A 57,671-nucleotide genomic window follows, 5' to 3' on the forward strand; every position below is an offset into this window, starting at 1 on the left:
GGCCGGCGATGCGATGCGCCGCGGCCGTGAGTCGCATGTCATGCGGGGCATCGAGCATCTGCTCCAATGCGCCACGCAAGCCATCCAGGAGCCGCGCGACCGGCGCCTTGCCGAACGTTCCGGCAAGCCGGTCGATCGTGGCGAGCCGTGCCGCATGGCTCCAGTCGGTGACGTTCCCTGGCAGGTCCGCCGCGAGCCGATTGCGATCGACGGCGGCGACATAGCCGTGCGCGCTCCAGTCGGTCGTCGCGATCCAGTCCGCCGATGCCAGCGCGATGGTCGGCGCAGCGCTTGCGAGCAGCAGGCGGGCGGTGTCCGACGCGTTAACACCATCCGCCGCGTGGAGCAGGATGTCGTCTCCGGTCGCGACGACATCGGCGGCAGCGCAGGACCGATGCGGCCAGCCGTGTCGCACGGCGATGGCGGGTAGATCGGCGATACCATCCGCAATGGTGTCAATCAGTACAAGCATCTTGGCCTATGTTGCTATGATAGTTGTACTTTGGTGGCAATCGCCACTGGACAGCCGGCGAACGGGTCGCAATCTTCGATAGCGATAACAACTGCAACCACAACGGCATGGCAGAAGACGAACGCAGGCTCGGAGGGCGCGCCTTGATCGCCGACGACCATCCGCTGACTCGCGAGGGGCTGGCGATGGCGGCCCGGGCAGCGCTGCCCGGCGTGTCGATCATGGCAGCGGGATCGATTGCGGAGGCGCGGACGCTGGCGCAACGGACGCCGTTGCGGATGATCTTGCTCGACTTCCACTTGCCGGACGCGCGTGGCTTCTCCGGCTTGCTGACCTTGCAGATGTACGCCCCCACGACGCCGATCGTCGTGGTCACCGCCAGCGAGGAGCCGCGGCTGGTGGAGGCTGCGCGCGCGGTCGGGGCGGCGGGCTATCTGTTTAAAAGTCTGCCGCTCGACGATCTCGCCGACCGGTTGCGACGCGTCGACGGCGGGCAGCGGATCTTCCCGCCGGGTGCGACGGGCGGCGCGGTGGAGCTGGACGATCTGCTCGCGCGGTTGACGTCCTTGTCCAATGCGCAGCGCGGGGTGTTGCTGGCGCTGGCGGACGGACGCGCGAACAAGCAGATCGCGCGCGACCTCGGCGTGACCGAGGCGACGATCAAGGCGCATCTGACCGCGATTTTCCGCAAGCTGGGCGTCAGCAATCGCGCACAGGCGCTGCTCGCCGCCCGGTCGTTGATCGGCCGTACGGAGCCGTGAGCGCCGCGCCACTCGGTCCGCCGTCGCGGTGGCGCTTCATTCTGATCGCGACGTTGACGCCGGCAATCCTGGCGGCGCTGATCGGCTGGACCGGTGTCGAACATGCGCGATCGTTGGAGGCGCAGGCGGAGGCGGCACGTTCGTTCCAGCGTGAACGGGCGCTGTTGCTGCTGCTGTCGGCGGTAAAGGATGCCGAAACCGCGCAGCGCGGGCTGTTGCTGACGGAAGATCGTGCGTTCCTCGCACCTTATGCCCCAGCACGCGCGGAGGCGGCGCGGCTTTTGGTCGAGGCGGGACCGGTCGGCCGCTCGCTGCGCCCGGCGATCGCGGCGAAATTTGCGGAACTGGACGATACGATTGCGCTGTTCGACCACGGCCGGCGCGGGGCGGTGCGGCGCGAGGTCGCATCGGGGCACGGCAAACGCATCATGGACGGGCTGCGGGATGCAGTGGCGCGCGCCGCCGCGACCGAACGGGAACGCAGCGCCGAGCGTTCGGCCTCGTTCCGTCAGCATCGCGACGACAGTCACCGATTGCTCCAGGTGGTCGGCGCGCTCGTCAGCCTGATACTCCTGGGAATCGTCATGGCGTTGTGGCGCTCGCAGTCGCAACGTCATGCCGCGGCCCGATCGGCGCAGGAAGCGGCCGCCCGTCATGCGGCGATCCTCGCGAGCACCACCGACACGCTGCTGATCGTCACGACCAGCGGGACGATCGAGACGATCAACGCCGCCGGTTACGACCTGCTCGGCTATACCGCGGCGGAACTGGACGGTCGTGATCTGGCCACGATCCTCCCCCCGCGCGCGGGCGGCGCAGACCTGCGCGCTCGGTTCGGCGCGGGATCGGCGCGCGGCGTGTTCCCCGATCAGGTCGCGCGGCGCCGCGACGGACGCGAGGTGCCGGTCGACGTGGCGATCGGGGTGATGCACGGGCCGGATGGCGACCGGCTCGTCCTTTCGTTGCGCGACGCATCCGACCGGTTGCGGATCGCGCGCGCCAAGGACGAATTGATCTCGACCGTCAGCCACGAATTGCGGACGCCGCTCACCTCGGTCGTCGGGTCGCTGGCGCTGCTGCGGGCGGGCGGAGCGGGCGGAGAATGGCCGGCGAAGGCGGAACGCCTGATCGCGATTGCCGACAACAATGCGCGGCGGCTGATCCGGCTTATCAACGACATGCTCGACATCGACCGGATCGAGAGCGGTCAGTTGACGATCGCGCGCGTACCGCTCGACCTGCGCACGATCACCGCGCAAGCCGCGCTCGACGGCGAAGGGGTGGCGCGTCGGCACGACGTAACGTTGGTCGATATGGTCGCACCCGCGCCGGTGATGGTGGCGGGCGATGCCGGGCGATTGCTGCAGGTGGTGACGAATTTGTTGTCGAACGCCATTCATGCGTCGGCGCGGGGCGATACCGTCACGGTACGGACCGAGTTGGCGATGGGGCGGGCGCGGGTCAGCGTCGACGATCAGGGCCCGGGCGTGCCGGCCAACCTGCGCTCGCGCCTGTTCGATCGCTTCCAATCGCAGCGCGCCTCGGGCGGGACCGGGTTGGGACTGGCGATCGCGCGCGAGATCGTCCGGCGGATGGATGGCACGATCTGGTTCGAGGATCGCGTGGGTGGCGGGACCTGCTTTGCGTTCGACCTGCCCCTGTTGCCGACGGGTGCCGGTGTGGCGGAGCGGACGGAGGGACTGCCGCTGATCCTGCACGTCGATGACGACCACCAGCTTTGCGAGGAGATGGCCGTGGCGCTGGAGGATGTCGCCGCCACGGTCTGCGCCCGTGGAGCAGACGAGGCCCGCATCGGCTTGCGCGAGCGGCAGCCGGCACTGGTGTTGCTCGATCCATCCCTGCCCGACGGCCAGGCCGCGGCATTGCTGCCCGAATTGGTCGATCGCGGCGGACGGCCTATCCCTCTGATCCTGCTCGCCGATGCTGAGGTGCCGGCGGCGATCGCACGACGGGCGAGCGCGATCATGGTCAAGGGGCGGCACGATCTGGCGGCGATCGTCGAGACCGTCCGGTTGGTGCTGCGCGATCTGGGCGAGCGGCGATGACCGGTTCGCTCCGCCTGCTGTTCGTCGATGACGACCCCGACATCCGCACGATCGTGACACTGTCGCTGACGCTGGACCCGGCGATCGCGATGGTCGCGGTCGGCTCGCCGGAGGAGGCGCTCGCAGCGGCGGAGGCGGGATCGGCGTTCGACGCGGCGCTGCTGGACGTGGCGATGCCGCGGATGGACGGCCCGGCGCTGCTGGCCGCGCTGCGCCGGATCGCGCCGGGATTGCCGGTGATCTTCATGACCGCGCATAGCCGTGAGCACGAGCTGGCGGCGTTGCGCGCGGCCGGGGCGGTGGGCGTGATCGTCAAGCCTTTCGAACCGCTTACGCTGGCGGCGCAGGTGCGCGCCTTGCTGTCGTAGGCAAGGTCACCGCGGCGCGGCGTTGCGGTCCAGCTTCAGCCGCAGCGTCACGAACGGGCCGCGGCGGGTGTAGCGGTCCTGCGCGAAATCGCGGTCGCGATAGCCGCTGACGTTGTAGCCCGCGCTGATCCACAGGTCGCGGACAGGCGACACGCCGATGTTCGGGCCGGCGCTGAACGCCAGCGTGCGGCTGGTGATGCCGTGCTGGATCGAGCCTTGAAGCCCGAGGTCGACGTGTGCGCCGAGGTCGCGGCGGACCTCCGCGCCGACGATCTGCGTCAGGCCGGTGTAATCGTCGCGGCCGAAGCTGCCGCGCACCCATTTGATGCCGTGATAAAGCGTCATTTCAAGGCCATGGCCGCTGCCTTCCGCGCCGCTGCGATAGTTGATCGCGATGTTGTGGATCGCGCGGCGGGTCGCCTGGAACAGATCGCCGCCCGCCGCGATGCCCAGCACGTTGGCGGCGATGGTGCCCGCGCCGGCGCGATCGTCACGCCATTGCAAACGCTCGAGAATCGACCAGCGGCTGTCGATCGGTCGCCAAGCCAGCGCGGCATCGGCGGTGAGTGACGAGGCGTTGCCGACGCCGTACCAGCGTACGCCGAGCGCGAGTGAGCGGCCTTCACCCAGCGGACGCAATAAATTGGTGGTCAGCCCGAAGCGGTTGCCCTGCGTGCTGGCGCGATATTCGCCGCGTCCGTTCCACGACCAGCGCGGCGCGCGATAGCTGGCACCCATTGTAATTGCGGTATAATCTCCGCCGCCATTGTCCTGCACGGTGATGCCGGGGGCGAGCGCGCCGAAGGGGGTGAGCGTGGTCGCAGGATCGGCGTGGCCGCGCAATGTGGTGCTGGCGTCGAGCGAGGCGTCGACGATCCAGCGCGCGCCGATCGGCAGCGACTGGCTGAGCCCATATTGCGCGAACAGCCGCGGGGCATTCTCGTCGCCGGACGCCTGTTGATTGAGCGTCGTCAATAGCTTGCCGCCAGCCCACGGCGCGACGTCGAGCCCGACGCGCCCGGTTCGCGCGACACCCGGCGCGACCTCATAGCCGCCGATCAATCGCACGTTCGGGGTCAGCCGGTAGCCGGCGAGGAGCTGGTGACGGGCGGGGAAGTCGCGGCTGTCGTTGTCGCCACCCGGGGCGAATTGCGTTTGGCCGGTGAGCGTTAGTTTGCCGTCGAGGACCGCTTGCGTCCCGCCCAGTGTCAGCAAATGCGAGCTGCGGTCACGCCCGGTAACGCCGCGATCGCTGGCGAGCTGGGTTCCGGCGAAGACGGTGCCACGATCGCGCCGGAATTCGAGCCGTGTGTCGAGCGCGGTGCGCGTTTCGGGACCGTCGAGCTGTTGCTGGTGCCAGCCGGTCGCGATCAGCGACAGGCGCGGTGCGAGTTGCACGCGGCTGTCGACGCCGACGCGGCGCGCGCCAGCCTCGACGACATTCTGCTGCGACACGCCGAAGTCGCGATCCTGCTGCCGGGCATAGACCAGCACGTCGGCGCGTGGGCCGTGATGCTCGGCCTCGGCCAGCCACGCGCGGCCGGCGTCGAGCCCGCCGCGCCCGCCGCTCGCCGCCTCGGCGCGCAGCTCGGTGGTGCCGGTCAGCCGCGCGCGCAGGTCGACCGCGAGCAGGTCGGCGGTGGCGGTGGTCTCGTCGTGGAGCGCGGTCGCGCCGACCTCGACCCTGCCGCCGGCCAGCCGCACCGCGCCGCGGCCGCCCGCGACCTTCTTGCGGCCGCGTCCGTAGGTTTCGTAGTCGACGACGATCACCACCGGGTTGAGGCTCGGGTCGCGGGTCAGCACCGGCTCGCGGAAGCGGATCGTGCCCGCACCGGTGTCAATGTCGTAATCGATGTGGCTCGTCATTGGCGTCGTGGTGACGACCCGCTCGGGGCGGAAGCGGTCGCGGACCTCGATGCGCAACTTGTCGCTGTTGGGGACGATGTCGCGCGCGGCGAGGCGGTACGGGCCGGACAGGCCGTTGCCGGGGATCTCGTCGCGCGCATAACGCTCGTCGGTGTGCGCGGCGAAGGCGCTGAACATCAGGCGGCGGCCGTCATATTCGGCCTTCACGCCGTTCAGCGTGCGGCTGTAACGCCCGAGCCGCGTCGCGGTGAGCCCGGTCTCGTAATCGCCGAACAACGCATAGACGTCGCGGCGCTCCAGCCGCAGGTACAATTTGCGGTCGGTGGGCGCGTCATAGCCCTGGCGCGTGCCGTCGCCATAGACGGTGTAATAGCGGTCGGGGTCGATCGTGCCGAGCAGCCCGCGCGTGCGGTCGCGCTGGCGGTCGCTGTCATAGGCGAGCGTCGCCAGCCACGATCCCTTGATCCGGCCCTTGGCATAGAAGGCGAGCTGCCCGTCGTGCACCCAGCGGCCTCGCGCCAGCGGTTCGCCGTGGCGGCGCAGCGTGTCGAAGCCGAGCGTGCCGGCACCGAAGCCGACGACGGTCAGCCCGCGCGCCGGGGCGGCGAGCCAGCCGGTGACGTCGATCGTGCGGCGCGTGTCGCGATCGATCAGGTCGATCTGCGCGCGGACCTGCCCGCTCTGCATCGTCGGTTCGAGCGCGATGAAGGCATAACCGTCGTCGCCGACCACCTGCGCGCTGTGCGTCGCGCCGTCCGCGATCTGGCGGCGTTCCTGCGCAAGTGCGATCTCCTCCGCGACCGCGTAAGGTGCGGCGACGCGGACGGTGAGCAACGTCCCCGCGCGCACCGGCTTCCCTTGCGCATCGGTGGCGCGCAGTGCGAGCAGCGGGCGGGTGAGGCCGTCGGCGACGAGCCGGCTCTTGTCGGCGACCGCGACGACATGCACCGGTGCGCCGGCGTAATGGACGATCTGCGACAGCGTGGTGGCGACCTTGCCATCAGGATCGAGCACGCGCGCGACCAGCCGGTTGTCGCCGGCCACGACCGGCACCCCAGACCAGCGCGCGATCGCGATCGTGTCCGTCGTGTCGGTGTCGGTGCCGTCGAAGGCGAGCGGGTCGGTGGCGACGCCGTTGATGGTCAGCGCGACGCGCTGGCCGGGGCGATGCTTGACGACGACGCGGATCGCGGGGGCGCGCGGGTTGTGGTCGGCGGTGGGGAAAAGGAAGGCGGTCCCCGGCGTCTCGCCGACGAACCAGTCGCGGCCCGCACCCGCCGCCGCACCGTCGCTGCGGACCGGGACCGGCAGCGCGGCATCGGCGGCGGCGGTGCGGCCGGTCGGGCGGAGCTGGAAGTCGACGCGCTTGAGCAGCCCGCCCTCGCTCTCGACGAAGCGCGAGGTGGCGCTGCCGGCCTGACGCGTATCGGCATCGCAGGCGACGGGTTCGTGGCTGGCAGGTACCGAGGCGCGGTCGAGCGCGACGACGTGCCGCCCGGCGCGCACGCCCTCGAAATGGTAGAGCCCGTCCTTGTCGGTGACGACGAAGGTGCCGTCCTCGAGCAGCAGGCGGATGCCGCGCACGCCGCGCCGGCCCTGCGCCGGATCACCACACGCGCCCTCGGTGACGCGGCCGATCACGGTAAAGCCGTCGCTGAACAGCAAAGGGCGAACGCGGATCGCCGCCGCGGCCTGGTTGCCGGTGACCCCCGCGCTGCCGCTGGCCAATACGCGGTTGACGGTTTCGCCGGGCGTCGCGCCCATCGCGATCGTGACCGTGTAGCGCAGCTCGGCGGTGGCGCGTGGCGCGATCTCGGGGATGACGAAGTCGAGCTTGTGCGCGTCGCTGCCGCGGACCGGTTCCGCCGCACCGCGCGTCGAGCCGGGTTGATAGCGTAGCGCGGCGGGCAGCAGATCGATGACCGCGACATTGCGCGCGGGCATGTCGCCGCGGTTGGTGAGCGTGACGCGATACTGGACGATGTCACCGGGCGACGCCTCGCGCGTCGAAGCGGTCTTGGTGAGCAGCAGCACCGTTTCGCCGCTGCGGTCGAGCGGGATGTCGGAATAGAAGGGTTCGGGCGAGTCGATCGTGAACGGTGCGCCGAACGACGCGTCGTTGATGAGGAACGGCTTGCCACCGGGATCGCGCAACGTCGCGAGGTCGGCGCGGTCGCGGGTCGAGGGCGCGGTGTACTTGCCCGGCGGCACGACGCGCAGGTGGTAGGTGCCGGGCGCGACGAGCGGGAAGCGGTAATTGCCGGTGGTGAACGGATAAAGGCGACCGCTGGCGTCGCGCGCCGAGCTGCCGCTGATGACGGTAGCGGGATAGGCGCTCATCCCGTCGTCGCCATAGACGGTGGCGAGGTTGCCGTCGGCGTCGAGCAACGACACCTCCGCCCCGTCGATCAGCGCGCCCGTTGCGGAATCGAAGAGGTAGCCGGCCGGGTCGACCAGCAGCATCGCCTCGCTGGCATCGCTGAATTCATTGCCCGCAAACGACATGTGCAGTTTCGGGGTGCGCGAGCGCGTCGGGTCGCAGGCCGCCAGCTCGGGGTTGTCGCCACTTCGCGGCACCCCGCCAGCGAACACGCCGGTGTTCGCGCCGGTTTCGAAGAGCGGCAGCTTGTAGGTGCCGCGGTCGGTGTCGACGTCAATGTAATCGGTCTCGCGCACCGCCGGGTCGTGGTTGTCGGCGGGCGCGTCGAGCACGATGATCATCGGCTGGCGCGTGTCGATGGTCCGCAGCGGCGCGGCGCGCGCGAGATCGGCCGCGTCGATCGGCGCGGGCGAGAAGCGCAGTTCCGGCACGGTGTCGCAGCGCATCCCGCTGAACTGATAGCCGACCGGCGGCAGGCGGAAGCTGAGCGCGGACGGCCGGCGGGTGCGGTCGACATCGAGCGTCACGGTGTTCGACGCGATCGTGGCGCGCGCGTCGGGTGCGCCGAACGAGAGTTGCGCGGTGTTGGCGATGCGCGTCGTCTGCGCCGTGGCGGGCGCGGCGGCGAGCAGGCACAGCGCCGCGATCACCAGCGCATGGGCATAGGCCAGCAGTGATCGGACGCGGGCGACGGGCATGCAGGGTCCCTGCCCGGCGCGCGGGGGTGCGCCGGGTTGGATGGTGGGCGGGGTGGGGTGGGGTGGCTGTGATCGTCGCCCCGGACTTGATCCGGGCCCCGCTTCTACCGCACGATTCGGAAAGAAGCGGGGGCCCGGGCCAGGCCCGGGACGACGAGGCGGTCGGCCTAGTCGATCGTGACCTTGAACGATGCCGCGACCGAGCCGCCGCCGCCGACATTGGCGAGGTTGACCGTCACCTTCTTGGCCAGGCCGTCGAAGGCGGCGGTGTAGCCGTCGCTCTCGGTGCCGTCGTTGTCGTCATCATCCTCGACCGAGCCGTTGACGTTGCACGTCACGCCGAGCGGGCCGGGGGTGCCGATCGAGATCGAGCCGGGCACATAGGTGGTGTGGCCGGGGATCGCGTCGGTCAGCGTGACGCCGGCCGCACCGGTGGTCAGCGTCGCGTTGCGGACCAGCAGGCAATATTCGACAGTCGCGCCGGGGATCGCCTTGGGGTTGGCGGAGCCGAGCCCGTCTTCGAGCACGCGCGCCGATTTGGTGACGCTGAGCGCGACATTGTTCACCGCGACGTGCCAGCCTGAGTAGGCACGGCCCTGCCCGTTGCGCGCAATGTCGCCGAGCAGCGCGCCGTCGCTGTCGTCGTCGGCGAAGACGATGTCGACGACATTGTCGGCGCCGGCGAGGTTGAGGTCGGTGCCGATCAGCACCGCGCCCTGCGAATTCGCCTGACCGCCAGCCGCGGCGATGACGTGGAGCGAGTTATAGGCGTATTTCGCCCCGGTTTGATTGGGGACGTTGCCGACGATGAACACGGTCGCCGAGGCATCGGGGGCGAGTTCGTCGATATAGGTCTGCGTATCGACGCCCGCGTCGTAGCGGCCGTTGCCGTTCGAATCGACATAGGCGCGCAGCGAGGTGACGTCGAAATTGTCGCTGCCCGGGAACAGCCCCAGCGAGATGTTCTGCTGATCGGGGTCGAGCAGGAAATCCTGCACGTCGTTGGTCAGGTTCGTCACCCGGAAGGTCGTGACGACGTTCTGGTCGCCGAGGTTGACCACGGTCGGCCCGGTCTGCGCGGTGACGACGGTGAAGTTCACCTTCTTGTCGACGACGAACGACGCGGTGGTCGACTGGATCGACTGGCTGGTGCCGTTGACCGAATAGGTCACCGACGCGGTGTTGTCGATGCGGGTGCCGGCGGTGGTGAGCTGCGCGGCGGGGGTCTGTGCCTGCGCCGCGCCACCGCCGAGCGCGGCGGCCGCCACCCCGGCGAGCAGGAGGGCGATGGTCCTCTTCACGAACATGGGTATGTCTTTCCTTCAGCGATAAGGGGCAAGGGGGATCACTTCAGCACGGCCTGGAAGGCGAACGTGCCCGACGCGCCCGGGGCGAGCGGGCGCGCGAGCCGCCAGCGGACGTGCGTGACGGCGTCGGGGTCGACCGCGCCGAGCTGCGCCAGCGTGCCGTAGCGGCGGCCATCGACCGACAGTTCGGGCGCGGGGCTGTTCGGCGCGGGCGCGCGATAGGCGACGCCGCTCGGGACCGGATTGTCGAAGACGAGATCGGCGAGCGGCTGCGTGCCGGTGTTGCGATAGGCGAGGGTGAAGACGACGCGGTCGCCCGGCACGACGCGGTGCGCCGGGACCAGCGCGATACGGGTCGTGCCGTCGGCGGCGCGCTGTTTGGCCTCGACCATCACCTCCGACGTGACCTGCAACGGGCCGGCGGCGAGCGCCGGCGTGGCGGCCGCGGCGACCGACAGCAGAAGGATGGAGCGGATCGGCATAAGCATGTTCCTCACAGGATGATGGCGTTGAAGCGGATCTGGCGGACCGCGCCGGCGGGCATGTCGCCGAGCGCGATGCGGACGGTGGTGCCGTCCAGCCGGCCGGCATCTGCGAGCGGCTGGTCGTCGAGCGTGATGCTGCCGGGGACGAAGCGCATCCCTTCGGGCACGGCGTCGCTGACCTCGGCGGCGGCGCAGTCGCGCGCGAAGCGGGCGGTGAGCGTGTAGGTGACGACCGCGCCCGCGACCGCGCGCGTGCCGCCGCCGGGCGCGGCGACCGATTGCGCCTTGTCGAGCCGCGCGGCGGGGGCGGCGGTGTCGACCAGCCGGACGGTGGCGCTGGCCCGTCCGCCGGTCGCGCCGACGGTGGCGGCCGCGGGGGGGACGGCGACGGCGGTGGCGGTGATCGCCGCGCCGGGCGCGAGCGCGCCGCCGGCGAGCACGAAGATGCGCTGCTGCGCGCCCGCGGCCAGCGTGACGGTCGTGACGATGCGGTCGATCGCCGGGTCGTAGCGACCGTCATCGTCGGTGTCGGCGGCGATGGTCGCCACCGTCAAGCCGTCGCGGTCGGTGGCGGCGCTGAGGCGATAGGCGGTGGGTGCGTTGCCGGGGTTGGCGACGGTGAAGGCGAGCGGCTGGGGTTGCGCGTCGGCGATGCTCGCCGTCGGACGCTCCGGGGCGATCGCCGCCTCGACCAGGGCGTCGACCGCGATCTCGACGGTGTTGCTGTCGATGGCGACCGGATAGGCCGTGCCGGACCGCACGGTCAGATGGGCGGTGTTGACGATCCGCTGTCCGGCGGGCGTGGCGGCGGGCGCGGCGTGCGCGGCCGTCACCGCCGTCACGATCGCCATCCACCGCCATGTTCCACGTCGCGTCATCGAATACCCTCGCGAGCCCGTTGCAGGCCCGAGGGTCGTTCAGCGGCCAAAGTGGTTAAGCCGGTGCTAGCCAGACTCGTGCACCAACCCGCCGTTCGACCAAAGTCTTAGACGGACACGTCAAAGTGAACGCGTCATGCACCATCGCGGCGGACGCCCCTGGCGCGAGGTAGGCGCGAGGCGTTTGTGACTTTTCGTTGCCTGCCGCGTTGAGCCACGCGAACGGCAAGGGAATGGCGCGATGGGACGATTGTTGACCACGATATTGGCGTGGGTCGTCGCCATTCTCGGCGGCTTTTTCGCGGTCGCGGGCGGGGTGCTCGTCTCGCTGGGCGGATCGCCTTATTATCTGGTCACCGGCCTTGCGATGATCGTGAGCGGCGCGCTTCTGGGGCGCGGCAGCGCGTTCGGGCGCTGGCTGTTCGTCGCGATCTGGGTGGGAACGCTGCTCTGGGCGCTGTGGGAAGTCGGGCTGGACGGGCTCCAGCTCGTGCCGCGGCTGGTCGCGCCCACCGTGCTGCTCGTGCTGGTGCTGCTGACCGGCTGGAGCGGGCGATCGCCGCGGCTACACCGTCGGGCGATTCCGGCGGTTGCCGTCGCGCTCGTCGTGCTGGGTGTCGGCGGGCTGGTGCTGCGCGGCCAGGGGGCGGTGGCGCAGCAGACGCCGGGCGTGGCCGCCGCCGCCGCTGCCCCGACCGGGGAAGCGGACGGCGACTGGCGCGATTATGGCGGGACGCTTTCGGGCCGCCGCTACTCCGCGCTGGCCGACATCACCCCGCAGAATGTCGGGCAGCTCCAGCTCGCCTGGACGCAGCGCACCGGCGATCTGCCGATGCCGGCGGAGAGCAAGGAGCACAAACGCGAATATCATTCGGAAGCGACCCCGATCCATATCGACGACACGCTCTACACCTGCACGCCGCATTCCTTCGTCCAGGCGATCGACGCCACGACCGGGCGGACGAAGTGGAGCTGGCACGAGGATGCCACGATCGCCGGCAACAATTATCTCGTGTGTCGCGGCGTCACCTATTTCGAAGCGCCCGCCGGGACGCCGTGCCCGCGCCGCATCTTCGCGCCGACCTTCAATGCCCGGCTGGTGGCGCTCGATGCCGACACCGGGCGGCCATGCCCGAGCTTCGCCAACGGCGGCGCGATCGACCTGCGCGCCAATATGGGCACGTCCAAGCCATCCGATCAGATCGGCACCACGCCGCCGGTGGTGGTCAACAATCGCCTGATCATCGGCGAGCGGATCATCGACAACGTCAACCGCGACATCCCCTCCGGCGTGGTGCGCGCCTATGACCCGGTGTCGGGCGCGCCGGTCTGGGCATGGGACGTCGGCCGGTCGCCGGATGCGATCGCGCCATTGCCGGCCGGGCAGACCTATACCCGCGGCACGCCCAACGTCTGGGGCGCGATCACGGCGGATGCCGCCAACGGGATCGTCTATCTGGGCACCGGCAACGCCTCGCCCGATTACTGGATCGGCTATCGTCGTCCGTTCGACGACCGCTTCGGCTCGTCGATCGTCGCGCTCGACATCGCCACCGGCAAGCTGCGCTGGACGCGGCAGCTGGTGCACCGGGACATGTGGGACATGGACCTGCCGATCGGGCCGTCGCTGTTCGACTATCGCGCGCCGAACGGCCAGGTCATCCCGGCGCTGCTCCAGACGACCAAGATGGGGCAGGTGTTCTTCCTCAACCGCCTGACCGGCGCGCCGATCGCCGCGATCACCGAACGGCCGGTCCGCACCGACGGCGCCACGCCGGGTGTCCGTGTGTCGCCGACGCAGCCATTCTCGACCGGGATGCCGAGCTTCACCCCGGCGGCCCCCAGCGAGGTCGCGACCTGGGGCGCGACGCCGATCGACCAGTTGTTCTGCCGGATCGACATCCGTCGTGCGCAGGGCACCGGCATCTACCAGCCGATGGGGCTGAAGCCGATCATCGGCCATCCCGCCTTCGACGGCGTCACCGACTGGGGCGGCGCGGCGGTCGATCCGGTGCGCGGGATCATGACGGTCAACACGATGGAGATGCCGTTCAAGCTGTGGCTGATGCGCCGCGACGATCCGCGCGTCGGGCCGATGATGAAGCAGAAGCAGGGCGGCGAGAACGCCATGCAGGCGCAGCTCCAGACCCAGTACAACACCCCCTATGTCGCGGTGGTGAAGGCGTGGGTGGGAATCTTCGGCGCGCCGTGCGTCGCGCCGCCGTGGGGGCATTTGACCGCGGTCGATCTCGGCACGCGGCGCATCCTGTGGAAGAAGGTGCTTGGCACCGCGCGCGACACCGGGCTTTTCGGCACGCATCTGGGCGTTCCGATCAAGACCGGCGTGCCCAATCTCGGCGGATCGATCATCACGGCGGGCGGGCTGGCGTTCATCGGCGCGACCACCGACCAGTATCTGCGCGCCTATGATCTCAACACCGGCGAGGTCGTGTGGAAGGCGCGGCTGCCTGCAGGGGCGCAGGCGACGCCGATGACCTATCGCGGGCGCGACGGGCGGGAATATATCGTCATCACCGCGGGCGGCCATGGCGCGTTGAGGACGCGTTACGGCGATTACACCTTGGCCTATGCGCTGCCGCGGCGGAGCTGATGAAGTTCACCCGCGATGACGGGCCGGCCGTCGCGCCGTGAGCGGCGAGGCGGCAGGTAGATCGGGGACGACGCAATCCGCTGCGGTCGATCCTTGTTGCGATCGAGGACAGACCCTAGGGTCTGTCCTCGATCGCAACGAGGATCGTGATCGCCTGAGGAAAGCCGCCCACGAGGAGCGCAGCGCAGCCGGGTAGCTGCGCTACCCGCAAGCAAGCGACGATGCTGGGCGGCCTTCCTCAGGCGACCGCTTTGCGGCGGGCGGATTTTGGCGCCATGCGGCGTCAGGGCTTCCCGCAAAGTAGTACTTTGCGGGGGCCCGGCCGCGCGTCGGTCACGATGCAAGAGCATCGCTCCCTCCTTGCTCCTTGCCTGGCGCCAAAATCCGCTCCGTCACGACCTTGTTGCGATGGAGTACAGACCCTAGAGCCGCCCGATGTCGAAATCACAAAGCAGCGGCGGCACCGTCATCGTCGATGGTGCCACCTATGACTGGCACCTCCAGCGCGAACCGCATCAGTCGGACGACGAAGGCTGGAAGGGGATGACGATCGCCCTTCTCCAGCGCGACGCCAAACGCGAAGCATGGATGCAGTTCCCGCCGCCCAAGCGGCTGCTGAAAGGTTTGCCGCGCGGTCGCCTGCAACTGGACGATGCGACGATCTCCCGCTGCGTGCGCGCGGCGGTCGCGGCGGGTTGGGAGCCGATGTCGCGGGGCAAGCCGGTGGTGTTTACCGTCGACGCCGAAGGGAATTGATGCGGCCGGGCCGGACAGGAGGCCCGGCACTTGCGCGTAGAATGGCGCATGGGTCAGGATCGGGAACGAAGTGAATTATCGCCATTCCTTTCACGCCGGCAACAGTGCCGACGTCGTCAAGCACAGCCTGCTGATCGAACTCGTCAGGGCCCTGCAGCAAAAGCCGGGAGCGTTGACGCTGATCGACACGCACGCCGGCTGCGGGCTGTATGACCTTGAGGGCGAGAGTGCGCAGCGCACCGGAGAGTCCGCGCAGGGAGTGTTGCGGGTCTTCGCCGACGCGAACCCGCTCCTGAACGACTATCGCGCCGCGGTGCAGGCGGTGAACGTCGCAGCCGAGCCGCGGCTCTACCCCGGCTCGCCGCGGATCCTCGCGCAGCTTCTCCGCCCGCAGGACTTCCTGATCCTCAACGAAAAGCATCCCGAAGACGCCGACACGCTCCGCAGCGTGATGCGTGACACGTCGGGGGCGGTGCATGAGCGCGACGCCTATGAATTCTGGCGGGCGATGGTGCCGCCCCGTACCGCGCGCGGCGTGGTGGTGATCGATCCGCCCTATGAGCAGACCGACGAACGCGCGCGGATCACCGCCACGCTCGCCGCCGCGCACCCGAAATGGGCGCATGGCGTGACGGTGATCTGGTATCCGCTGAAAGACCGCGCCACGCACGGGCGCTGGAAAGAGCAGCTACGCCGGCTCGGCATCCCGAAGTTCCTGACGGTTGAGCATTGGTTGTACGACGCCGACCAGCCCGGCATCTATAACGGCGCGGGGCTTTTCTTCATCAACCCGCCCTATGCCTTCACCCAGGCGCTGCCGCCGATGCTGGAGGCGCTGCGCGCCGTGCTGGCGCCGGAGGGTCATCGCGGCGAGATCGCGGCCGAATGGATGAACCCCTGACGCAAGCCCGTATCGCTCGCTTCGAGATGGGAGCGATTGCTCGTACCGGGCGTGCGGCGTCAGGCAGGCGGCACGCTTGTCGACGATGCGCGGCCCGCTCGGCGGTGCGCCTGCAGACCTGACGCTTGCGGTGCGGTGGGCACGAAGCCCTCGTTTTCGAACCGCCACGTACCGGCCGCACCGTCGATCAGAAGATCCAGCGCCAGATCGACGGATCGTGCGCAAGGCAGGTGGGAGGCCGTGCCGGTCGGGATGCTGTCGCTTGTGATGGTGAGATGAGGCACGTCCGCGATGCGCCCGCCTGCTTCCCGCAGCGTCAGTACGGCCCATGGGTGGACCGCGGCGTTGCCGGGGGGCGCAGCATCGCCTGTCACATGCGGAAGGGCGCGGCGCGCACAGGCTTCCGCCACGACGATGCACGCCGGATGATCGCCGATAATTAGAAGCGGGCGCGCCGCCGCGGGCATCGTTCCCGCTTCTACCGCCGATCCGCTGTAGAGCAGTCGCTCCGGGCGCCGCCACCAGCCGGGTAGCGACGCGACGGGGTGCCGCGGATCGCCGCGCGGCAAGGCGGCCCATAAGGCGGCCAGCGCGGTCGGGCGCGGCGCGCCGGAAGAGAGATCGAACACACCGGATTCGTACGCCCCGTCACCGGTCAACAGCGTGTTCCAGCCGAAGCTGCCCAGCAGCGACCAGGCGGTGACGGCACGCACCTCGACGCCCTCGACCCGTGCGGACTCCGCCACGTCCCAGGCTTCGGCGGCCCAGCGAAGCTGTTCCTCGCGCGTCGACCCGTTATGCACTTCGGTGATCGCGATCGGGATCGCGTAACGATCCCACGTCTCGCGCAACGCCAGGGCAAGGCCGCTCGGCGCCGGGTCCAGCACGCGCACCGCCTCCGTATCCGCGAACGAGAGGTGGCCGTTCCCGCCGTGGAGATGCGCCGGGTAGCGGGCGGTCCGATGATCCAGGAACCGGTCGCTGGTCAGATAGTGGTTCAGCCCGAGCAGGTCGGGTGGGCATGGATCGTCGGCGATGCGGCGGACCCGCTCGCCGAGATCCAGGCGCGCGAGCAAGTCCCACAGCGGGTGATGCCGATCGACGCGGCCGCAGAGCAGGTCCCAGCTCGCCCAGCGCCGCAGGTTGTCGTGCGCCGCCTGCGCCGCGACTGGCGCCGTGGCATAGGTGCGGCCAAGATCCTCGGTCTGGATCAACCGCGCCGCCGGATTGATGCGCCGGATCGCCCGCATCGCGGCGCGTGTCGCATCGATCTGGTTGAGCAACGCGCGCCAGAAGGCGCGCTCACTGCGTTCGTGCGGGTACCAATGGCCGTATAGCGCCGAAAAGCGCGCCGTGGTCAGCGGCTCGTTGACGGGCGTCCAGTCTTCCACCCCGTCATAGCGCGCGGCGACCAGCCCCGCGAAATGGCCGAGCCCTGCGGCGAAATCCTCGTCCAGCAGGTCGGTGTGCCGCGGCCCGCTGCCGTGATGGACGAGGCCGACGATAGGCCGGATGTCGAGCGCGCGGAGGCGGGCGAGGCGGCCGTCCGCCCATGACCAGTCGGGCGCTCCGGCGGGCGAGCGCAGCGTCCGCTCCCACAATACCGGATAGCGTAGCGCGCGCAGGCCGAGGTCGGCGAACAGGTCGAGATCGCCGATGCGATCCTGATGGCCGCTCAGGATCGTCTGGTCGCGATAGCCGTCGCGCGTCCGGTTCACCGTACATTCCACGCCGCCCCATAGTTCGAGCGGCGGCATCGTTGCGGGGCGTGCACGCATCACGATGGCGTGCCCCGGTCGGCCCGGCTCGCCAGCATGTCGCACAGCGCATCGACCACCTGAAACGCGGCATAAGGGGTCGCGAGGCTGCGCAGCGGGCTGACGACCGGCGATGGCAATGTGGCGGTCGAATGGAGGACGAGCACCGCGAGCGCACCCCGCGCGGCGGCGTCGATCAGCGGGCGCGCATCGGTCGCCTGCATGACCTGGCTTAGCACCGCCGCGTCGAGTGGCGGATCGTTCGGCCACCAGGCGCCGGCGGTGGCCGGGCGATCGATCACGATCGCCCCGGCCGCGGTCATCACCGTCGCCAGATACGCCCGCTGGAAGCTGTCTTCGTGCGCGATGAGGATGCGCATGCCGGCAAGCTCATGGGCGATCAGCATCGCGGCGGGTTCCGCTATTCGGCCGCGGTCGCCAGCGCCGCCTCATCCTGACGGGCATGCCACCGGCGCCACGTCGCCAGCGCTTGCCCGACGACCTGGTCCATATTGTAATAGCGATAGGTCGCCAGCCGCCCGACGAACAGGACGTCGGGCTCGGCGAGCGTCAGGGCCTCGTAGCGTTTGAACAATGCCTGATTTTCGGGGCGCGGGATGGGATAATAGGGATCGCCGGTCGCCGCAGGATATTCGTAGGTCACGCTGGTGACCGGCGATTGCTGCCCGGTCAGATGTTTGTACTCGGTCACTCGGGTGTAGGGCACCGTCTCGTCGGGATAGTTGACGACGGCGACCTGCTGATGCTGCGCGACGGGCAGGGTGCGATGCTCGAAGCGCAGCGAGCGGTACGGCAGCGCCCCGTAGCGCTGATCGAAATATTCGTCGATCGGGCCGGTGAAGACGAGCAGGTCGTAGCTGACTTCATCCCGAACGGCGGCGAAATCGGTGCCGAGCCGCACAGTGATATTCGGATGGTCGAGCATCGCGGCGAACATCGCGGTATACCCCTTGTCGGGCATCGCCTGGTAGGTGTCGGTGAAATAGCGGTCGTCGGTGCTGGTTCGCGTCGGCACGCGCGCGGTCACCGCCTTGTCCAGCTCCGACGGGTCCAGTCCCCATTGCTTGCGCGTGTAGCCGCGGAAGAACAAGCGGTAGAGTTCCTGTCCGACCGACGACACGACGACATCTTCCGAGGTGCGGATCGTCTCCACCGGTTCGGCGCGCGCCGCGAGGAAATCGGCGGCGTCGGCCTCGGTTTCGAGTCCCGCATCGAACAAGGTGTTGAGGGTCGTGCGATTGATCGGGACCGGGACCCGATGCCCCCGCACGTCGGCGAGAACGCGGTGTTCGTACGACCGCCATCCGGTGAAGTGCGACAGATACTCGAACACGTCGGCCGAGTTGGTGTGGAAGATGTGCGGGCCGTATTGGTGGATCAGGATACCGGCTTCGTCCTCGACGTCATAGGCGTTGCCCGCGATGTGCGGGCGCCGATCGACGACGAGGACGCGTCGCCCGCTTTGCGAGGCCAGCCGCTCCGCCATCACCGCTCCCGCAAAGCCCGCGCCGACCACCAGGCAGTCGTAATGTTCAGGCGCCGACGCGGAGAGGTAGGGCTCGATCTCCGCCAGCATCGCGGCGGCGGTGTCGTCCCACGACGTGGCGGCGAGCAGCGCGTCCGCGGCGTCGCGCCACGCGCGGTCCGCGCCGCGCGCGAGTTGCAGCGCCGCGTCGCACGCTGCGATGAAGTCCGGCCCGCTGGACGCGATCCGAACCGCCTCGATGTCTCCGTAGTGACGGACGACGTCGGCGATCGGCGTGGAGACGACCGGGCGACCGGCGGCGAGATATTCCGGCGTCTTGGTCGGGCTGATGAAGCGGGTGGCCTCGTTGATCGCGAACGGCATCAACGCCACGTCCCACCGCGCGATCGTGGCGGGGAGCGCCTCGTAGGAGCGCGCGCCGGGATAGTGGAGGTTCGCGCGCCGCGGCAGTTCGGCGGGATCGATCTTCACCACCGGCCCGACGACCTCGATCGTCCAGTCAGGGCGCGCGTCGGCGAGTGCGGCGAGCAGCGCCAGATCCATCCGCTCATCGATGACGCCGAAGAAGCCGAAGCAGGGCGCGGCCGCCTCGCTGCCGCGATCGACGCGGGCGGTCGAGAAATGCGCGACATCGACGCTGGACGGAAAGGCATGAACGCTGGCGTGGCGGCTGCGCTTGGCCTCGTACAGGCTCCAGCCGCCGGTAAAGACGAGGTCGGCTGCGGCGAACAGCTCCTTTTCCAATTCAAGCAGATGCGGCGGCGCGAACCGGAAGGCGGAAAGCTCGTCCATACAATCGTAGACGGTGCACGCCGCCGATAGCGCGCGCGAAAACGCCAACATCATCGGGGTATAATACCAGCGCACACTGACCGGCGGCTCGGCCTCGAGGAAACCATCGAGCAGGTTTTCGAGCGTTATCCGGGCCGTCTCGTCATCCAGCCCGTCCGGCAATTGCGGAGTCACGACCCTGATGCCGCCCGGCCTGTTTTCGACCCGAAGGGACGGCGTAGCGGCTGTTCCGCGCTCTGCCTCTTCCCACACCACGACGGAGAAACGCTGCGCGAGACGTGTCAGAAGGTGCTGGGGCCGCTGGAAGACGAAATCCCATCGCAGATGGGAAAAGCAGAGCAGAAGCTCGCGTTTGCCGATGGTCGCAAAAGGGGTCGCGTGTGCCACGGCAGACATTCGTATCTCCCAGCCGCCATTCGGCTATTTCTGGGCTAGCAGCTTGTGAATGTCTTCTTCGATGATCTTGGTTAATGTTTCGAAGTTTCGCAGTAACAATGATTAGAAGTTCAGAAATAAATGGCGAAGATTATTGCTGGATATTTACTGGATTGTTGGGCGCCAAGAGCGGATGAGGACGGGGATAGTTCCCGAAAGGATCAAGTATATTCGATTGCCCTGCATCAATGCAGTCGTCGGCGCGTTGGCCGTCGACTGGATCGGGTCCGTTCGTCCTTACGGTGCAGCGATGACGGTCCGACCTCTGATGGTCGACGCGCCGGCTAGCTTGTCACGCTCAGGGGTCGGCGCGGAGCCGGTAGCCCACTCCCAATTCGTTGGCGATGATGCTGCCGACCGGTTCTGGCGCCTCCAGCTTCTGGCGGAGGTTACGAATGACGATCCGCAGGTACTCGACCCGCGGGTCCTCGTCCGCACCCCAGCAGGTGTCGAGCAGGCGGTCGTGCGTCACCACGCGGCCGATGTGTTTCGCGAGGACGGCGAGGACGTCGTGTTCCTTGCGGGTCAGGTGAACCTCCGCGCCGTCACGGCAGACGAGTCTGCGGTCGAGATCGATGCTGAGCTGTCCTCGCTCCACGATCTTCCGGGTCGTCTCCGATCCCCCGTGATGACGCAGGGCGACCCGCAGACGGGCGAGCAGTTCATCGGTATCGAACGGCTTCGTCACGAAGTCGACCGCGCCGAGATCGAGGGAGGCGACCTTCTCGTCGACAGCGTCGCGTGCCGAAACCACCAGGACCGCGATGCTGCTTTGGGCTTGTAGCTGCGGGATGATGCTGAGGCCGTCGCGATCGGGCAGCCCCAGGTCGAGGAGGACGGCGTCGGGGTGTTCGGCCGCCGCCTGGCGCAGCGCCTCCTTCGCATCGTTCGCCTCGACGACGGCATAACCCGCCCGCAGCAACGTATTGCGCAGAAGGCGGCGGATCGCGGCGTCGTCATCCACGACGAGGACCTTCGCTGGCATGTCAGGAGGCGCTTTCGGGTGCGAGGTCGCGGACCATGAGGGGGGCGGGGAAGACCAGCGTGAAGGCGGCACCCTTGCCGTCGGGTCGATTGGCGGCTTCGACGATCATCCCCATCGCTTCGGCGAACGCCTTGACGATCGCAAGGCCGAGCCCCGTGCCGCCGATCGCGCGATCGGAGCCTTCCAGCCGCCTGAACGTCTCGAACACCTCGCTTTCGCGACCCGGCGGCAGGCCGGGGCCATGATCCAGCACGGCGAGGCGGAGTTCGCCGTAGCGGTGGCGGCCCTCGATCACGATGTCGGTGCCGGGCTCGCCATAACGCCCGGCATTGTCGAGCAGGTTGAGCAGGCAGTGATGAAGAAGCTGCGCGTCGACGCGGACAAGCGGCAGGTCCGGCGGCACATCCAGGCGGACCTCATGCCCCTCCAGCGCCCGCCGGACATCGTGCGCCGCCTCCGTCACAGCGTCGCTCAGATCCGTCGCTTCGACGTCGAGTTTCAGCGCGCCCGCCTCCACCCGCGCCATATCCAGCAGGTTGGCGACGAAGCGGTTCAGCCGCTGCGCCTCGCTCTCGATCGTGCCGATCAGCTCGGGGGTCGCGCCGTGGCGTAGCTGCGCAGCCGCGGCGATCACCGCGGTCAGCGGGGTGCGCAGGTCGTGACTGACCGAGGAGAGCAGGGCGGCGCGCAGTCGATCGCGCGTGCGAACCGTCTCCACGTCCCGCATCTCGGTCTGAAGACGAAGGCGTTCGAGGACGAGTGACGCCTGATCGATCAGGCTGCTGAGCAGCGGCAACTGGTCGGCGCGGACCGGGTTGCCGGCCCTGTCGCTTGCGACCCCGATCACGCCCAGCACTGTTTCCCCTGCCTTCATCGGCTGGAACAGCCACTCCGATGCGGTGAGCGTGCCCGAACCCTTTCCTGCGGAGCTTCCCGTGTCGAACGCCCAGCCGGCTGCGGCATGGTCCATCACGTCGAGCCGATATGCCGGATCGCTGGCGGCGAGGATTTCGAGGTCCGGGCCGCTCGACCGGGCGAGCAGCACGACCTGTACGTCGAGCAGGCGAGCGACATCGTCGCAGATCATCTGCGCCGCCACGTCGAGGTCGTTGATCCCCGCGATCTGGCGCAGGAAGCCGGCGAGGATGGCGTTGGTCCGCGCGCTGGCCGCGGCAATATCCGCCTGTGCCCGCACCCGGGCGGTCAGCTGGCTGGTTGCGACCGCGATGCCGAGCAGCACCAGGACGGAGACCACATTCTCCGGATTGTTGATCGTCAGCGTGCCGGTCGGGGGGAGGAAGAAGAAGTTGTACGCCAGGCTCGATGCGATTCCGGCGAACAGCCCCGTCCGCAGACCGAAGATGCTGGCCGCCGCCATCACGGGGAGCAGGTAAAGAAGGGCGACGTTGCCGAGGTCGAGGATCTGGAACAGCGCGCTGGCGATACCGGTGACGCCCGCCACCATCGCAGCCGTGATCGCATAGCCGGATCGCGCGCCCCACTGGCCGGGGCGCGTGCGGACGTGCTGCGGCGAAGACGCTGCCGGTGGCATCGGCAGGACATGGACGGCGACATCCGGCGTATCGCGCACCAGCGTATCGACGACCGAGCCGTGGCGAAGCTCGAACCAGCGCGAGCGGTTCGACTTGCCGAGCACCAGCTGCGTGGCGCGCAGGTCGGCCAGGACGGATTTGATGCCGGCGACGACCGTCTCCGCGGGAACGGTGGCGACCGCGCCGCCGAGCTGCGTCGCAAGCGTCATCGTCGCGGCGATCCGCGTATGCTGTTCGTCGGTGAAGTGCGCGGCGCGCGGCGTCTCGATGAACACCGCCGTCCACGGGCCGCGCAGGCCGTCGGCCACGCGCTTGGCGGCACGAACCAGCGTGTCGCAGCCCGGCAGCTCGCTGATCGCGACGACGATCCGCTCGCTTCCCGCCCAGGTGCCGCCGAGCCCCAGCGCACGCACGTCGTCGAGCATCCTCGCATCGACCGCCTGCGCCGCACGGCGCAGCGCGAGTTCGCGCAACGCCGACAGGTTGGATTTCGAGAAGAAGTGGCCGAGCGCACGGGTCGCCTCGGCGGGAAGATAGACCTTGCCGGCCTTCAGCCGTTCGATCAGCTCGTCGGGCGGAATGTCGACGACTTCGATTTCCGCCTGCTCAAGGATGCTGTCCGGCACCGTCTCGCGCACGCGGACGCGCGTGAAGCTCGCGACGACGTCGTTCAGGCTCTCGACGTGCTGGATGTTGACGGTCGAATAGACGTCGATCCCCGCAGCCAGCAGTTCCTTGACGTCCTCATAGCGCTTGGGGTGGCGGCTTCCGGGCGCATTGGTGTGCGCAAGCTCGTCGACCAGCACGAGGCGCGGCGCGCGTTCGAGGATCGCGTCGATGTCCATTTCGTGCAGCGTGCGTGCCTGATAGGGCACGTCGCGCCGGGCGACGATCTCGTATCCGCGGAGCAGCGCCTCCGTTTCGACGCGGCCATGCGTCTCGACCACGCCGATGACGACGTCGACGCCGTCACGTCGCCGCGCGGCGCCCTCGGAGAGCATCTCGTAGGTCTTGCCGACACCCGGAGCGGCGCCGAGGAAGATTTTCAGCCGCCCGCGCCCTTCCTGCGCGGCGGCGCGCAGGAGGGCGTCGGGATCGGGACGGCCCGCTTCCGGTCCTGATCCGGCGATCGACATCACCGCGCCGGCGCGACCGCGTCGAGCGCACGGTTGAGGGCGAGGACGTTCACATGGGGGTCGCCCAACATCGACGTCTCGATGTGAGCCGTGACGAGGCTCTCGACGCGCCCGGTCGGCAGGCCGCGGACCCGGGCGACCCGCGACGCCTGCGCGAGCGCTGCCGCCGGCGACAGGTCGGGATCGAGGCCCGAGCCGCTGGCGGTGACGAGGTCGGCGGGCACGCCGCCGGTGACACCCTCGCGCTGACGCCTGACGACATCCGGCTTCACACGGTCGATCAGCGCCTGCGAGGTGGGTCCGAGGTTCGAGCCTGACGAGGCGAGACCGTCATATCCCTTGCCGGCGGCGGACGGGCGCGTCTGGAAATAGCGATCCGACGTGAACGCCTGACCGACCACCGTGGAGCCGATCACCCTGCCGCCCGCTTCGCGCACGAGGCTGCCGTTCGCCTGGACCGGGAAGATCGCCTGGCCGATGCCGGTCATCGCCAGCGGATAGGCGATGCCGAGGAGGGCCGCGAACAGGATCGTCATGACGATCGCCGGGCGTAGTGCGGAGGAGAAGTCTTTGCCCATGATATGCGTCCTTTATACGAGGCCAAGGCCACCGACCACGACGTCGATGAGCTTGATGCCGATGAACGGCGCCACGAGGCCGCCGAGGCCGTAGACGGCAAGGTTGCGCGCCAGCAGCGGCCCGGCCGCCATCGGCTTGTAGGCGACGCCCTTCAGCGCCAGCGGCACCAGCAGCGGGATGATGATCGCGTTGAAGATGATCGCGCTGAGGATCGCCGATTGCGGCGTGGCGAGGCCCATGACGTTGAGGACGCCCAGACCGGGATAGAGCGCCACGAACATCGCCGGGATGATCGCGAAATACTTCGCGACATCGTTGGCGACCGAGAAGGTCGTCAGCGCGCCACGCGTCATCAGTAGCTGCTTGCCGAGGCCGACGACCTCGATCAGCTTGGTCGGATCGCTGTCGAGGTCGACCATGTTGCCCGCCTCGCGCGCGGCTTGCGTGCCGGTGTTCATCGCCACGCCGACATCGGCCTGGGCGAGGGCAGGCGCGTCGTTGGTGCCGTCGCCGCACATCGCGACCAGCTTGCCGCCCTCCTGCTCCTTGCGGATCAGCGCCAGCTTGTCCTCGGGCGTCGCCTGCGCGAGGAAGTCGTCGACCCCGGCTTCCGCGGCGATTGCGGCGGCGGTCAGCGGGTTATCGCCGGTGATCATTACCGTGCGGATGCCCATGGTGCGCAGTTCGCCGAAGCGTTCGCGGATCCCGGCCTTCACCACGTCCTTCAGGAAGATCGCGCCAAGCAGCCGGCCGTCCTTCGCCACCGCCAGCGGGGTGCCGCCGGCGCGGGCGATCTCGTCGGTGATGCGGCGCAGTTCCGTGGCAGCGGCGGTCGCGCCGGACCCTTCGTTGGTGCGCAGGATCGAGTCCACCGCGCCCTTCTGGATCACCGTCTCGCCGAAGCGGACACCCGACACGCGGGTCTGCGCGGTGAACGGGATGATCTCCGCGCCATCGGGCATGGGACGCTGCAGCCCGAACTTCTCGCGCGCCAGCACGACGATCGAGCGACCTTCGGGCGTCTCGTCGGCCAGACTGGCGAGCAAGGCCGCCTCGGCCAGCTCGGCGTCGCTGGTCCCGCCGACGCTGCGGAACTCGCTTGCCTGGCGGTCGCCGACGGTGATCGTGCCGGTCTTGTCGAGGAGCAGCACGTCGACGTCCCCCGCCGCCTCCACCGCGCGGCCCGACTTGGCGAGCACGTTGAAGCGCACGAGCCGGTCCATGCCCGCGATGCCGATCGCCGAGAGCAGCGCGGCGATGGTGGTCGGGATGAGGGTGATAAGCAGCGCCGCGAGGATCGCGACGGGGATCGAGCCGCCCGCATAGGAGGCGAAGCCCGGGATCGTGCCGACCGCGATCAGGAAGATGATCGTCAGGCCGACGAGCAGGATCGTCAGCGCGACCTCGTTCGGCGTCTTCTGCCGCTCCGCTCCCTCGACCAGTGCGATCATGCGATCGAGGAAGCCCTTGCCGGGCTCCACCGTCACCTTGACGCGGATCTCGTCGGAGATGACGCGCGTACCCGCGGTCACCGCCGAGCGGTCGCCGCCCGCCTCGCGGATCACCGGCGCGGATTCGCCGGTGATGGCGGCTTCGTTGACCGAGGCCACACCCGAGACGACCTCGCCGTCCGACGGGATCAGGTCGTTCGTCTCGACCAGCACGATGTCGCCGACCTGAAGCTGGCTGGCGGGAACGTCGTCATACTGACGGCCGTCACCCTTGAGCCGCCTGGCGGTCAGCTCCGCCTTGGTCGCGCGCAGCGATGCCGCCTGCGCCTTGCCGCGCCCTTCCGCGAGCGCCTCGGCGAAGGTGCCGAACAGCACGGTCAGCCACAGCCAGGCGGCGAGCTGCGCCTTGAACGCGATGGTCAGATCGTCCCGTCCCACGACGAGCAGGATCGTCATCAGCAGCGCGATGGCGGCGGTGACGAACATCACCGGGTTGCGGACCAATTCCTTGGGCGAGAGCTTCAGGAACGACGCCCTGATCGCCGGAACGATGAGGTCGGCGGTGAACAGGCTTTTGGATTGGGTTTTTGCCATCTTGGCCCCCGATCAGAACAGCTGGCCGCGGATCATCGCGAGATGATCGGCGATGGGACCGAGCGCGAGGCTCGGCAGGAAGGTCAAGCCGCCCAGGATCAGGATGATCCCGACGAGCAGGCCGACCCACAGGCCGCCGGTCGTCGGGAACGAACCCGCGCTTTCCGGCGTGTGCTTCTTGGCGGCGAGGCTGCCGGCGATCGCGAGCATCGGCACGATCACGAAGAAGCGACCGAACCACATCGCGACGCCCAGCAGGCCGTTGTAATATGGCGTGTTGGCGGTGAGCCCTGCGAAGGCGGACCCGTTATTCCCGACCGCCGAGGTGAAGGCGTACAGGATCTCCCAGAAGCCATGCGGCCCCTTGTTCAGCGGCCCCCGCGAGCCCCTGTTGCAGCACCGACGACAGCGCGGTTAAGCCGAGAATGACGAGCGGCAGCACGGCGAATCGCCAGCACCGCGAGCTTCACCTCCCGGCTCTCGATCTTCTTGCCGACATATTCCGGCGTGCGGCCGACCATCAGCCCGGCGACGAACACCGCAAGGATGGCGAACAGCAGGAAGCCGTAGATGCCCGCGCCGACGCCGCCAATCACCACCTCGCCCAGCTGCATGTTGAACAGCGGGATCATGCCGCCGAGCGGCGTGAAGCTGTCGTGCATGGCGTTCACCGCGCCGCACGACGCCGCGGTGGTGACGACCGAGAAGAGCGCGCTCGCGGCGATGCCGAAGCGTACCTCCTTGCCCTCCATGTTGCCGCCTGCGACACCCAGGCTGTGGAGGAGCGGGGTGCCCGCGGCTTCCTGCCAATAGGTGACGGTGACTCCGGCGAGAAACAGGATCAGCATCGCGCTGAGGATCGCCCAGCCCTGGCGTATGTTGCCCACCGCCTTGCCGAACGTCCAGGTCAGGCCAAAGCCGATGACGAAGATCGACAGCATCTGGACGAGGTTGGTGAGCGCGGTCGGATTCTCGAACGGGTGCGCGGAGTTGGCGTTGAAGAAGCCGCCACCGTTGGTGCCGAGCATCTTGATCGCCTCCTGAGAGGCAACCGGGCCGGTGACGAGCGTCTGCGCGGCCCCTTCGAGGGTCCGGATGCTAATCGTCGCGTCCATCGTCTGCGGCACGCCCGACGCGATCAGGAAGACGGTGTAGACGATACAGATCGGCAGCAGCAGGTAGAGCGTGATGCGCGTGACATCGGCCCAGAAGTTGCCGATCGCCTTGGCCTCGCGCCGCGCGAAGCCGCGGAAGAGCGCAAAGGCAAGCGCGATGCCGGTCGCGGCGGACAGGAAATTGTGGATCGTCAGCCCCAGCATCTGGCTGAGGTTCGACATGGTACTCTCGCCGCCATAGCTCTGCCAGTTGGTGTTGGTGGTGAAGCTGACGGCGGTGTTGAACGCGAGGTCGGGTGAGAGGCCGGCGAGCCCCTGCGGATTGCCCGGCAGGACGCCCTGCAGACGCAGCACCGCGTAGGTCAGCAGCAACAGCGCGCCGTTGAATACAAGCATATTGAGCGCGTAGCGCCGCCAGCCCTGCTCTTGCGCCGGATCGATGCCGGCGAGCGTGTAGAAGCCGCGCTCCACCGGGCCGAGCACGACATGCAGCGGCGTGCCCCGCCCCTCGTAAAGCGCATGGAGCCACAGCCCCATCGGCTTGGTGAGCGCCAGCAGGATCCCGATGAACAGCAGGATCAGGAACCAGCCCTGAAGTGTCATGGTGCCGCCCCTTTCAGAAGCGTTCGGGGCGGATGAGGACGCCCACGAGATAGACGAGAAGGCCGAGCGTGGTCAGCGCGGCGAGCCAGAGATCGAGTGTCATCGTGCCGCCTCCGTCACGCGTTGTCGCACAGGCGGGCGTAGGCGAGCGTCAGCGCGAACAGCCCGACAATGACCGCGACCCAGATGAAGTCCTGCATGGATGTCCTCCGAAAATCAGAAGGCGGCGGTCAGCGACGCCACGACGGTGCCGCCCGCGATGTTGCCCGTGCCGTCCTGCCCTTTGCTGAAGCTGGGGCGGAGATAAGCGGCGTCACGATCCGAGATGTCGGTGTCGATGTAGCTGACGTTGAAGGTCAGGTTCCGCCACGTCGCATCGGCGCCGAGCGACCAGTCCCAGTAGCGGCCGGTCGGGGACACCGCGGTCGCGTTGGGGGCGAGGCCGTTCTGCCCCCAGCTGTGACCGACATGCGCCTTGGCGGTGAGGGGCGTTCCCGGGATCGCCGTGGCGCCGTCTCCCCAGAGATACAGATTGTCGTCCTTCGCGCCGGGATTGTTGTAGACGCCCGCCGCCGCATCGGCGCCGGTGTTGTACCATTTGCCGATCGCCTGTTGTTTCGGCGCATAGGCGACGCCGGCTGTCAGCGTCGCAGGACCCGCAGTGCCGGTCAGCTTGGCAAAGCCTTCCGCGAAATCCGTCCGATCCGCCCCGTCCGGATACATATACCAGGTCAGCCCGACATCCAGCGTGCCGCTGCCCACCGGCAGTTTGTACCCGCCGATGAGATCGAGTTCCATGTTCGCGCCGCCGAACGTGCCCCAGCCGGCGAGGTTCGAGGCCCAGGTGCCGACGTACAGTCCGCTGTCGTGCGCGACCGTGATGCCGCCCTGGATGGCCATCTCCCGATCGGACTGCGATACGCCGCGGAAGCGATAGTCGGACGCGATCGTTGCCGAACCGCTGATGGTGACAGCAGCCGGCGGGGCGGCTTCGGCGGCCACCTCCGCCGGGTCACCGGGCGTTGGTTGCGCCTGCGCCACATCGGACAGCGCCGTAAACGAGACGGCTGCCGCAACGAACAGAAACCTCATTCCACATCCCTTCGAACGGCTGTTCGTCGGATGACGATGCCTTCAGGGATGCGCGATTAGGCTCATGGCGCGTAGCAATTCGAGAGCGATTCCGGCAATTCGCATAGTGCTGGCATATAGGTGCCGTTCTTTGTCGAACGGGTGCGCGCAGCGCGTATCTTCAGCCGTTCAACGGCGAATGCTCGAAATCGGCCAGCAGGGCAGCGACATCGTCGTACAGCGCCACGGCGCCGGCACCCCGGAGAGTAGCGTCGCTGAACTTTCCCGACCGGACGCCGACGGCTGCGATGCCGCATCTGGCCGCCGCTTCGATGTCATACGGCGTGTCGCCCACGACGATCACCTGGCTGGCATCCAGCGGCGACAGCTTCTTGAGAGCGGTGGCGAAGATGTCGGGGGCAGGCTTGGTCCTCTCGACGTCGTCCGATGTGGTGGAGACGTCCACGATCTCGCCGGCATCCATTAGCCCGATGTAATATTCGAGTTCTTCCGATGACGCGGACGACGCCAGGACGACTTGCCGGCCACTGTCCTTGACCTTGATGAGGAGGTCCCGGGCCGCGGCGAAGGGTTTCACCTGGTTCAGATACTTCGACTTGAAGATCCGCCCGTGCTCCTCGCCCATATTCTCCTGCTCGGTCTCGTCCGTGTCCGGGAGCAGCGTCGGCACCAACATGTCGGTGCCCTTGCCGATCTGGTCATGGACCACCTGATCGTCGAACGACGCGCCGATCCGCTTGAACACGGCCTGCCAAGCCGCGACGTGATAGTCGTTGCTGTCCATGAGCGTTCCATCGATGTCGAATAGAACGGCCTTGATCGCCATGGTGCCACGCCTCCTGAGTTGATGGGCGGAAGGGCGACGCTATTCCGCCGCCGCGAGTTCGCCTTCGTCCACATCGGCCTCGGCTTCCGCATCGACACCACGCTCCAGTCTCGCCTCATCGGCGGCCAGAGCCGAGGCATCCTGATCCGTGATCCCGAACCGGGCAGCGACGTCGGGCGCGAAGCGCAGCAGGTCCGGCCGCAGCCGCAGCAGACTGAGGTCCTTGGACTTGCCCTCCATCATCACGTCGAAGACCAGCCCTTCGGCCATCCGCATGAAGGTCGCGAACTCGAACGGGTTGGTGAAGTCCGCATGACCCGTCCAGATCGGAGGACGAAGCACCGTCTTCACGCGGGCGGTGGCCTTGACCGGCGCCTTCAGCACCTCGCCCTTCTTGGCCCTGGCCGTACCGGCCTTCGCCGCGGCTCGCGCCTTTGGCGTGATCTTCTGCTTGACCTCACGGAGTTCGGTCCGTGGCGAGGAGAAGTGGATCTTGGGCCGCACGCCCGCGGGCCATGTCGCCAGGAAGCGCTCCAGCGTCTCGCGCATGTCCAGCCGCTCCGGGTTGAGGCACCACATATGCTGATAGTCGAAGATGAGCCGGACGCCGGTGCGCTCGTGAATCCACAAGACGTCGCTTGCCGAGAAGCGGATGTCGTCGTTCTCCAGGACGAGGCGGCGCCGGACGTGCTCGGGGCATTGCTCCCATCCCTCGATCCAGCGGGCGCGGCTCGCCTCGTGATCGTCGTACACCCCGCCGACGTGGGTGATCATCACCGCCTCGTCGTCCAATTCCATCCGGTCGAGCATCTCGGCCTGGCTGGACAAATCCCACATGCTCTTCTTCGTCAGCTCTGGATTGGGCGAGTTGAGCAGGACGTATTGCGACGGGTGGAACGACAGCCGGATGTCATAATCCCTGGCTTTGGCGCCGAAGGCGCGGAGTTCCGCGTCGCTGTCCGCCACCATGGAGTGGAACTGGGGCATGTCGGGGTGGGTGGCGTAAGGCGCGATGTCCGAGGAAAGGCGGTACATGTCGAGCTTTTCGGACTTGAGATAGTCGAGCACGCGATCGAGCAGCTCGAGCGAGCATTTGAGATGCGGGTTCTTCTGCCACCGTCGCGTGTCCTGGCTCTTGAGGTCGGGTCTGCCCATCACCTTGACGGGGAAGCCGAGACGTAAGGGACGATCGGTGCTGGTCATGCTTCCACCCGTGCCTGAGGCAGGCCGAGGCCCGCGATGAACTCGTTCCATGTTCGGATCGGCAGCGCGCCGCCGGTTGCCTGTGAAGGGCCGCTGCCGTAGCGCCCGTCGGCACTCCCGGGGCGGCGTAACGGTCGTACAGGGATCGCGGCGGCACCAAGCCGGTCAGCGTCGAAATGGCTGAGCCCGGTGGCTGGCCCATGCCGTTCGAGGGAAGCAAGCGCGTCGGCCATCGGGCGACGGGTCAGGGTCCGAACGTCATACGCTTGAGAAAGCCTGCCAATCACGACACCGCAAACGCACCGCAAGGCCGGCGGCTCCGTCGAATGATCGATCGCCTCGGCATCATCGAAGTGTCGGCGCAATGCCGGGCAAGCGGTATGAAGCGGCGCGGCAACATCGAGCCGGAGGCGATGGCCCACCGCTGCGGTCCGTTGTGGCACCAAACATGGGATGCGTGCCGTCACCGGGGAGTGACGGCAGGAGCATGACGACATTCGATCGACGCTGATCTCGCCGCATGTCGATGTGACCAACGCTAGAACGTCGTCACCACCATCGTGACGCGGCGGTTGGCGGGGGCGACCTCCTCGTCGCGGGTCATGTCGAGCAGCGGACGGCCGTCGGCAGCCCAGTGGACGCGGCGCACCCGCGCGTCGCGCCCGTCGCCGCCGACGCCATTGCCCCAGGTGTGGTAGACGTAGAGCGCGTTGCCGTCCTCGTCGGTGGTGAAGGCGCCATGCCCCGGCCCCTGTTCGTAGCGGCGATAGTCGGTGATCCCGTGGGGCATCGGCGCGCTCTTCTGCAACGGGGCCGACCATTTGCGCCACGCATCGATCCGCGTCAGATCGGCGTCGAGCGGCGCGGAGATGCCGTTGACCACATAGGTCGGGCTGACCCCGGAGCTGGAATAGACGAGCGTCAGCCGCCCGTTACGGCTGAGCGCGAACGCGCCCTCGGCAAGGTTTTCCTCGACCGAGGTCTGCGGCGCGATGATCGGGGTCGGCGGGCCGGCCAGTCGCGTCGGATGCGCAGGGTCGACCGGCGCGATCCACGTCAGCGGATCGCCGAGCGTGCCCGACGCCGGCAGGTAGCGCTGCGACCAGGTGTAATAGGACCGCTTCCCGACCGTGAAGAACGACATGTCGAGACTGATGTTCGCCGGCATGTCCGCGCGGCCGAGCGGGGTGCCGTCCGCCTTTCGGATCGCCGCCGGGCGCGACCAATCGGCGGGGTTGGCGGGATCGCCGCCGTCGCGCAACTGGATAAGGTGCGACGCGACCCGCGACCACGCGCCGCCTTCGTTCGAATGGTCGTCCTTCGGGTTGAAGCAGGGTGCGAACAGGATCGACAGCTTGCCGCCGATCTCGTGGATTTCGGGCGCCCAGTAACAGCCGGCGATCACGCGACCCTCGGTGGTGCGGTCGCGGCGCGTGCGGCGGTTGAGCAGGTCGACCTCGCGCGCGCGCCCGCCATTGGCATCGGCGAGGTCCGCGATCCGGTCGGCGACGCGCAGCGGCAGGTGCACGGAGCCGACATTGTCATTGCCGGTGTCGTCGGTCGCGGTGAGCAGATAGCGGACGCGGCCGTCCTTCTCCCAGCGATAGATGTCGGGATCGGCGCGATTGTAGGCGAAGATCGCCGGATAGCTTCGCTGGCGGACCGTGCCGTGGACCAGATGACGGCCCGGCCGCGTGAGCCGCGCGAGGTCGGCGGCATCCCAGTTCACCGCGCGCGTCGCGGTGGAGCCGTCCGAATAGCCGAGCGTCACCCGCGCGCTTCCGAGATCGGCGCTGCGATCCGCGGCGATCTTCTGCGGCGCGAGCGTCGCGCTGGTATTGACGATGCGGCCGAAGCGATGGGTGAGGGCGGCTGCGGTATCGGCGCTGATCGCCAGCGTATCGGGAGCGGTCACCGCGCCGATCCGCGCGTCGCCGACGTTGCCGGCCGAGACGATCCGCCGGCGTCGGCCACCATTGTCCGGCTGCCACTTTGCGGCTTGCCACCCTGTCCGCGCCAGATCGGCGACCGCCGTCCACCGTTGCTGCGCGTTGTGGTCGGTCCATGACACGAGATAGCGGCGCGTGGCGCCGTCCCAGACCGCGTGCGGTTGCGTGACGGCATCGGCGCTGCGCAGGTCGAGCGTGCCCAGTTCCTCGAAGTCGCCCGGGCGCGCGGGATCGCTGCGGAAGATCACCGTCGCCGTCGCGGCGGGATCGGGCTTGCCCTCCATATCGACGCGCGTCGCGATCACGCCAAGTGCGCCATCGGCGAAATGGAAGAGCGAGGGATCGGCGACGCCGCGCAACGCGACCCGATCGACCCCGATGTAATCGCCCTTCGCGAACACCACGCCATCATCGTCGTTGAGCGGCGTCATGTGACCGTCCGAGCCGGTGAGCGCGAGATGCACGCTGCGCGCGACGGTCGGCTGGTTGGCGTCATGCGCGTCGGTCGGCGTGCGCGCATAGGCTTCGAGCCGCCGCGCGCCGGCGCCGAGCACACGGACCGTGAAGCGCTTGGTGAGCGTCGTCCCGTCCGCGCGGGTCAGGCTGCCGTCGACCCGGACGACCCGCGCCGCTGCGCCGCGGTTCGTGAGCACGCCGTCGCGCACGACCCGCCCGGCGGCGCGCCATGTCGCGTCGAACCCGTCCGGCACCGGCAGCCGCGTCCCGGACGCGAGCACCGGCGGCACCACCCAGCGCGCCGCAAGGTCGCCGGCATCCGGCGTGGTGCTGCGCCAATGCGCCTCGATCCGGTTGCGCTCGGCGGCGGTGATCGACAGGACGGTGCCGTGGCGCGGTGACGGCGGCAGGTGGAAGTCGCGCGGATAGGTCCAGGCGATCTTGCCGCCGAGCGCGTTGGTGGCGAGCGGGATGTACCCGGCACCGCCATAATCATCGACCCACAGGAAGTATTTGAACCCGCTCGTGTCGCCCGGATTGGCGACGAAGGCGGTCGGCCCTTCGACCTCGGGCGTCCCGGCGCGGCGGCCGATGCAGCGATCGAGGATCTTCCACTGCCCCGACGCCCCGTCCGCGCGCAGCGACGGCGAGACCTGCGCCAGAATGTCGCTCGACGCACATCCTTGCGCATCGCTGATCTTGGTGAAGCGATAATAAAGGTTGCCGTCCTTCATGACGGTCGCGTCGATCATCCCCTTCGCCCTGACCGCGCCCGGCACGTCCGCGGCCTTGAACCACGGGGTCGGGGTGGTGAAGGTCCGGAAGTCGCGGGTGATCGCGCTCAGGATCTGCGGCCCTTCGCCATCCTCGACCGTGTGCGCGGCGTCCTTGTAGAGCGTCGAGGTCCAGTAGACGACATAGGCGCCGATCGTCGGATCGTAGGTGGCTTCGGGCGCCCAGGTCATGCCGGCGGCGGGCAGGTTGACGCGGACGTGGCGCTGCTGGCCCCAATGGATCAGGTCGGTCGATTCCCAGATCTCGAGATAGCGGCTGCCGTGGCGGGTCGCGTCGCCCCAGCCGCTGCGCGCCGCCGACAGATCGGTCGCGAGCAGGAAGAAGCGGTCGCCCTCCGCCGCGCGCATGATGAACGGATCGCGCAGCCCGCGCGTGCCCTCGGTCGACTGCAACACCGGCTTGCCATGGTTAAGCGTCTTCCACTGCAAGGCATTGTTGCCGTCGGAGATCGCGAAGCGCAGCTTCTCGCCGTCGATCGTGTTCTCGGTGAAATAGACGAACAGATAGGCCGCGCCGGCGGGGGCAGGCGTGACGGGCGCGGCCGGCGGCGTCGCGCCGGTCAGCGCGATCGGCGCGGCGAGCAGCAGCAGCGGGCGGGCAAACCCTGACGTCCAATCCAACCATCGTCTCCCGATCACCGGGCGGTCGATTCGCCAGGCCGTCATCGTCCCTAAGGCGTTGATACCCGAAGTCGAAGCCCCCCGTTCGACGGCTCCGCTTCGAGCAGCCGTCAATCCGGACTTGATCCTGGATCCCGCTTCTTTCCACGGTCGACAGGAAGAAGCGGGGCCCCGGATCAAGGCCGGGGCGACGGACGGGAGAACGGTCGCTCCTAGAACCGGAAGCGCACGCCCGCCGACAACAGGCTCGCCTCCCAGCGTACGTCGCGCGGGTAGCGCGGGTCCTTGACGTAGCTGTGGTACGGCGTGCGCAGCAGGTTGGTGGCGTCGACGGTCAGCGTGATATTGTCGTTGACGTTGTAGCTCGCCGACAGGTCGAGCCGCCCGACCGCGTCCGAATAGACGGTGGTGAACACGCCCGGCGCGCCGAAGCCGTCGACGTTGGCGCTGCGGTAATTATAGGCGAGCCGCACGCTCGCCGGCCCCAGTTCGTAAAGCCCGATCACGTTGAAGCTGTACTTGGAGACGCCGGGCAAGGTGTTGCGTCCGCCCGCGAAATTGGCGGCGGCGGGAACGACCTGCTCGCCGTCGATATAGGTGAAGTTTGCTTGCGCGCCGAGCCCGCGCAGCGCGCCGGGCAGGAAGTCGAAGAAGGTCGTCGCCGCCGCCTCGACGCCCTTGATCGTCCCGGAACTGGAGTTCGACGGACGGTAGACGAGGATGTTGCCGAACGGCTGGACGTTGACGACCTGCGGCAGCGAATTGATGAACCCCTCGATCTCGCGATAGAAACCCGCGACCGACACCGACCCGGTGCGCGAGAAATAATATTCGAGCGACGCGTCGTAATTGTTCGAGCGGATCGGTTGCAGGTCGGGATTGCCGCCGTTGCCGGTGTACGAGATGTTGCCGCCGATCGTCCCCTGCGTGATCGTCAGCGTCGGGTTGATCTGGTTGAAGCCGGGGCGGGTCAGCGCCTCGGTGCGCGAAAGCCGCAGCTTGAGCCGGTCGGTGAAATGCAGCTGCGCGCTGATGTTCGGCAGCACGTCGACATATTGCGTCGAGGAGTCGATCGGGACGAGCTGCGTCTGGCTGGTGCCGGGGATCGGCAGCGAGTTGGTGCCGTCGAGGCGGTTGCGCGTGATGACCACGCGCGTGCCGATCACGCCGTCGATCGGAAAGCCGACGTCGAACGCATAATCGAGCTGCGCATAGCCCGAGAACACCTGCTCGCGCGCGCGGAACGACGCGAGCGGGTCGTAGCGCGGCTCGTCCGACGCCCACGCCGCCTGCGTCGCGGCATCGGCGTTGAGCCGGGTCAGGCCGTCGCGGACATAGCCGCGCACGTCGTTGAGCTTGTCGTTGAACAGATAGGCGTCGGGCGCGTACCAGCTGCGGAATTGCTGGACGTCGTCGCCGCGGAAACCGGCTTCGATGATCCCGCCCTGCGACACGGTCGGCACCTTGCTGATGACGTCGCGAAGCCCCGAGAGTCCGGCATAGCGGCCGCCGAACTGCGAGCGCGCGTTGCGGTCGGCGTAGCGGACGCCGAGCCGGAACTTGGGGAACAAGGCCGAGCCGGTGTCGATCAGCGCATTGCCCTGCCATTGCCACTGGCTGCCCTCCGAGCGGCGGCGCTCGTCATAGACGCCGCGCACGTAGAAGCTGTCGGGATTGGCGAAGTCGACCCCGCTCGGCACGAAGTTGACGCTGCGCTGGTCGTTGAGCCGCACCGCCAGCGACAGCGGCGACACGGTCTGGGTTTCGAAGCGGCCGAAGGTGTTGCTGACCACCGATCGCGTGTACGCGAGGTCGGTGGTGAAGACCGCGTTGCCGACCTCCCATTTCGCGCCCAGCGCGGCCTGATAGGTGTCGGTGCTGCTATCGCCGAATTCCTTGGTCGGGCCGTTGACGATGCCGAGATCGATGTCGAACGATTCCAGCGTCGTGCCGTCCGGGGTCAGCACTGCGTTGCGGATCGTCGGCGGGGTGCCGCCAGTGGTGCTCGACTGGATCGGCACGCCGAAGAAGTCGTTGGCGTTCTTGTTGCGATACGCCTGCCACAGTCCGTCGGCGTAGATCATCAGATTGTCGGTCGGCTGCCATTGCAGCGAGCCGTTGACCGACGGCCGCTGGCGCGTGCCGCGGCCGTAAAACAGCCCGATGTCTTGCGGGAAGGTGAAGTCGCGCCCCACCGACGCGGGCAGGATCGCCTGCGCGGCGGGAACATTGTCCTGAAAGCCCTGATAGCGGACCGAATTGAGGTAGCGCGTCTGCGTGAACGAGACGTTAAGCAGCGCGCCGATCTCGCCGATCCCGGTCCGCCAGCGGTCGCTGACCAGCAGGCTGCCGATCGGGTCGAGCTTGCGGCTCTGGTCGTTATAGACCCCGCGCAGTGCGCCGGCGAGTTCGAAGCCCTTGAAGTCGAACGGCCGGCGCAGCCCGACGTCGAGCAGCCCGGCGATCCCGCCTTCCAGATTCTGCGCGGTCACCGCCTTGAACACGTCGACGCGCGCCACCGCCTGCGCCGGAAAGTCCTGGATCGCGACCGAGCGTCCGTCGGCGGTGAAGATCTCGCGGCCATTGACGGTCGTCTGGACGTTGGGCAGCCCGCGGATCAGCACGCCGTTCGCCTCGTCGAGATAGCGCGTCACCTGCACGCCGGTGATCCGCGCGATCGCTTCGGAGGCGTTGTTGTCGGGGAATTTGCCGATGTCCTCGGCGACCAGTGCATCGACGATCGCGTCGGAATTCTGCTTGATGTTCTGCGCGCTGCTCAGGCTCTGGCGGATGCCGGTGACGACGATCTCGTCGGAGGCGGCGGGCGCGTCGCCGGACGGCGGCGTGGTGCCCGGCTCGGGCGCGGTCTGCGCGGCGGCGGTGGTCGCGGCGATGGTGATCGCCAGCGCGGCGGTCGAGGCGAGCAGGCGCGCATTCGTCAGCATGAACATCGTAATCCTCCCATTTTTGTCGTTTCTGCTTGTCGTTCGGCGGCGCGGATCACGGCATCGGCGTCACCGTGATCCGGTCGATGTTGGGGGCGAAGCGCGAGCGCAGCAGCACGTCGGGCCACACCGCCGAGGCATAGCTCTTGCCGTCCCAGTTCGGCTGTTCCTCGCCGGCGATGCGTACCGTGTTGCGCCCGGCGCGCAGCGTGACCGGCACGGTCATCTCCCACCAATTGTTGCGGTGGAAGCTGTTGGGGAAGGTCGCCAGCACCGGGGCCGCGCCGTTCACCGCGATCCGCGCGACGCGCGCGAGTGGATCGGGATTGTAATGCGTCGCCTTCGACTGTTCGTCGTTCGAGAAGCGCAGCGTCAGCGCGTAGGTCCCCCCGCGCGCGACGCGGATGTCGGGGAAGGTCAGCGTGTTGCCGTTGCCCGGCGCGCCGCCGATGTCGAACACCGCCCGGCCGCCGCTCGCCCGCGACGCCGCCGCGACCCGCGCGTTACCCGCGACCTGCGCCGCCTCAGCTTCGTAATGCTGCGCCTCGACCGCAGGAGTCGGCGTCACCGTCAGCCCGCTATCGCCCGCGACCTCAACCTTGTTGATCCCGCCGAGCAGGAAGGCGCGGTCGCCACTTACCGCGCGCCCGTTGACGCGCAGCACCCGACCGCCCGTCGCCGCCAGCCGCGCCGGCCCGTCCGTGGCGGCATAGACCCAGTACGTCGCCGCCGCGCCGTCCCGCTTCGCATCACGCAGGTCATAAACCTGCGCGGCGTCGCCCGTCGCCTCGGTCAGCGTGATCCGGTCGACCAAAGCATTGCCCTGCGTCCGCGCGCGCCCGTCGCGGCTGCGCGTCGCCAGCGTCAGGACATGCCGCCCTGCGCCCAAAGTCAGCTCGGTATCGACATGATCGAGCACCGCCGGCTTGTAGCCGAGCGGCAGGTACAACTCGCCGACCTCCTTGCCGTCGACGCGCAGGAAGACGTTGGTCGCGCCCTGCGCCGCCGCCAGCGGGTCCTTGTTGAAGGTGCTGGCGAGGACGCGCAGCGCATAGCGGCCCGCGTGCGGCACCTGCACCGCAAAGTCGAGCGCGGCATCACTGCCGCCCGCGAACCCCTCGACCGAATAGCCGCCGGAGGTATGGAAGCGCGACACGTCTTTGGGCGATCCCTCCGGCCCGCGCACCTTCAAGCCGCGGCCGCGCCGCGTCGCCGCCTCTGCCTCATAATCCTGTCGCCACGGGGCGGGCGGCGCGGGCAGGGCGGTCCCGGCCGGGGTGACGACCAGTTCATAGGCCGATTCCTCGCGCAGCGCCGGCAGATCACCGCTCCCGAAGGCCAGCGTGATCGTACCGTCGGTCACCGGCACGCGGCGGTCCGCGATCGTCACCGGCGGGGCGGCGTCGCCCAATTGCCCGGTCCAGGCGATCTCGCGCACGCGCACCTGCGCCGCCGCGCCGAACAGCGCGGGCAGGTTCGTCAGCGCCACCGTCGCCGCGCCGCCCTTGCCGCCGAGCAGCACGCGCGCCTGCCGCCGCGCCGGGTCCAGCGTCGCGACGCCCTGCAACGTATAGCTCTGGTCGCGGTGCGGCGGCGTCACCGCCAGTGTGTGCCCGCTCATCGTCGCATAGGCGTTGAGCAGCCACCATTGCCCGTTGCCGCGGTTCGCCTGCACCGCGCTGTCGCTCAGATTGCCGTCGATGTTCCAGTAAGCAATGTCGGCATCGACCTTGGCATCCTCGATCGCGGCGACCCACTGGATCATCTGCCCCGGCACCGACGTGTGATAATTATAGGCATATTCGTTGATGTTGACCGGCAGGTGCCGCCCCTGCCACTTCGTCCCCGCGAACAGCCGGTCCTCCCACGCGCGATACTTGCGCACGCTGGTGCGGACGGTTGCCGGATCGCTCAGCTCGTGCCACGTCACCACGTCGGGCATCGTGTCGGCGGCGATCGCATGGCGCAGGAAGCCCTCGACCTGATCGAACAGGATGCTGGTGTTCGGCCCGGCGATCCGCGTCCCCGGCGATGCCTGCCGCAGCGCGCGCACCGCGCGGTCCCACGCATCGAGGAACACCGCCGGTTCCTTGAGCCAGCTGACCCCGGTGCAGCTCTTGGCATCGGCGCTGAACATGTTGCCGTCGGGCTCGTTAAAGGGCACGAACACGATCCGGCCGCGATAGCGCGGCGGCAGCGCGCGGACCTGCGCGGCCTGTCGCTTGAGCACCTCGATATAGTTGGTCACCGACTGCGCGCAGTCGCCGCTCTTCCACTTGTACGGAAACTCGCGGAAGATGTCGGTCATGTAGATATAGGTGTCGCCGCCCGACGCATCGGTCAGCAGCGTCGACACCTCCAGCGCGTCGGCGCCAGGATGCTGCGGCCCGTCCTGCGCCTTGGTCGACACCGTGCGCAGATCGATGCCCTCGAGCAGATTGGGGTGCGGCAGCCGCGCATCGTACAGGCCGTAGAGCGTCCCCGATGCCCCGCCGTGGAACGCGCCGGTGTCGCTGCCCATGTCGACCGTCAGCCGCTCGGGCGCGTCCTGCGCCAGCGCGGGCGCGGCGGTGGTGGCGAGCAGAGCGGCAAGGGCGAGGGCACGCATCGGTCGAAACTCCGGGAGGGGCGCGGCGGCGGTCATGCCGCGCGCGCCGCGTTCATCTGCGCGATCGTCGCGCGGTTGAGGATCAGCCGGCTGATCGTCACGGCCAGCAGCAGGTGCATCGCGGCGGGCACCAGCGTCGACAGCGCGCGGATACCGGTCAGCGACAACGGCGTCTGGTTGTTCGCGCCGGCCTTGTAGGAGACGAGCACCAGCACCGCGCTAATCAGCGCTCCCGCGACCGCCCATGCCAGCTTCACGAAGAACTGGTTGAACGCGAAGCTCATGCCCGACGAGCGCATCCCCAGCTTCCATTCGCCATATTGGTCGGCGAGCTGGATCAGCGTGAAGTGCAGCGGCAAGGTGCAGCCCAGCACGATGCAGCACAGCCCGACCAGCACCAGCCACAGGGTCGGATAGTCGCCCGGCACGAAGAAGGCGGCGACATGCCCGGCGACGAGGATCAGATTGACCCAGATATAGATCGTCCGCACGTCGTAGCGGCGCGTGAAGAAGGTGACGACGATCGAGCCGATGAACCCGCCGATCGTCGCGATGCCGAAGAAGAACGCCTGATAGGTCGTCCCGCCGTTCAGCACATAGGTGATGAAATACAGCGCCGCGCCGCCCTTGGTGTTGAAGATCGCGATCAGCAGCAACGTCATCGCGAAGGTGAGGCGCAGCTGGTCGTTCTTCAGCGTATTGGCGATCGCGACGCGCAGCGGCGGTTCCGCGGCGGTCGCGACGGTGACGCGCTCGCGCACGAACAGGAAGCAGATCAGAAACATCGCCACCGCCACGAGGCTCAGGATCGCCACGCCGTAGCGATAGCCGCGCGCGACATCGCCCGCGCCGAGCGCGCGCACCATGATCGGCAGCCCGACCGAGACGGTGAACGAGGCGATCGCCACCATCGCGAACCGCACCGACTGGCAGGCGACGCCTTCCTCGGCGCTGTCGGTCATTCGCGTCACCAGCGCGCAATAGGGCACGTTGTTGAGCGAGTAGGAGAAGGCGAGCAGGAAATAGGTGATCGCGGCATAGGCAACCTTGCCGTCCTGCCCGAGATCGGGCGACTGGAAGGTCAGGAAACAGCTCAGCCCGACCGGGATCGCGGTCCACAACAGATACGGGCGGAACTGCCCCCAGCGCGTCTTCGTGCGGTCGGCCATGATCCCGATCAGCGGATCGGAGATCGCGTCGAAGATGCGCAGCGACAGGAACAGGATGCCGACCACGCCCGGCGCGATCCCGAACACGTCGGTGTAATAGAAGGTCAGGAAATTGGCGATCAGCCCGGTGATGATCGTCCCGCCGGCATCGCCGAAGCCGTAAGCGATTTTCTCGCCGAACGGCACGCGCGCGGCCGGGGCCGGGGCGGGGTGGACCGGCGCGGCGTCGCCCTGTTGCGCGATCGTCGTCATGCCCCAGCGTCCGTCGGCGTGTCCCCGAACGCCTCCGCGACGCGCGCGCCGGCGCGGACGAACACCGGCAACCGGTCGCGCGGCGCGGCGCAGCGGATCGTCGCGTCGCCCGCCACTTCCGCCCCGGTCCAGGCGTCGACCCATGTGCCTGCGGGCAGCCACACGTCGCGGGCGTCGACGCCTGCCGAGGTGACCGGCGCGACCAGCAGGTCGGGGCCGAACATATATTGGTCGTCGACTTCCCAGCTGCGCGCCTGCTCGGGATAATCGTAGAACATCGGCCGCATCGGCGGGTCGCCCGCTTCGTGCGCGGTGCGCATCAGCCCGGCGACATACGGCCGCAGCCGCTCGCGCAAGCCGGCGAAGCGGCGCAGGATCGCGAACACCTCGTCGCCGAAGCTCCACAATTCGTTGCCAGCGCCGGTGTCGCATTGCGCCACCCCGTCGCGAAACGGTTCGGCGGGCGGGGTGATCGGGTCGCGATGCCCGTGCATCCGCAGCACCGGGGTGAACACCGCCCATTGGAACCAGCGGATCATCAGCTCGTGGAACGCCGGATCGTCGACATCGCCGCCGTGGAAGCCGCCGATATCGGTCGTCCACCACGGGATGCCCGCCATCGCCATGTTGAGCCCGGCGCTCAGCTGGTTGCGCATCGCGGTGAACGAGCTGTGGATGTCGCCCGACCAGATCAGCGCGCCGTACCGCTGGCTTCCCGCCCAGGCGCAGCGCACCAGGCTGACGGTTTCGGTCGCGCCCTCGGCGGTCAGCCCGTCGTGAAGCGCCTGCGCGTAGTATAGCGGATAGGCATTGCCGACCGCCAGCACCTCGCCGGCATGATAGCGATAATTGTCGAAGTCATAGGCGCCATATTCGGGCTCGGCCTCGTCGAGCCAGAACAAGGTCACGCCCTTGTCGTGGTAGTTGCGCTTCAGCGTCTGCCACAGGAAGTCGCGCGCGCCGGGATGCGTGACGTCGAGGAAGCGCGTGTTGCCGAGGAACTCCTGCTGCACGTCGGCGCCGCGGTTGGCGCGCACCAGATAGCCGCGCTCGGCCAGCGTCGGGTAGTTTTCCGAACGCGGATCGACAGTCGGCCACACCGACACCATCAGCGCGGTGCCCATCTCCGCCAGCTCGGCGCACATCGCGGTGGGGTCGGGCCATTCGCGCGCATCGAACCGCCAGTCGCCCTGAACCGGCCAATGGAAGAAGTCGGCGACGATCACCGCCAGCGGAATGTCGCGGTCGCGATAGGCGCGCGCGACCGCCAGCAGCTCGTCCTGCGTGCGGTAGCGCAGCTTGCTCTGCCACAGCCCCAGCGCATAATCGGGCATCATCGGCGCGGTGCCGGTGACCTGCGCATAGTTGCGCACGATCTGCGCGGGCGTGTCGGCGGCGGTGATCCAGTAATCGATCTCGTGCGCGGCGCGCGCGGTCCAGATCGCGCCATTGGCCGCGAAACACGCCTCGCCGACCGCCGGGCTGTTCCACAACATGCCATAGCCGTGGCTCGAGACGACGAACGGCACGCTCGCCTGCGAATTGCGCTGCGCCAGTTCCAGCACGCAGCCGGCGAGATCGAGGTTGGGCTGCTGATACTGCCCCATGCCGTACAGCCGCTCGCCGGGCTTCGCCTCGAAGCGCACCGTGATCTGCGCCGCGCCGCCCGGCAGCGGGCGAAACTCGCGCCCGGACAGCCCCAAGGCGCTGATCGTGTCGACGGTTTCGCTTCCGACCGTCCAATATCGGGTGACCGTATCGCGCTGCCGCCACTTCTCCTCGAGCAGAACGCGTCTGTTGGTGTCCAGAAAGCGCACGCGACCTTGCAGATCGAGTTCCGCAACGATCCCGCCGTTGCGAATTCGTGCAACCGATGCGTCCCGTTCGATCGTCGCGGATACCGGAGCGATGTCGAGCAACGCGCCCGGCGCGGCGGGGCGGGGGGCGTAGGTCGAGGCGCGCAGCCGCAATCCGCTCGGCCCATGCGCCTCGATCCGCACCCAGTCACCATCATAGGCCCAGGCGATCGCGCGCTCTTCAAGCGTCAGCGTATCCACGCTTTTTCATCCTCCCCATCGGCCGGTGATCTGTGCCGTAAACGTTTCCGGTCTTGTGCGTTCCGGGGTTCGGACTGTCAACCCCCTTGCGCCGCGGACGTGCGGCAGCGATCAGGCGCGGATGGACATTCGGGCGCTTGCCAGCCATCTGGGCTTGTCGATCGGCACGGTTTCCCGCGCACTGAACGATCGTAAGGATGTCAGTCCCTTAACTCGGCAGCGCGTGCTCGAGGCGGCGTCTGCGCTCGGGTATACGCCCAACCAGTTCGGCCGGACGCTGCGGATCGGGCGCACGGCGACCATCGGTTTCATGCTGACGCTGGAACACGATAGCGCGGTGCACGGCGATCCGTTCTTCATGGCGCTGCTGGAAGGCGTGCAGACCGGTTTGGTCGAACACGGCCTCGATCTGGTGATCCTGCTCGCGCGCAAGGGCGAGGACGGCGAGACGTTCCTCCGCCGCCATATCGCCCGCGGGACGGCTGACGGCTGGTTGCTGTCGGGCACGCAATATGAGGATGCTCGCATCAAGTTACTGTCGGAACGTCGTATTCCCTTCGTCGCGCTCGGACGTACCGCGTCGATCGATGATTATTCGTGGATCGACCTCGACTTCGAAGGCGTCGTGGCGGAGGCGATGGCGCTGCTGCTCGCGAACGGTCACCGCCGGATCGGGCTGGTCACGCCTCCCGCGACGATCAACAACAGCCACATCGTCGTCGCCGAATATCGCGCCGCGCTTGCCAGGGCCGGGCTCGCGGCGGATGAAGCGCTGATCCACCGCGGCGACACCGACGAACATGACGGGGAGGCGGCGACGCGCGAGCTGATGGCGCTGGAGCAGCCACCGTCGGCATTGTTGCTGATGGGCGAAACAGCGCCGGTGGGGGCGTATCGTGCACTTCGGGACATGGGCCGTGAGCCGGGCCGCGATATCGCGGTGATCGGCTTGCGCGATAATCCGATGTGTCAGGCCTTGTCGCCAGATTTGACTTGCTTCACGCTTGACTTGAACGCCCTGGGGCTTGCTCTCGCAGACGAACTGGTGTCAATCTCGAAATCTGAAAAAGGCGAATACTTAGAGAGAGTACAAACTCGTTGGCCGTTGAAGATTCTTCTGCGGCAAAGTCATAACGGAGGGTTCTCAAAGATATAAGTGGTTCAGCCCGTCTTCACCAGGCGCGAGTTACGCTCGGCTGGGTCCCCGAGCCGATTGAGGAACGCATCAAACGGCATCGGTCGATCAATGAAATAACCTTGCGCATAGTCGCACCGCACAGCGCGGAGGAAAGCGAGGTTTTCGGCGACCTCGATCCCTTCGGCGACGACCTTCAGTCCCAGTGCGTGAGCGAGATCAATCGTGGAGCGGACCAGCTTCGCGTCGCTCTCCCGCTCATGCGCAAATTGAACGAAGCTGCGGTCGATCTTCAGCTCACTCAGCGGCAATTCACGAAGGTAACTGAGTGTAGACTGGCCGGTGCCGTAATCGTCCATCGATATAGCTACGCCCCGGCCGCGGAAGTGGTGCAGCGTTGCCGACGCAACGCTCGGGTCGGACATGGCCGCCGACTCGGTTACCTCGAAGATCAGCGCCTCGGGCGCGACCGAAGCGGTATCGAGCAGCCGGTCGACCGCGGCTATGAAGGCTGGCGCATCGAGGAGCTTGGCCGAGATGTTGACCGCGGCCGTCACCTCATGACCCGCGGCGCGCCAGCGCGCGGCGTCGTTCATGACCTGCTCCAGCACATGCAGCGTCAAGGGCCCGATCCGATCGGAATGTTCGGCAAGCGGAACGAAGGCGCCCGGCGACATGAAGCCGCGTTCGGGGTGTCGCCATCGCACCAGCGCTTCGGCGCTGGCGATCCGGTCGTTCGCAAGCGCCAGCTTGGGTTGATAGTGAACCTCGATCTGCCCGGCCGCGATCGCGACGTCGAGTTCGCCCATCAGCGAGACGGCATTCTCAAGACGGTCGCGGTTGAGCGCCGCACGCCGCCAGAAGACGCCCGCCGCGGCGGCATCGCCTGCAGCCAAGGCCGCAGCCGCCATTTCCCCGTCTTCGGCCACCCCGAGCGCAACCGCGATATCGACCTTGCGCCCGGCAATTTCGACCGGCTGCAGGAGTAGCGTCCGCAACGTCGCGAGTTGATCCTCGACGATTTCGTGCGTCGGCATCAGCAACGCAAGTTGGTGGCTACGCACGCGATAAACCACGTCATAGGCGCTGCACAGCCGAAGTCGCTCGGCAGTGCGCACGATGCCCTGCGCCACCTGCATCGTGTCGAAGACTGCCGACAGTTCCTCGAGGTTGGTGAGCTGCACGACGCAGGCGACGCCCGCGCGGTCGCCATTCTGGCTGGCGAGCGCCCGCTGGTTGGGCAGCCCGGTCGCCTCGTCGTAGAGCCGGGCGGCGCGAAAGCGGCGGAAGACATCGCGAGCCACGACCAGGCCGCCTGCGCTCGACAGCATCAGCCAGCCGAGGCCGAGCGGGAAGTAGATCGCCAGCCAACGCTGTGCTGCCAACGCCGCGACCGCCAGGATGACAATCCCGACCGCGAAGACGCCAGCCGCCACGTCGCGACGCCGCACCCGAACGCCGGGTACGCACAACAGCAGCGCCAGTGCGAAGGTAGCCAGCGGCGTGCCGCGCGTGGGCACGCCGCGCAGTAACGTCTCGGCACCCAGTGCCTGGATCGTCACGCCGGGCAGCACGCCGCGGAGCGGCGCCGGGTAGCGATCGCCCATCTCGATCGCGGTCGCGCCGATCAGGATGTTGCGTCCGCGCACGACCGCCGGGTCGAAGGCCCCGCGTTCGACAGCGACGAAGCTGAGCCGCGGGATTGTATTCGGATCGATCGAGAAATCGACAGGGTAACTGGCGTCGGCAACGCCCGCACGTGCCGCGATATAGGCGGATAGCGAGGGGCGCGGCGTCCCGGCGGTGATGGTCGCGAAGGGCAGCGAGCGAACAAGCCCGTCCACGTCCGGCGAGAAACTGACCGAGGCGAGCGCGGCATCCGGGCGGAACAGATCGAGTGGCAAGGCATCGAGCGTTCGGGCATCGCGCGCGCCGGCTTGTTGGCCGAAGGTCGGCAGGGTCACCTTTCCATCGGCGCGCTGCAACGCTGCGGCAAAGGCGTGGTCGTCGACCGGGTTGGAGGCGCTGGAAAAGTCGACATCGAAGACGATCGTTGCCGCGCCGGCTTCGCGCAGCTCATCGACGACCTTGGCGTAATGGCGACGCGGCCACGGCCAACGTCGGATTTCGGCGACGCTTCGCGCATCCATCTCGACGATCGCCACTTGCCGACTGGCGGCATGGGACTGGACCGCGAACCGCAACGGTTCCAGCGCGCGCATGATCGGGCCGCCGATGGGGGGCAGCATCCCCGCCATGCCGACCAACGCGGCGGCAGCGAGAATCAACGCGTTGCTGGACGCGCGCATCAGAAGGCGCGTGACACGCGTAACGAGACGCGCGGGCGTCGGTCACCGGTGTCGAAGCGCACCGGGCCGAGCGGCAGCGCGGCCTCTGCCATCCAGTCGAAATGTCCGGTGCCGATGCGCATCCCGATCCCGGTCGACGCAAGGCTGCCCCCGCCGATCCCACCCTTACGATTGCCGACCGTTCCGCCGTCAACGAAGGTATAGAGCTGGCCGCGATCGACGACGCTGCCGGGGATGCGCGGGATGTCGGCACGCAGTTCCAGCGAACCCATTACGCCATGATCGCCGGTCCGCTCGGCATAATCATAGCCGCGGCCGAACGCCGGGCCACCCAGCCCGATCTCCATCGCGGCAAGCAGCGGCCGGGAGGCGAGCTGACCAGCGCTGGCGATGACGATGCTGAATGGCTTGCCGAGACCGACCGTCCAGTCGATCAGATAGGTGCCTGCAATGAAGCGCGCGTCACCGTCGAAACGTGACCCGAGCAGGGAACCGGCGTGGGTGACGCCAGCCAGCGGCAGGCCGGCAAGTGCCGCCACTTCCCCGCGCAGCGTTCCGCCACCCATCGTCGCGTTGCCGCCCAGCGTGCCGGTGAGCGTCGCTATGCGATCGCGACGCAGCCGTCGCCCGGCGAGGTCTTGATCGGTGCCCAACGCACGCAGTTCGGCCGTCGCAAACAGGCTGCGGGCACGCGTACGGAGCAGCGGATATTGCAGCGTCAGAGCGGCATCGGCACTGCGGCCACGCACGTCGAGCGTCCGCAGGAACCCGCCCGGACGCGTGCGGGCGAGCGAGCCGGATGCCGACAGCACCAGACCATCATCGCTGATGATGGTGCCGTAACGCACCCGCGCAAACGCAAACTCGCTGGGTTGGAAGGGCGTCTGCGCCACGATCACCGCCAGCTCGTCGCCGTCGTTGACCAGTGAGTGCAGGGTGGCGAGCGCCGTCGAGCGGATCGGGCCGACTTCCTTGCTGCCGCGATTGTCGATCTGGACATAGCCCGAGGCCCGATCGGTTTCGATCGTGATCAGCAGGATGCCGAAGCCGTCCTGCCGCACCAGCCGGCTGTCGGTGACCCGCACGCCGGGCACGTCGCCGACCAATAGCAACGCCCGCTCGAGCTGCTTCTGCTGCACCGGCTGACCGGTCGCGAGCGCGTGCCCGAGCAATCGATCCGCCGTCGCGCTGCGCGCGCCTATGACGCGCACGGCATCGATCTTGCCGAGATCGAGCGAGACGCGCAGCACCCCGTCGCGTTGAGTCTGCGCCGGCACGTGCGCTGTCGCGAACGAATACCCCTTCGCCCGTGCAACCCCTGCGATCGCTCCGGCCAGCCCGGCTACCTGTTCCCGGTCGAGCCGCCGGCCGATCACCGCGGCGATAGGGTCCGCAAATACCGCAGGCGAAAGCCGGTCGCGTCCGTCGATGATGACCGCGCGCACCACCTCCGTCAGCGCCTTCGACGGGCTCGTCACGGACGAGATGAGCCCCCGGGGGGCGGGCACGATCGAACGCTGCGGCACCTCCGGGGGCGGCAGAGTCTTTTCGATCACGCGCGGATCAGCGCGGTCGAGCGCGGTCTGCGCCTGCACCCCTTGCGAGGTGAGCGCCACCAGCAACGACCATCCAATTGCACGCGTCATCCAGCCCCGTCCCGATCAAGAAACTGAGCAGTAGACGGCGAAAGATTGTGATTTAGTTGAGGCGCTTAGTGGCAGCGTTACCGCTGTTTCAACCAGCTCTGGTGAGGATCCCTAAACGATATAGCGGCCATGCGGGATGATGCTCGGGCACGTTTGGTGACCGATCCGGAGAGTGCATCATGCGTCGCGCCCTGCTCGCCATTCTGGCGGCCACCTGTTCCGCCCCGGCGCTCGCCGCGCCGGCGGGCTGGACGATCAGCGAGGCGAGCGGGACCGTCACCATCGCGCGGGCGGGGCTCAGCACCATCGCAACTCGCGGGACATCGGTCAGCGCTGGCGACACCGTCAGCACCGGTCCCGGCGGCCGTGCCGTGCTGGTGCGCGGGACCGAGTTCATGATGGTCGCGCCTTCGTCGCGGCTGCGCCTGCCCGCCGAGCCGCAGCCAGCCGGCGTAACCCGCGTCGTCGAGGAGTTCGGCAACATCGTCTTCATGATCAAGAAGAAGATGACTCCCCATTTCGAGGTGAAGACGCCGTACCTGGCCGCCGTCGTGAAGGGCACGACCTTCTCGGTGGGCGTGTCCGACCAGGGAACCGCGGTGCAGGTCCTGGAAGGCGCGGTGGACGTGTCGACGCTCGACGGCGGGGCGCACGATCTCGTCACCCCCGGCGCGGTCGCGATGATCTCGGCGTCGAACCGGATGCGGATGACGATCGAGGACAATGGCCGATCACGCATCGTCGAGTCGCCCGCTGCTGCTGCGTCGGAAGAGTCGTCACCTGCTGCACCGGTACCTTCGCCGGCGGAACCGACGGGCAGCGTGGCGGATGCGCAGGCAGATGTGGAGCCCGTGAACGCCAGCGCCACATCGATCGGCGGGGCCGCGCCAGCGGAGCCGGTCGTAGTGGCTACAGAGAGCGTGCAAGTGCCCGGCGTGGCGCCCGCGCTGACGCAGGCGGTATATTCCCCGACGGCATCTCTCTCCACCACGACCGGCGGCTTGGTCTCAGGGTCGATCGGCGGCGACATCGCGGGCGTAGCGGCGGCGACCCGGCTCGCCAACGAGGCGACCACGACGACGACGCGGGTCGTGGAAGCTGCTGCGGTGATCGTAGAAAAGCAGTCTGCCTCGCTTGCTGCCGCAGAGGCTGCCGAGAAGACGAGCGCTGACGCGGCAGCGGCCGCACAGGCGAAGGCTGATGCGGAGCGCGCCGCGACCGCGGCGGCCGCCGCCAGCGCGAAAGCCGCCGACGAGGCTGCACGCGCGAAAGCCGAACAGGAACAGAGTGCGGCGGCCAGGCTTGCCGCGGCCGCGACCGCAGATCAGGCCGCACGCGCCGCCGCCGCCGCCGCCGATCAGGTCGCGCAAGCCGAAGCGGAGCATCTCGCCAAAGTGAGCGTCCAGGCGCAAGCCGAGGCCGAGGCTGCATCCAGCGCAAAGCTCGTCCAAGAGCAGATCGAGGCGAATGCGCGCGCAGCCGCCCAGGCTGCGGCCCAGGCCCAGGCGCAGGCGCAGGCCGCTGCCGTACAGGAAGCCGAGGCGTCGCGTCTGGCTCAAGCCGCCCAAGCGGCTGCCAATGTGCTGGCGGCCCAGCAGACACAGCAGGCGGCGGCGCAGGAAGCGGCACGACTTGCCACCGAGGCGGCGACGCGTCTCGACGCCGAAGCGGCGCGTGCAAACGATCCCGCGGCGAGGGCGGCGGCAGACAAGGCGGCTCGAGATGCCGCGAAGGCGATCGCCGATGCTGCGCGCGCCGCGGACGATGCGGAAAAGGCCAAGGCCGACAAGGCGGCCCGCGACGCCGCCAAGGATGCGGCGGATCAAGTCGCCAAGGCGGCGAGAGATGCCGAGCGTGCCGCCAAGGAAGCGGCCGACAAGGCATCGGCGGAGGCTGCCCGCCAGGCAGACCGCGTCGCCAAGGCCGCCGCAGACGCAGCCGAGCGTGCCGCGAAGGCAGCGGATGAGGCCGCGAAGGCAAATGCCGACAAGGCTGCAAAGGAAGCCGACAAGCTCGCGCGCGACAAGGCCGCCGAGCAAGCGGCGAAGGATGCCGAAAAGGCGGCCGCCGATGCCGACAAGTCTGTCCGCGACAAGGCTGCGAAGGAAGCTGAAAAGGCCGCGAAGGACGCGGAAAAGGCTGCGGCGAAAGTAGCCGAAGATGCAGCCAAGGAACAGGAGAAAGCCGCCAAGGACGCGCAGAAGGCTGCGGAGAATGCTGCCAAACAAGCTTCTAAGGAAAAGGATGCGGCAATCAAGGACGCTGGCAAGGGCGTCGAGAATGCCGCTGATAAGATCAAGGACGTTTTGAAGGGTAAACCCGGAGCCTGAGGCCTCGCCTGTCGGATTTAGCGATCCATTGAGGTCTGAATATATCTTATTGAGAGCGATTCGATACGGAGAAGTTGAAATGTAATAAGGGAAAATTCACCTGTGACTTGCATTTTCCCATGAAATAGGAGTTAAATTGTTACAAGCTGGCCGCTTGCCGCTTGCCGCTTGCCGCTTTCAAAATCGCGCTTCACAGCAGTCATCGCTGAGGGAGGCTGGGTTTGGCAAGAAAAAAGTCCTACAATCTTTCTGGGGGCTTAGTGTTGGAATGTCGAGGAAGTCATCGACCAGTTTGCCGCAGATGCAAGAGGTCAGCGGGTTTGGAAGTTATTGCGCAGCATTGATTCTTTTACCTGGGGCCTTCTGACGTAGGACGAGTTTTTATTCATCGACGGTCAGAGGCTGACTGTGGTTTGACGGCCCTTCGCGGTTTTTTATATGGGTTGAAGGTGAGTTTCAGGCGTTCATTCGGCCGCTGCAGCCGCAGGTTGCCCGTAGCAATAGACAGCGCTGACGTTGCGCCGGGGTTTCTTGAGCCATAGGCTCAGTCCATCATGCCGGCAGAGCCGTTAGATGCGCTCTTCGGCGGGCTCAGGCGAGCCATGTAATTCACGGCTATCTTTCCCTTCGTAGCAGAATGTAGACCTTTGAGTAGCCGTGCCGCGTGAGCGTCGCCTCTAGATCACGGATGCGCAGCATCGAAGGCGCCTGGTCACCTTCGACAGCGACGTACCCGCCTCCGCCTGCTTCAGCGCAATCGCAAACTGCTCCTCGGTGTGTGCCTCGTCCTCTTCATGTCCAACTCCTCGCCCGCAGGCTTTGAAGAGCCGGAAAACGGTCACTGAAACCGGATGAAAATTGCCGAAAGGACGTCGAAATCATGCCTGCGGAGCTAAGGCCTCGATGATCCGGCAGTCAGCAACCGTGTTTCGGCTACAGGAGTCGATCAGGGTATCCAGCTCGGCCGCAAGCGCCGTCAGATCGGCGATCTTGCGCGTGATGGCGTTACGGTGCTGGTTGGCGATCACGTCGACGGCCATGCAGGATTGGTCCCGCCGATCGGCCAGCGCCATCAGCTCGCGCACTTGATCGATCGAGAAGCCGAGGTCCCGCGCCCGCCGAATGAATGACAGGCGCCGGAGATGGCTTTCGTCATAGCTTCGGTAATTGCCTGCCGATCGGGCCGGTGCCGGCAACAGGCCGATCTTCTCGTAGTACCGCACCGTCTCGACGTTGGTGTCTGTCGCCTTTGCCAGCTTGCCGATCGCCAGATCGCTCATCGCCCTTGACCCTGTAGCCGCTACAGGGTCCATATAGGTTGTCGCATCGATTCCACGAAGGGCGACGACAATGGCCTGCGATAGTTGCTGCGCCTCCTCCGCCAAAGGCGCGACGAACGATCCCCGCTGGCGCCGCGCCTTGTGGATCGCGCTTGGCGTCAACGCTGCGATGTTCGCGGTCGAGATCGCGGCCGGGCTGATGGGCGGCTCACGGGCATTGCAGGCCGATGCGCTCGACTTCCTTGGCGACGCCGCAAACTACGCGATCAGTCTCGGCGTCGCCGGTATGGCGCTCGGCTGGCGCGCCAAGGCGGCGCTGCTCAAGGGCGCTACGCTGGCGCTCTTGGGGCTTTACGTTCTCGGCATCACCCTCTGGGGAATATGGCATGGTGCGGTGCCCGAGGCGCACGTCATGGGCATCGTCGGGATCGCCGCGCTGATCGCCAATGGGGTGGTCGCGCTCATGCTTTACCGCTTTCGCGGCGGCGACGCGAACATGCGCTCGGTCTGGATTTGCTCGCGCAACGACGCGATCGGCAACGCCGCGGTCGTCCTTGCCGCCGCGGGCGTGTTCGGGACGGGCACGGCATGGCCCGACCTGATCGTCGCCGGGATCATGGCCGCACTCGGCATTTCGGGGGGCATGCAGATCATCGCTGCCGCACGCCGCGAACTCGCTTCGCCTGAAGCACAGAGTTACAGACGGATCACAGCATGGTAAGGGGGCGACGAATGCGCGCGCTGTTCCCCTTCCTTGCCTGCTTGATGCTGGTGCTGACCGGCTGGTCGGGCGTGGCACATGCGAGGGAGATCGTGGGGTCGGTGGAAGCTTCGTCCAGCGAAATGTTTGCGCATGTCGACGGCGACGGCGACCAGGTGCCGGCAGATGCCGAAAAGGGCTATCCGCATCACCATGCGAGCTGCCACGGGCATGATGTCGGAACGCCACTAAGCGACCGTATGACGGCGCCGGTGAAGATAGCTGGCAATAGTTTCGGCGTGCGCGTCTTCCCGGCGATCGCATCGCACGACGGCGAACAGGCGCTACGCCCCCCCCAGGCCTGACGCAGCGATCGGGCGCGACATGCGCCCAGGTTCGTATCGTCAGGAGCATCATCAATGCAGCGCATCATCGCGGCCGTCTTGGCCGCAGGCGCCTGTGCTTCATCGGCACACGCCCAGACCAGCCCACCCACCGGCACAATGCCGGTTCTCACCCTCGACGACGCGCTGGCCCGGGCCGGCGCCACATCCCCTGCGCAGGAAGCAGCCGCTGCCGCTATTCGCGCAGCCGAGGCGCAGCGTCGGGTCGCCAACCTTCGACCCAATCCGTCGATCGTCGCCGAAACCGAGAACGTCGCGGGATCGGGCATCTACCAGGGCCTTCGATCATCCGAGACGACGGTCGGCCTTGCCTTGCCGCTGGAGCTGGGTGGCAAGCGTGGCGCCAGAGTGGCGGTCGCGTCGGCGCAACTGAGCCGGGCAGCACTCGATGCCGAGATAGTCCGTGCCGATCTACGGCTTCGGGTGACGCAGGCGTATAACGAGGCCAGCGCAGCCGAGCGCCGGCTCGTCATCGCGCGCGCGCAGGTCGGCATCGCAGCCGAAGCCTTGCGCGCCGCTCAGGTTCGGGTGCGCGCGGGACGCGCGTCGCCGCTCGAAGAGCAGCGGGCGGATGTTGCCCGGATCGCCGCTGAGGGGGCGGCGGAACGGGCCAAGCGATCGGCGGACGTCGCGTCCGGTAATTTGGCGCGCCTCCTGAACACGCCTGTCACCGCGCTGGACCTACGCTGGTTCGATCGGGTCGAGAGCGCAGGGCCGCCACGCCCGGTGACAGCGGGCACGACCCTCGCAGCGGCGGCAGCTCGTGCGGACCTGTCGACCGCGAGCGCACAGATCCGGCTCGCCCGCAGCCAGCGGGTTCCCGATGTGACGGTCAGTGCCAGCGCACGCCGTCTCGAACAGACGAACGATGTCGCGGCCGTCTTCGGCGTCTCGATTCCTCTCGCCGCGTTCAACCGCGGCCGTGCAGCGGTCGATGTCTCCACAGCCCAGCGCGACCAGGCGGACGCCCTGCGACGTTTGGCGCTGCTCGACGCGGAGCAGGCCATCGCCCGGGCACAGGCGGACGCGGCGAACGCTGCCACGACGGCACGTAACGCCAGCGGCCCCGCGCTCGCGGCCGCACAGGAAGCGGCCCGGATCGCGCGCATCGGCTACCGCGAGGGCAAGTTCGGGCAGCTCGATTTGCTCGATGCCGAACGTACCCTTTCCGACACCAGGACGGCCGCGATCGACGCGCTCGCCGCCTACCACGACGCACAGGCGCGCCTCGAGCGGCTGACGACGCCGGCGCCCACAGTCACGGAAGACGATCGATGAAGAAGATGATCCGGGCGTTCGCGCCGCTGACCCTTGCCGCCATGCTGGCGGCATGCGGAGGCCCTGCCAAAACTGACGAAGGCGGAGAGAAGGCGGAAACGGAGAAGGCAGAAGGTGCCGAGAAGCCCGGCGATCCGAATACCGCCGTGCTTTCCACCCAGCAGATCGCCGATGCCGGCATCGAGGTAACGCGCCCCACCATCGGCGGGGTTGCCGGTGCGATCGAGATCCCGGCCACCATCGAGGGTGACCCGCAGGGCGTTCAGGTCGTGTCCGCGGCGATCGGTGGGCGACTGGTGTCGCTGACCAGAAATCTTGGGCAGCCTGTCGGCCGCGGCGAAACGCTGGCGATCGTCGAGAGCCGTGAGGCGGCGTCGCTGAAGGGCGAGGTAGAGGCCGCACGTGCCCGTTCGAGCCTTGCTCAATCCAACCTGCGTCGCGAGCAGCGCCTGTTCTCGGAGCGCGTCTCCCCCGAACAGGACCTTGTTGCGGCGCGCACCGCAGCGGCCGAGGCGAGCATCGCGCTCCGGCTTGCGCAGCAGCAGCTTTCCGCCACCGGCGGGGGTGGCGGTGCCCTCAATCGCATCGCCGTCCGTTCGCCGATCGCCGGTCAGGTCATCGCGCGATCCGCGACGCTCGGCCAGCAGGTCGCGGCCGACGCGGAGCTGTTCCGGGTCGCCAATCTGTCGAAGGTGACGATCACGACATCGCTCGTGCCCGCAGATGCCGGCCGGGTGCGTCCGGGCACGCGGGTGGAGGTCGTCTCGGCTGGCCGTCGCCAGGAAGCGCGTGTGACATTCGTGTCGCCGATCCTCGACGAGACGACGCGGTTGGTGCCGGTGATCGCCACCATCGACAATAGCCGCGGGCAGTGGCGCATCGGCGAGACGGTGACCGCCTCCATTCTGTTGCCAGCGACCGGAGACCGCTCGATCGCGGTCCCTTCCGCGGCTGTCCAGATGATCGGCGACAAGCCGTTCGTGTTCGTGCGGACGACCAACGGCTTCAAGGCGACGTCAGTGACGCTCGGGCGCACCAACGGCGGCACTGTCACGGTCACCTCCGGCCTCACCGGCGACGAGCGGATCGCGTCCACCAACAGCTTCACGCTCAAGGCCGAACTCGGCAAGGGCGAAGCGAAGGACGAGGACTGAGCCATGATCGGTCGCATCGTCACCTTCGCCGTCGAGAAGCGATGGCTCGTCCTGCTTCTCACCGTCTCCGTCGCGCTCGCGGGCATCTTCGCCCTTCAGCGGCTGCCGATCGACGCCGTTCCCGACATCACCAACAACCAGGTCCAGATCAACGTCGTCGCGCCGGCCCTCTCGCCCGACCAGATCGAAAAGCAGGTCGCCTTTACCGTCGAAACCGCGCTCGCCGGCATTCCCGGCCTTGAATATACCCGCTCGCTCAGCCGCAACGGCTTCGCCCAGGTGACGCCGGTGTTCGATGAGGGCACCGACATCTACTTCGCCCGCCAACAGGTGGCGGAGCGGCTGCGTACCGCCGAGGAGAGCCTGCCCGACGGCGTGAACCCCGAGATGGGGCCGATCGCGACCGGGCTCGGCGACATCTTCATGTGGACGGTCGAGTTTCGCGAACTCGATCAGGTCAATCACCGCAACGGCGAGCCGGGGCTGCAAAAGGATGGCAGCTACATCACGCCCGAGGGCGATCACCTCGTCAGCGAACCGGACAAGGCGACCTATCTCCGGACGGTTCAGGACTGGATCGTCACGCCGCAGTTGAAGAGCAGCGCCGGCCTTGCCGGCGTCGACTCGCTTGGCGGCTATACCAAGCAGTATCTCGTCGTCCCCGACATCCAGCGCATGGCGGCGATGCGGATCAGCCTCCAGGACCTCGCCACGGCGCTGGAGCGGAACAACACCAGCGCGGGCGCAGGCGTCGTCAATCGCAACGGCGAAGGATTGGCCGTGCGCGCCGATGGTCGCATCCGCAATGCCGACGAATTGGCCCGCACCGTCGTTGCCACCCGCGAGAGCGTGCCGATCCTGCTCAGCCAGATCGCGACGGTCAGGACGGGTCAGGCGCTGCGCATGGGGTCCGCATCCGAGAACGGCCGCGAGGTGGTGGTCGGGACGGCCGTCATGCGGATCGGCGAGAACAGCCGTACCGCGTCGACGGGCGTGGCCAAACGGCTGGAGGAGATCGGCGCCTCGCTTCCGGTCGATGTGGTCGTGAAGCCGGTGATGAACCGCACCGAGCTGGTCAATGCGACCATCGCAACGGTTGCCCGCAACCTTGCCGAGGGCGCGTTGCTGGTCATCGTGGTGCTGTTCCTGCTGCTCGGCAATATTCGCGCTGCGCTGATCGCGGCGCTGGTCATCCCGATCACCATGCTGCTCACCAGCATCGGCATGCTTCGGGCGGGGGTGTCGGCGAACCTGATGAGCCTCGGCGCGCTCGACTTCGGCCTGATCGTCGATGGCGCCGTCATCATCGTCGAGAATGCCTTGCGCCGCCTTGGTGACGCGCAGCACGGCCGTGACGAGCCGCTACCGCTTGGCGACAGGCTGGCGATCGTCGCGGCTTCCGCCCGC

Annotated in this window: 38 protein-coding genes and 1 pseudogene (2 of these 39 running past the window's edge); 13 read left to right on the top strand and 26 right to left on the bottom strand. The window is 67.9% G+C overall.

Going from position 1 to position 57,671, the window contains the following annotated elements; genetic code table 11:
* On the bottom strand, positions 1 to 415 hold the 5' portion of the coding sequence (locus PGN16_RS01590; RefSeq protein WP_335307648.1) for a hypothetical protein. It extends 137 nt beyond the left edge of the window; only the first 415 of its 552 coding nucleotides appear in the window; it begins with the start codon at positions 413 to 415; its stop codon lies beyond the left edge, outside the window.
* A gap of 164 nt (positions 416 to 579) precedes the next feature.
* Between PGN16_RS01590 and PGN16_RS01595 the strand changes: the two genes are divergently transcribed.
* From PGN16_RS01595 to PGN16_RS01605, 3 genes are read left to right on the top strand one after another with little or no spacing between them, the layout of a single operon-like run.
* Positions 580 to 1,233, top strand: coding sequence for a response regulator transcription factor (locus PGN16_RS01595; RefSeq protein ID WP_335307649.1), 654 nt, complete (start codon positions 580 to 582; stop codon positions 1,231 to 1,233).
* Positions 1,230 to 3,299 (top strand): ATP-binding protein, encoded by a 2,070-nt coding sequence (locus PGN16_RS01600; protein ID WP_335307650.1) that lies wholly within the window; start codon positions 1,230 to 1,232, stop codon positions 3,297 to 3,299. The genes PGN16_RS01595 and PGN16_RS01600 overlap by 4 nt, the downstream gene beginning before the upstream one ends.
* Entirely contained in the window at positions 3,296 to 3,667 is a 372-nt protein-coding gene (locus tag PGN16_RS01605; RefSeq protein WP_335307651.1) for a response regulator, read from the top strand. The genes PGN16_RS01600 and PGN16_RS01605 overlap by 4 nt, the downstream gene beginning before the upstream one ends.
* A gap of 6 nt (positions 3,668 to 3,673) precedes the next feature.
* On the opposite strand, the gene PGN16_RS01610 is transcribed toward PGN16_RS01605, so the two are convergent.
* From PGN16_RS01610 to PGN16_RS01625, 4 genes are all read right to left on the bottom strand, one after another.
* Entirely contained in the window at positions 3,674 to 8,611 is a 4,938-nt protein-coding gene (locus PGN16_RS01610; protein WP_335307652.1) for a DUF11 domain-containing protein, read from the bottom strand.
* Positions 8,612 to 8,778: 167 nt separating this feature from the next.
* A complete protein-coding gene (locus tag PGN16_RS01615) occupies positions 8,779 to 9,918 on the bottom strand; it encodes a hypothetical protein (protein WP_335307653.1) in 1,140 nt (379 codons plus the stop codon).
* 38 nt (positions 9,919 to 9,956) lie between these two features.
* Positions 9,957 to 10,400: a hypothetical protein gene (locus tag PGN16_RS01620; RefSeq protein WP_335307654.1), complete on the bottom strand. Its 444-nt coding sequence runs from the start codon at positions 10,398 to 10,400 to the stop codon at positions 9,957 to 9,959.
* A gap of 11 nt (positions 10,401 to 10,411) precedes the next feature.
* Positions 10,412 to 11,254: a hypothetical protein gene (locus tag PGN16_RS01625; RefSeq protein WP_335307655.1), complete on the bottom strand. Its 843-nt coding sequence runs from the start codon at positions 11,252 to 11,254 to the stop codon at positions 10,412 to 10,414.
* Positions 11,255 to 11,522: 268 nt separating this feature from the next.
* Here PGN16_RS01625 and PGN16_RS01630 point away from each other — a divergent pair, with 268 nt between their 5' ends.
* The 3 genes from PGN16_RS01630 (at position 11,523) to PGN16_RS01640 (ending at position 15,549) form a co-directional block, all read left to right on the top strand.
* Positions 11,523 to 13,892, top strand: coding sequence for a membrane-bound PQQ-dependent dehydrogenase, glucose/quinate/shikimate family (locus tag PGN16_RS01630; RefSeq protein WP_335307656.1), 2,370 nt, complete (start codon positions 11,523 to 11,525; stop codon positions 13,890 to 13,892).
* A 435-nt stretch (positions 13,893 to 14,327) separates the two neighbouring features.
* On the top strand, positions 14,328 to 14,648 hold the full coding sequence (locus PGN16_RS01635) for a hypothetical protein (RefSeq protein ID WP_335307657.1): 321 nt from the start codon (positions 14,328 to 14,330) through the stop codon (positions 14,646 to 14,648).
* 70 nt (positions 14,649 to 14,718) lie between these two features.
* Positions 14,719 to 15,549: a 23S rRNA (adenine(2030)-N(6))-methyltransferase RlmJ gene (locus tag PGN16_RS01640; RefSeq protein ID WP_335307658.1), complete on the top strand. Its 831-nt coding sequence runs from the start codon at positions 14,719 to 14,721 to the stop codon at positions 15,547 to 15,549.
* Positions 15,550 to 15,608: 59 nt separating this feature from the next.
* Here PGN16_RS01640 and PGN16_RS01645 read toward each other — a convergent pair whose 3' ends face one another.
* The 18 genes and pseudogenes from PGN16_RS01645 to PGN16_RS01730 all read right to left on the bottom strand — a co-directional run bounded on the left by PGN16_RS01645 (position 15,609) and on the right by PGN16_RS01730 (position 44,028).
* Positions 15,609 to 17,327: a family 1 glycosylhydrolase gene (locus tag PGN16_RS01645; RefSeq protein ID WP_335307659.1), complete on the bottom strand. Its 1,719-nt coding sequence runs from the start codon at positions 17,325 to 17,327 to the stop codon at positions 15,609 to 15,611.
* Positions 17,327 to 17,713, bottom strand: coding sequence for a hypothetical protein (locus tag PGN16_RS01650; RefSeq protein WP_335307660.1), 387 nt, complete (start codon positions 17,711 to 17,713; stop codon positions 17,327 to 17,329). The genes PGN16_RS01645 and PGN16_RS01650 overlap by 1 nt, the downstream gene beginning before the upstream one ends.
* A 14-nt stretch (positions 17,714 to 17,727) precedes the next feature.
* Positions 17,728 to 19,779 (bottom strand): UDP-galactopyranose mutase, encoded by a 2,052-nt coding sequence (gene glf, locus PGN16_RS01655; protein ID WP_335307661.1) that lies wholly within the window; start codon positions 19,777 to 19,779, stop codon positions 17,728 to 17,730.
* A gap of 559 nt (positions 19,780 to 20,338) precedes the next feature.
* Positions 20,339 to 21,025: a response regulator transcription factor gene (locus PGN16_RS01660; RefSeq protein ID WP_335307662.1), complete on the bottom strand. Its 687-nt coding sequence runs from the start codon at positions 21,023 to 21,025 to the stop codon at positions 20,339 to 20,341.
* A gap of 1 nt (position 21,026) precedes the next feature.
* Positions 21,027 to 23,714 (bottom strand): sensor histidine kinase KdpD, encoded by a 2,688-nt coding sequence (locus PGN16_RS01665; RefSeq protein WP_335307663.1) that lies wholly within the window; start codon positions 23,712 to 23,714, stop codon positions 21,027 to 21,029.
* Positions 23,714 to 24,292: a potassium-transporting ATPase subunit KdpC gene (gene kdpC / locus PGN16_RS01670; RefSeq protein WP_335307664.1), complete on the bottom strand. Its 579-nt coding sequence runs from the start codon at positions 24,290 to 24,292 to the stop codon at positions 23,714 to 23,716. The genes PGN16_RS01665 and kdpC overlap by 1 nt, the downstream gene beginning before the upstream one ends.
* Before the next feature lie 12 nt (positions 24,293 to 24,304).
* The gene (kdpB, locus tag PGN16_RS01675; RefSeq protein WP_335307665.1) at positions 24,305 to 26,338 is read right to left on the bottom strand and encodes a potassium-transporting ATPase subunit KdpB; all 2,034 of its coding nucleotides are present in this window, start codon (positions 26,336 to 26,338) and stop codon (positions 24,305 to 24,307) included.
* Between the two features lie 12 nt (positions 26,339 to 26,350).
* A pseudogene (gene kdpA / locus PGN16_RS01680) lies at positions 26,351 to 28,056 on the bottom strand (potassium-transporting ATPase subunit KdpA).
* 13 nt (positions 28,057 to 28,069) lie between these two features.
* Positions 28,070 to 28,159 (bottom strand): K(+)-transporting ATPase subunit F, encoded by a 90-nt coding sequence (gene kdpF / locus PGN16_RS01685; RefSeq protein WP_335307666.1) that lies wholly within the window; start codon positions 28,157 to 28,159, stop codon positions 28,070 to 28,072.
* Between the two features lie 113 nt (positions 28,160 to 28,272).
* The gene (locus PGN16_RS01690) at positions 28,273 to 29,148 is read right to left on the bottom strand and encodes a TorF family putative porin (protein ID WP_335307667.1); all 876 of its coding nucleotides are present in this window, start codon (positions 29,146 to 29,148) and stop codon (positions 28,273 to 28,275) included.
* Between the two features lie 160 nt (positions 29,149 to 29,308).
* Positions 29,309 to 29,974: an HAD family hydrolase gene (locus PGN16_RS01695; protein WP_335307668.1), complete on the bottom strand. Its 666-nt coding sequence runs from the start codon at positions 29,972 to 29,974 to the stop codon at positions 29,309 to 29,311.
* A gap of 39 nt (positions 29,975 to 30,013) precedes the next feature.
* Positions 30,014 to 31,177, bottom strand: a complete 1,164-nt coding sequence (uvsE, locus tag PGN16_RS01700; RefSeq protein WP_335307669.1) for a UV DNA damage repair endonuclease UvsE — start codon at positions 31,175 to 31,177, stop codon at positions 30,014 to 30,016.
* Positions 31,174 to 31,599, bottom strand: a complete 426-nt coding sequence (locus tag PGN16_RS01705) for a hypothetical protein (protein WP_335307670.1) — start codon at positions 31,597 to 31,599, stop codon at positions 31,174 to 31,176. The genes uvsE and PGN16_RS01705 overlap by 4 nt, the downstream gene beginning before the upstream one ends.
* A gap of 116 nt (positions 31,600 to 31,715) precedes the next feature.
* Positions 31,716 to 34,997 carry a family 43 glycosylhydrolase gene (locus tag PGN16_RS01710; RefSeq protein WP_335307671.1) on the bottom strand — a complete coding sequence of 1,094 codons (3,282 nt, stop codon included), beginning with the start codon at positions 34,995 to 34,997 and terminating at the stop codon, positions 31,716 to 31,718.
* 212 nt (positions 34,998 to 35,209) lie between these two features.
* The gene (locus PGN16_RS01715) at positions 35,210 to 37,948 is read right to left on the bottom strand and encodes a TonB-dependent receptor (protein ID WP_335307672.1); all 2,739 of its coding nucleotides are present in this window, start codon (positions 37,946 to 37,948) and stop codon (positions 35,210 to 35,212) included.
* Positions 37,949 to 37,997: 49 nt separating this feature from the next.
* The gene (locus PGN16_RS01720; protein ID WP_335307673.1) at positions 37,998 to 40,550 is read right to left on the bottom strand and encodes a cellulosome protein; all 2,553 of its coding nucleotides are present in this window, start codon (positions 40,548 to 40,550) and stop codon (positions 37,998 to 38,000) included.
* A 32-nt stretch (positions 40,551 to 40,582) separates the two neighbouring features.
* On the bottom strand, positions 40,583 to 41,971 hold the full coding sequence (locus PGN16_RS01725; RefSeq protein ID WP_335307674.1) for an MFS transporter: 1,389 nt from the start codon (positions 41,969 to 41,971) through the stop codon (positions 40,583 to 40,585).
* Entirely contained in the window at positions 41,968 to 44,028 is a 2,061-nt protein-coding gene (locus tag PGN16_RS01730; protein WP_335307675.1) for a glycoside hydrolase family 31 protein, read from the bottom strand. The genes PGN16_RS01725 and PGN16_RS01730 overlap by 4 nt, the downstream gene beginning before the upstream one ends.
* Before the next feature lie 121 nt (positions 44,029 to 44,149).
* Here PGN16_RS01730 and PGN16_RS01735 point away from each other — a divergent pair, with 121 nt between their 5' ends.
* Positions 44,150 to 45,184: a LacI family DNA-binding transcriptional regulator gene (locus tag PGN16_RS01735; protein ID WP_335307676.1), complete on the top strand. Its 1,035-nt coding sequence runs from the start codon at positions 44,150 to 44,152 to the stop codon at positions 45,182 to 45,184.
* Between the two features lie 5 nt (positions 45,185 to 45,189).
* Here PGN16_RS01735 and PGN16_RS01740 read toward each other — a convergent pair whose 3' ends face one another.
* Both PGN16_RS01740 and PGN16_RS01745 read right to left on the bottom strand, forming a co-directional pair.
* The gene (locus PGN16_RS01740; RefSeq protein WP_335307677.1) at positions 45,190 to 47,472 is read right to left on the bottom strand and encodes a putative bifunctional diguanylate cyclase/phosphodiesterase; all 2,283 of its coding nucleotides are present in this window, start codon (positions 47,470 to 47,472) and stop codon (positions 45,190 to 45,192) included.
* A complete protein-coding gene (locus PGN16_RS01745) occupies positions 47,472 to 49,118 on the bottom strand; it encodes a ShlB/FhaC/HecB family hemolysin secretion/activation protein (RefSeq protein ID WP_335307678.1) in 1,647 nt (548 codons plus the stop codon). The genes PGN16_RS01740 and PGN16_RS01745 overlap by 1 nt, the downstream gene beginning before the upstream one ends.
* Before the next feature lie 179 nt (positions 49,119 to 49,297).
* Between PGN16_RS01745 and PGN16_RS01750 the strand changes: the two genes are divergently transcribed.
* Positions 49,298 to 51,448: a FecR family protein gene (locus tag PGN16_RS01750; RefSeq protein ID WP_335307679.1), complete on the top strand. Its 2,151-nt coding sequence runs from the start codon at positions 49,298 to 49,300 to the stop codon at positions 51,446 to 51,448.
* Between the two features lie 878 nt (positions 51,449 to 52,326).
* On the opposite strand, the gene PGN16_RS01755 is transcribed toward PGN16_RS01750, so the two are convergent.
* Complete coding sequence (locus PGN16_RS01755; protein ID WP_335307680.1) at positions 52,327 to 52,728, bottom strand: MerR family transcriptional regulator; 402 nt, start codon at positions 52,726 to 52,728, stop codon at positions 52,327 to 52,329.
* A 70-nt stretch (positions 52,729 to 52,798) separates the two neighbouring features.
* Here PGN16_RS01755 and PGN16_RS01760 point away from each other — a divergent pair, with 70 nt between their 5' ends.
* The 5 genes in view from PGN16_RS01760 to PGN16_RS01780 are tightly spaced (at most 54 nt apart) and all read left to right on the top strand, a layout consistent with a single transcriptional unit that may run on beyond the window.
* Entirely contained in the window at positions 52,799 to 53,449 is a 651-nt protein-coding gene (locus tag PGN16_RS01760; protein WP_335307681.1) for a cation transporter, read from the top strand.
* 11 nt (positions 53,450 to 53,460) lie between these two features.
* Entirely contained in the window at positions 53,461 to 53,793 is a 333-nt protein-coding gene (locus tag PGN16_RS01765; protein WP_335307682.1) for a hypothetical protein, read from the top strand.
* Positions 53,794 to 53,847: 54 nt separating this feature from the next.
* Positions 53,848 to 55,110 (top strand): TolC family protein, encoded by a 1,263-nt coding sequence (locus PGN16_RS01770; protein WP_335307683.1) that lies wholly within the window; start codon positions 53,848 to 53,850, stop codon positions 55,108 to 55,110.
* A complete protein-coding gene (locus tag PGN16_RS01775) occupies positions 55,107 to 56,264 on the top strand; it encodes an efflux RND transporter periplasmic adaptor subunit (protein ID WP_335307685.1) in 1,158 nt (385 codons plus the stop codon). The genes PGN16_RS01770 and PGN16_RS01775 overlap by 4 nt, the downstream gene beginning before the upstream one ends.
* Before the next feature lie 3 nt (positions 56,265 to 56,267).
* Positions 56,268 to 57,671: the 5' portion of an efflux RND transporter permease subunit gene (locus PGN16_RS01780; RefSeq protein ID WP_335307686.1), read on the top strand. Its footprint extends 1,824 nt past the window's final position; 1,404 of the gene's 3,228 nt are visible here — the first part of the coding sequence; its start codon is at positions 56,268 to 56,270; its stop codon lies beyond the right edge, outside the window.

Origin of the sequence: Sphingomonas phyllosphaerae (assembly GCF_036946485.1) — a bacterium.
Lineage (GTDB): Bacteria > Pseudomonadota > Alphaproteobacteria > Sphingomonadales > Sphingomonadaceae > Sphingomonas > Sphingomonas phyllosphaerae_E.

Excerpts from the sequence above, each read along its gene's own strand:
- PGN16_RS01755 (WP_335307680.1), bottom strand. The coding sequence starts at position 52,728 with ATGAGCGATCTGGCGATCGGCAAGCTGGCAAAGGCGACAGACACCAAC.
- PGN16_RS01740 (WP_335307677.1), bottom strand. The coding sequence starts at position 47,472 with ATGCGCGCGTCCAGCAACGCGTTGATTCTCGCTGCCGCCGCGTTGGTC.
- PGN16_RS01665 (WP_335307663.1), bottom strand. The coding sequence starts at position 23,714 with ATGTCGATCGCCGGATCAGGACCGGAAGCGGGCCGTCCCGATCCCGAC.
- PGN16_RS01645 (WP_335307659.1), bottom strand. The coding sequence starts at position 17,327 with ATGCGTGCACGCCCCGCAACGATGCCGCCGCTCGAACTATGGGGCGGC.
- PGN16_RS01625 (WP_335307655.1), bottom strand. The coding sequence starts at position 11,254 with ATGGCGATCGTGACGGCGGTGACGGCCGCGCACGCCGCGCCCGCCGCC.
- PGN16_RS01725 (WP_335307674.1), bottom strand. The coding sequence starts at position 41,971 with ATGACGACGATCGCGCAACAGGGCGACGCCGCGCCGGTCCACCCCGCC.
- PGN16_RS01750 (WP_335307679.1), top strand. The coding sequence starts at position 49,298 with ATGCGTCGCGCCCTGCTCGCCATTCTGGCGGCCACCTGTTCCGCCCCG.
- PGN16_RS01610 (WP_335307652.1), bottom strand. The coding sequence starts at position 8,611 with ATGCCCGTCGCCCGCGTCCGATCACTGCTGGCCTATGCCCATGCGCTG.
- PGN16_RS01745 (WP_335307678.1), bottom strand. The coding sequence starts at position 49,118 with ATGACGCGTGCAATTGGATGGTCGTTGCTGGTGGCGCTCACCTCGCAA.
- PGN16_RS01770 (WP_335307683.1), top strand. The coding sequence starts at position 53,848 with ATGCAGCGCATCATCGCGGCCGTCTTGGCCGCAGGCGCCTGTGCTTCA.
- PGN16_RS01615 (WP_335307653.1), bottom strand. The coding sequence starts at position 9,918 with ATGTTCGTGAAGAGGACCATCGCCCTCCTGCTCGCCGGGGTGGCGGCC.
- PGN16_RS01650 (WP_335307660.1), bottom strand. The coding sequence starts at position 17,713 with ATGCTGATCGCCCATGAGCTTGCCGGCATGCGCATCCTCATCGCGCAC.
- PGN16_RS01690 (WP_335307667.1), bottom strand. The coding sequence starts at position 29,148 with ATGAGGTTTCTGTTCGTTGCGGCAGCCGTCTCGTTTACGGCGCTGTCC.
- PGN16_RS01735 (WP_335307676.1), top strand. The coding sequence starts at position 44,150 with ATGGACATTCGGGCGCTTGCCAGCCATCTGGGCTTGTCGATCGGCACG.
- PGN16_RS01760 (WP_335307681.1), top strand. The coding sequence starts at position 52,799 with ATGGCCTGCGATAGTTGCTGCGCCTCCTCCGCCAAAGGCGCGACGAAC.
- PGN16_RS01630 (WP_335307656.1), top strand. The coding sequence starts at position 11,523 with ATGGGACGATTGTTGACCACGATATTGGCGTGGGTCGTCGCCATTCTC.
- uvsE (WP_335307669.1), bottom strand. The coding sequence starts at position 31,177 with ATGACCAGCACCGATCGTCCCTTACGTCTCGGCTTCCCCGTCAAGGTG.
- PGN16_RS01720 (WP_335307673.1), bottom strand. The coding sequence starts at position 40,550 with ATGCGTGCCCTCGCCCTTGCCGCTCTGCTCGCCACCACCGCCGCGCCC.
- PGN16_RS01695 (WP_335307668.1), bottom strand. The coding sequence starts at position 29,974 with ATGGCGATCAAGGCCGTTCTATTCGACATCGATGGAACGCTCATGGAC.
- PGN16_RS01775 (WP_335307685.1), top strand. The coding sequence starts at position 55,107 with ATGAAGAAGATGATCCGGGCGTTCGCGCCGCTGACCCTTGCCGCCATG.
- kdpC (WP_335307664.1), bottom strand. The coding sequence starts at position 24,292 with ATGGGCAAAGACTTCTCCTCCGCACTACGCCCGGCGATCGTCATGACG.
- kdpF (WP_335307666.1), bottom strand. The coding sequence starts at position 28,159 with ATGACACTCGATCTCTGGCTCGCCGCGCTGACCACGCTCGGCCTTCTC.
- PGN16_RS01635 (WP_335307657.1), top strand. The coding sequence starts at position 14,328 with ATGTCGAAATCACAAAGCAGCGGCGGCACCGTCATCGTCGATGGTGCC.
- PGN16_RS01595 (WP_335307649.1), top strand. The coding sequence starts at position 580 with ATGGCAGAAGACGAACGCAGGCTCGGAGGGCGCGCCTTGATCGCCGAC.
- PGN16_RS01605 (WP_335307651.1), top strand. The coding sequence starts at position 3,296 with ATGACCGGTTCGCTCCGCCTGCTGTTCGTCGATGACGACCCCGACATC.
- PGN16_RS01660 (WP_335307662.1), bottom strand. The coding sequence starts at position 21,025 with ATGCCAGCGAAGGTCCTCGTCGTGGATGACGACGCCGCGATCCGCCGC.
- kdpB (WP_335307665.1), bottom strand. The coding sequence starts at position 26,338 with ATGGCAAAAACCCAATCCAAAAGCCTGTTCACCGCCGACCTCATCGTT.
- PGN16_RS01765 (WP_335307682.1), top strand. The coding sequence starts at position 53,461 with ATGCGCGCGCTGTTCCCCTTCCTTGCCTGCTTGATGCTGGTGCTGACC.
- PGN16_RS01620 (WP_335307654.1), bottom strand. The coding sequence starts at position 10,400 with ATGCCGATCCGCTCCATCCTTCTGCTGTCGGTCGCCGCGGCCGCCACG.
- PGN16_RS01715 (WP_335307672.1), bottom strand. The coding sequence starts at position 37,948 with ATGTTCATGCTGACGAATGCGCGCCTGCTCGCCTCGACCGCCGCGCTG.